The sequence below is a fragment of the Shewanella woodyi ATCC 51908 genome, assembly GCF_000019525.1.
In the GTDB taxonomy this organism is placed as follows: Bacteria; Pseudomonadota; Gammaproteobacteria; order Enterobacterales; family Shewanellaceae; genus Shewanella; species Shewanella woodyi.
Genome location: NC_010506.1, coordinates 2,537,550 through 2,595,220 on the forward strand (window position 1 = coordinate 2,537,550; position 57,671 = coordinate 2,595,220).

Annotated in this window: 52 protein-coding genes (1 of these 52 only partly in view); 31 read left to right on the forward strand and 21 right to left on the reverse strand. The window is 43.8% G+C overall.

What is annotated here, in order from left to right:
* The first annotated feature begins 55 nt into the window (after positions 1-55).
* Both lpxM and SWOO_RS10595 read left to right on the forward strand, forming a co-directional pair.
* Positions 56-991 carry a lauroyl-Kdo(2)-lipid IV(A) myristoyltransferase gene (gene lpxM / locus SWOO_RS10590; protein ID WP_012324698.1) on the forward strand — a complete coding sequence of 312 codons (936 nt, stop codon included), beginning with the start codon at positions 56-58 and terminating at the stop codon, positions 989-991.
* 252 nt (positions 992-1,243) lie between these two features.
* Complete coding sequence (locus SWOO_RS10595; RefSeq protein WP_012324699.1) at positions 1,244-2,275, forward strand: YncE family protein; 1,032 nt, start codon at positions 1,244-1,246, stop codon at positions 2,273-2,275.
* 78 nt (positions 2,276-2,353) lie between these two features.
* Here SWOO_RS10595 and SWOO_RS10600 read toward each other — a convergent pair whose 3' ends face one another.
* Together SWOO_RS10600 and SWOO_RS10605 are read right to left on the reverse strand one after the other, a co-directional pair.
* A complete protein-coding gene (locus SWOO_RS10600) occupies positions 2,354-2,896 on the reverse strand; it encodes a DUF4410 domain-containing protein (RefSeq protein ID WP_012324700.1) in 543 nt (180 codons plus the stop codon).
* 266 nt (positions 2,897-3,162) lie between these two features.
* Positions 3,163-4,179 carry a hypothetical protein gene (locus tag SWOO_RS10605; RefSeq protein ID WP_012324701.1) on the reverse strand — a complete coding sequence of 339 codons (1,017 nt, stop codon included), beginning with the start codon at positions 4,177-4,179 and terminating at the stop codon, positions 3,163-3,165.
* 348 nt (positions 4,180-4,527) lie between these two features.
* Between SWOO_RS10605 and SWOO_RS10610 the strand changes: the two genes are divergently transcribed.
* Genes SWOO_RS10610 through SWOO_RS10620 form a run of 3 tightly spaced genes read left to right on the forward strand, consistent with a single transcriptional unit; the run spans position 4,528 to position 7,950 of the window.
* Positions 4,528-5,748 (forward strand): paraquat-inducible protein A, encoded by a 1,221-nt coding sequence (locus tag SWOO_RS10610; protein WP_012324702.1) that lies wholly within the window; start codon positions 4,528-4,530, stop codon positions 5,746-5,748.
* Positions 5,726-7,378 carry an intermembrane transport protein PqiB gene (gene pqiB, locus SWOO_RS10615; protein WP_012324703.1) on the forward strand — a complete coding sequence of 551 codons (1,653 nt, stop codon included), beginning with the start codon at positions 5,726-5,728 and terminating at the stop codon, positions 7,376-7,378. The genes SWOO_RS10610 and pqiB overlap by 23 nt, the downstream gene beginning before the upstream one ends.
* Positions 7,375-7,950, forward strand: a complete 576-nt coding sequence (locus SWOO_RS10620; protein ID WP_012324704.1) for a PqiC family protein — start codon at positions 7,375-7,377, stop codon at positions 7,948-7,950. Before pqiB ends, SWOO_RS10620 begins: the two co-directional genes overlap by 4 nt.
* Positions 7,951-7,996: 46 nt before the next feature.
* Here SWOO_RS10620 and SWOO_RS10625 read toward each other — a convergent pair whose 3' ends face one another.
* Positions 7,997-9,277: an MFS transporter gene (locus SWOO_RS10625; protein WP_012324705.1), complete on the reverse strand. Its 1,281-nt coding sequence runs from the start codon at positions 9,275-9,277 to the stop codon at positions 7,997-7,999.
* A gap of 1,104 nt (positions 9,278-10,381) precedes the next feature.
* On the opposite strand from SWOO_RS10625, the gene SWOO_RS10630 reads away from it, so the two are divergent.
* On the forward strand, positions 10,382-10,963 hold the full coding sequence (locus tag SWOO_RS10630; protein ID WP_012324706.1) for a cytochrome b/b6 domain-containing protein: 582 nt from the start codon (positions 10,382-10,384) through the stop codon (positions 10,961-10,963).
* A gap of 55 nt (positions 10,964-11,018) precedes the next feature.
* Here the strand turns inward: SWOO_RS10630 and SWOO_RS10635 are convergent, their stop codons facing one another.
* Positions 11,019-12,125, reverse strand: a complete 1,107-nt coding sequence (locus SWOO_RS10635) for a phosphoribosylaminoimidazolesuccinocarboxamide synthase (RefSeq protein ID WP_012324707.1) — start codon at positions 12,123-12,125, stop codon at positions 11,019-11,021.
* A 465-nt stretch (positions 12,126-12,590) separates the two neighbouring features.
* Between SWOO_RS10635 and SWOO_RS10640 the strand changes: the two genes are divergently transcribed.
* Positions 12,591-13,322: a substrate-binding periplasmic protein gene (locus SWOO_RS10640; RefSeq protein ID WP_195742883.1), complete on the forward strand. Its 732-nt coding sequence runs from the start codon at positions 12,591-12,593 to the stop codon at positions 13,320-13,322.
* Positions 13,323-13,334: 12 nt separating this feature from the next.
* On the opposite strand, the gene SWOO_RS10645 is transcribed toward SWOO_RS10640, so the two are convergent.
* From SWOO_RS10645 to SWOO_RS10660, 4 genes are all read right to left on the reverse strand, one after another.
* The gene (locus SWOO_RS10645) at positions 13,335-14,036 is read right to left on the reverse strand and encodes a substrate-binding periplasmic protein (RefSeq protein ID WP_041417592.1); all 702 of its coding nucleotides are present in this window, start codon (positions 14,034-14,036) and stop codon (positions 13,335-13,337) included.
* A gap of 206 nt (positions 14,037-14,242) precedes the next feature.
* Positions 14,243-14,875: a bifunctional phosphoribosyl-AMP cyclohydrolase/phosphoribosyl-ATP diphosphatase HisIE gene (hisIE, locus tag SWOO_RS10650; RefSeq protein WP_012324710.1), complete on the reverse strand. Its 633-nt coding sequence runs from the start codon at positions 14,873-14,875 to the stop codon at positions 14,243-14,245.
* A 45-nt stretch (positions 14,876-14,920) separates the two neighbouring features.
* Positions 14,921-15,694, reverse strand: coding sequence for an imidazole glycerol phosphate synthase subunit HisF (hisF, locus tag SWOO_RS10655; RefSeq protein WP_012324711.1), 774 nt, complete (start codon positions 15,692-15,694; stop codon positions 14,921-14,923).
* 285 nt (positions 15,695-15,979) lie between these two features.
* A complete protein-coding gene (locus SWOO_RS10660; RefSeq protein ID WP_012324712.1) occupies positions 15,980-17,008 on the reverse strand; it encodes a LacI family DNA-binding transcriptional regulator in 1,029 nt (342 codons plus the stop codon).
* 344 nt (positions 17,009-17,352) lie between these two features.
* On the opposite strand from SWOO_RS10660, the gene SWOO_RS10665 reads away from it, so the two are divergent.
* The 3 genes from SWOO_RS10665 to SWOO_RS10675 all read left to right on the forward strand — a co-directional run bounded on the left by SWOO_RS10665 (position 17,353) and on the right by SWOO_RS10675 (position 21,288).
* The gene (locus SWOO_RS10665; RefSeq protein WP_012324713.1) at positions 17,353-18,426 is read left to right on the forward strand and encodes a UDP-glucose--hexose-1-phosphate uridylyltransferase; all 1,074 of its coding nucleotides are present in this window, start codon (positions 17,353-17,355) and stop codon (positions 18,424-18,426) included.
* Positions 18,427-18,471: 45 nt separating this feature from the next.
* Positions 18,472-19,629: a galactokinase gene (gene galK / locus SWOO_RS10670; protein ID WP_012324714.1), complete on the forward strand. Its 1,158-nt coding sequence runs from the start codon at positions 18,472-18,474 to the stop codon at positions 19,627-19,629.
* Positions 19,630-19,725: 96 nt separating this feature from the next.
* Positions 19,726-21,288 carry a sodium/sugar symporter gene (locus SWOO_RS10675; protein ID WP_012324715.1) on the forward strand — a complete coding sequence of 521 codons (1,563 nt, stop codon included), beginning with the start codon at positions 19,726-19,728 and terminating at the stop codon, positions 21,286-21,288.
* Positions 21,289-21,365: 77 nt separating this feature from the next.
* Here the strand turns inward: SWOO_RS10675 and hisA are convergent, their stop codons facing one another.
* The 7 genes from hisA to SWOO_RS10710 all read right to left on the reverse strand — a co-directional run bounded on the left by hisA (position 21,366) and on the right by SWOO_RS10710 (position 28,539).
* Positions 21,366-22,103 (reverse strand): 1-(5-phosphoribosyl)-5-[(5-phosphoribosylamino)methylideneamino]imidazole-4-carboxamide isomerase, encoded by a 738-nt coding sequence (hisA, locus tag SWOO_RS10680; protein ID WP_012324716.1) that lies wholly within the window; start codon positions 22,101-22,103, stop codon positions 21,366-21,368.
* Positions 22,103-22,753, reverse strand: a complete 651-nt coding sequence (gene hisH, locus SWOO_RS10685) for an imidazole glycerol phosphate synthase subunit HisH (RefSeq protein WP_012324717.1) — start codon at positions 22,751-22,753, stop codon at positions 22,103-22,105. The genes hisA and hisH overlap by 1 nt, the downstream gene beginning before the upstream one ends.
* Positions 22,754-22,802: 49 nt before the next feature.
* Positions 22,803-23,882: a bifunctional histidinol-phosphatase/imidazoleglycerol-phosphate dehydratase HisB gene (gene hisB / locus SWOO_RS10690; protein ID WP_012324718.1), complete on the reverse strand. Its 1,080-nt coding sequence runs from the start codon at positions 23,880-23,882 to the stop codon at positions 22,803-22,805.
* 63 nt (positions 23,883-23,945) lie between these two features.
* Complete coding sequence (hisC, locus tag SWOO_RS10695; protein WP_012324719.1) at positions 23,946-24,992, reverse strand: histidinol-phosphate transaminase; 1,047 nt, start codon at positions 24,990-24,992, stop codon at positions 23,946-23,948.
* Complete coding sequence (gene hisD / locus SWOO_RS10700; protein ID WP_012324720.1) at positions 24,989-26,290, reverse strand: histidinol dehydrogenase; 1,302 nt, start codon at positions 26,288-26,290, stop codon at positions 24,989-24,991. The genes hisC and hisD overlap by 4 nt, the downstream gene beginning before the upstream one ends.
* Before the next feature lie 3 nt (positions 26,291-26,293).
* Positions 26,294-27,193: an ATP phosphoribosyltransferase gene (gene hisG / locus SWOO_RS10705; RefSeq protein ID WP_012324721.1), complete on the reverse strand. Its 900-nt coding sequence runs from the start codon at positions 27,191-27,193 to the stop codon at positions 26,294-26,296.
* A 482-nt stretch (positions 27,194-27,675) separates the two neighbouring features.
* Entirely contained in the window at positions 27,676-28,539 is an 864-nt protein-coding gene (locus tag SWOO_RS10710; RefSeq protein ID WP_012324722.1) for an AraC family transcriptional regulator, read from the reverse strand.
* 147 nt (positions 28,540-28,686) lie between these two features.
* Here SWOO_RS10710 and SWOO_RS10715 point away from each other — a divergent pair, with 147 nt between their 5' ends.
* From SWOO_RS10715 to SWOO_RS10730, 4 genes are all read left to right on the forward strand, one after another.
* Positions 28,687-29,616: a DMT family transporter gene (locus tag SWOO_RS10715; RefSeq protein WP_012324723.1), complete on the forward strand. Its 930-nt coding sequence runs from the start codon at positions 28,687-28,689 to the stop codon at positions 29,614-29,616.
* 81 nt (positions 29,617-29,697) lie between these two features.
* Positions 29,698-29,904, forward strand: a complete 207-nt coding sequence (locus SWOO_RS10720; protein ID WP_012324724.1) for a cold-shock protein — start codon at positions 29,698-29,700, stop codon at positions 29,902-29,904.
* Between the two features lie 158 nt (positions 29,905-30,062).
* Positions 30,063-31,523, forward strand: coding sequence for a glutathione synthase (locus tag SWOO_RS10725; protein WP_012324725.1), 1,461 nt, complete (start codon positions 30,063-30,065; stop codon positions 31,521-31,523).
* 179 nt (positions 31,524-31,702) lie between these two features.
* Positions 31,703-33,637, forward strand: coding sequence for an ATP-dependent DNA helicase (locus tag SWOO_RS10730; protein WP_012324726.1), 1,935 nt, complete (start codon positions 31,703-31,705; stop codon positions 33,635-33,637).
* Positions 33,638-33,716: 79 nt separating this feature from the next.
* Here SWOO_RS10730 and SWOO_RS10735 read toward each other — a convergent pair whose 3' ends face one another.
* Positions 33,717-35,018, reverse strand: a complete 1,302-nt coding sequence (locus SWOO_RS10735; protein ID WP_012324727.1) for an NAD(P)/FAD-dependent oxidoreductase — start codon at positions 35,016-35,018, stop codon at positions 33,717-33,719.
* A 443-nt stretch (positions 35,019-35,461) separates the two neighbouring features.
* On the opposite strand from SWOO_RS10735, the gene SWOO_RS10740 reads away from it, so the two are divergent.
* The 13 genes from SWOO_RS10740 to rnd all read left to right on the forward strand — a co-directional run bounded on the left by SWOO_RS10740 (position 35,462) and on the right by rnd (position 50,723).
* Positions 35,462-36,436, forward strand: a complete 975-nt coding sequence (locus SWOO_RS10740; protein WP_012324728.1) for a LysR family transcriptional regulator — start codon at positions 35,462-35,464, stop codon at positions 36,434-36,436.
* Between the two features lie 175 nt (positions 36,437-36,611).
* Complete coding sequence (eat, locus tag SWOO_RS10745; protein ID WP_012324729.1) at positions 36,612-38,072, forward strand: ethanolamine permease; 1,461 nt, start codon at positions 36,612-36,614, stop codon at positions 38,070-38,072.
* Positions 38,073-38,223: 151 nt separating this feature from the next.
* Complete coding sequence (locus tag SWOO_RS10750) at positions 38,224-39,591, forward strand: glutamine synthetase family protein (protein ID WP_012324730.1); 1,368 nt, start codon at positions 38,224-38,226, stop codon at positions 39,589-39,591.
* Positions 39,592-39,645: 54 nt separating this feature from the next.
* Positions 39,646-41,061, forward strand: a complete 1,416-nt coding sequence (locus SWOO_RS10755) for an aldehyde dehydrogenase family protein (RefSeq protein WP_012324731.1) — start codon at positions 39,646-39,648, stop codon at positions 41,059-41,061.
* Positions 41,062-41,094: 33 nt separating this feature from the next.
* Positions 41,095-42,261 (forward strand): iron-containing alcohol dehydrogenase, encoded by a 1,167-nt coding sequence (locus tag SWOO_RS10760; RefSeq protein ID WP_012324732.1) that lies wholly within the window; start codon positions 41,095-41,097, stop codon positions 42,259-42,261.
* Between the two features lie 76 nt (positions 42,262-42,337).
* A complete protein-coding gene (locus SWOO_RS10765) occupies positions 42,338-43,036 on the forward strand; it encodes a GMP synthase (protein WP_012324733.1) in 699 nt (232 codons plus the stop codon).
* 227 nt (positions 43,037-43,263) lie between these two features.
* A complete protein-coding gene (gene tsaB / locus SWOO_RS10770) occupies positions 43,264-43,983 on the forward strand; it encodes a tRNA (adenosine(37)-N6)-threonylcarbamoyltransferase complex dimerization subunit type 1 TsaB (RefSeq protein WP_012324734.1) in 720 nt (239 codons plus the stop codon).
* 89 nt (positions 43,984-44,072) lie between these two features.
* Complete coding sequence (locus SWOO_RS10775; RefSeq protein ID WP_229377342.1) at positions 44,073-44,456, forward strand: hypothetical protein; 384 nt, start codon at positions 44,073-44,075, stop codon at positions 44,454-44,456.
* Positions 44,449-45,153, forward strand: a complete 705-nt coding sequence (locus SWOO_RS10780; protein ID WP_012324736.1) for a M50 family metallopeptidase — start codon at positions 44,449-44,451, stop codon at positions 45,151-45,153. Before SWOO_RS10775 ends, SWOO_RS10780 begins: the two co-directional genes overlap by 8 nt.
* Positions 45,154-45,583: 430 nt before the next feature.
* On the forward strand, positions 45,584-46,414 hold the full coding sequence (locus tag SWOO_RS10785; protein WP_012324737.1) for a class I SAM-dependent methyltransferase: 831 nt from the start codon (positions 45,584-45,586) through the stop codon (positions 46,412-46,414).
* Positions 46,415-46,441: 27 nt separating this feature from the next.
* Entirely contained in the window at positions 46,442-47,326 is an 885-nt protein-coding gene (locus SWOO_RS10790; protein ID WP_012324738.1) for an alpha/beta hydrolase, read from the forward strand.
* A gap of 502 nt (positions 47,327-47,828) precedes the next feature.
* The gene (gene fadD / locus SWOO_RS10795) at positions 47,829-49,502 is read left to right on the forward strand and encodes a long-chain-fatty-acid--CoA ligase FadD (RefSeq protein ID WP_012324739.1); all 1,674 of its coding nucleotides are present in this window, start codon (positions 47,829-47,831) and stop codon (positions 49,500-49,502) included.
* Positions 49,503-49,613: 111 nt separating this feature from the next.
* Positions 49,614-50,723: a ribonuclease D gene (rnd, locus tag SWOO_RS10800; RefSeq protein WP_012324740.1), complete on the forward strand. Its 1,110-nt coding sequence runs from the start codon at positions 49,614-49,616 to the stop codon at positions 50,721-50,723.
* A 77-nt stretch (positions 50,724-50,800) separates the two neighbouring features.
* On the opposite strand, the gene minE is transcribed toward rnd, so the two are convergent.
* The 3 genes from minE to minC are packed head-to-tail and all read right to left on the reverse strand — an operon-like array spanning position 50,801 to position 52,565.
* Positions 50,801-51,061 carry a cell division topological specificity factor MinE gene (gene minE, locus SWOO_RS10805; RefSeq protein ID WP_012324741.1) on the reverse strand — a complete coding sequence of 87 codons (261 nt, stop codon included), beginning with the start codon at positions 51,059-51,061 and terminating at the stop codon, positions 50,801-50,803.
* A 2-nt stretch (positions 51,062-51,063) separates the two neighbouring features.
* Complete coding sequence (gene minD, locus SWOO_RS10810) at positions 51,064-51,873, reverse strand: septum site-determining protein MinD (protein WP_012324742.1); 810 nt, start codon at positions 51,871-51,873, stop codon at positions 51,064-51,066.
* A 26-nt stretch (positions 51,874-51,899) separates the two neighbouring features.
* On the reverse strand, positions 51,900-52,565 hold the full coding sequence (gene minC / locus SWOO_RS10815) for a septum site-determining protein MinC (RefSeq protein WP_012324743.1): 666 nt from the start codon (positions 52,563-52,565) through the stop codon (positions 51,900-51,902).
* 122 nt (positions 52,566-52,687) lie between these two features.
* On the opposite strand from minC, the gene SWOO_RS10820 reads away from it, so the two are divergent.
* From SWOO_RS10820 to SWOO_RS10830, 3 genes are all read left to right on the forward strand, one after another.
* Positions 52,688-52,969 carry a YcgL domain-containing protein gene (locus tag SWOO_RS10820; RefSeq protein ID WP_012324744.1) on the forward strand — a complete coding sequence of 94 codons (282 nt, stop codon included), beginning with the start codon at positions 52,688-52,690 and terminating at the stop codon, positions 52,967-52,969.
* 35 nt (positions 52,970-53,004) lie between these two features.
* A complete protein-coding gene (locus tag SWOO_RS10825; RefSeq protein WP_012324745.1) occupies positions 53,005-53,994 on the forward strand; it encodes a lytic murein transglycosylase in 990 nt (329 codons plus the stop codon).
* Positions 53,995-54,106: 112 nt separating this feature from the next.
* Entirely contained in the window at positions 54,107-54,547 is a 441-nt protein-coding gene (locus tag SWOO_RS10830; RefSeq protein ID WP_012324746.1) for a YcgN family cysteine cluster protein, read from the forward strand.
* 37 nt (positions 54,548-54,584) lie between these two features.
* On the opposite strand, the gene SWOO_RS10835 is transcribed toward SWOO_RS10830, so the two are convergent.
* Positions 54,585-55,754: a serine hydrolase domain-containing protein gene (locus SWOO_RS10835; RefSeq protein WP_012324747.1), complete on the reverse strand. Its 1,170-nt coding sequence runs from the start codon at positions 55,752-55,754 to the stop codon at positions 54,585-54,587.
* A gap of 275 nt (positions 55,755-56,029) precedes the next feature.
* On the opposite strand from SWOO_RS10835, the gene SWOO_RS10840 reads away from it, so the two are divergent.
* Positions 56,030-56,698 carry a Type 1 glutamine amidotransferase-like domain-containing protein gene (locus tag SWOO_RS10840; protein ID WP_012324748.1) on the forward strand — a complete coding sequence of 223 codons (669 nt, stop codon included), beginning with the start codon at positions 56,030-56,032 and terminating at the stop codon, positions 56,696-56,698.
* A 62-nt stretch (positions 56,699-56,760) separates the two neighbouring features.
* Here SWOO_RS10840 and SWOO_RS10845 read toward each other — a convergent pair whose 3' ends face one another.
* Positions 56,761-57,671 carry the 3' portion of a cystathionine beta-lyase gene (locus SWOO_RS10845; protein WP_012324749.1) on the reverse strand. 265 nt of this gene lie beyond the right edge of the window, so only the last 911 of its 1,176 coding nucleotides appear in the window; the start codon falls outside the window, past its right edge; its stop codon occupies positions 56,761-56,763.

A 57,671-nucleotide genomic window follows, 5' to 3' on the forward strand; every position in this document is an offset into this window, starting at 1 on the left:
AGGCCACTCTAGGAGTGGCTTTTTCAGTTTGTTTATATCGTCAGAGGTTAGTTTTTTGTCGAGAAAACCTAAGTATTTTAATCGAAGTTTTCATGCTTCCTTACTGCACCCCAAATATTGGCTAACCTGGATAGGGATCCTAATCTTAGTGATTTTTGGTCTTATGCCTGCTTGGTTTCGCGACCCTTTAGCCAGACTTTTGGCTAAGTTGGTGATGAAAATAGCAAAAAAACCACTATCTGTTGCCCGTGTTAATTTAACGACCTGTTTTCCAGATAAGTCTAGCGATGAAATTGAGGCATTAATTAAAGATAATGTCGAAAATTTTGTGATGATCTTACTTGCCCAATCTGAGCTGTTAGTGCGCTCTAAAGCGAATATTATTCGTCGAGTAAATCTACATGGTTTCGAACATGTCACCCGTGCCCGTGAAGCTGGACAGCCTGTTATCTTTATCATGCCTCATGTTTGGGGAATAGAGTATGCTGGCTTAAGGCTGAATCTGGAACTGTCTATGGTGAGTATGGCTAAAGCCCACCGTAATGGCTTATTTAACTGGTTTAACAACCGGATGCGAAGTAGCCAAGGCGGTAATATCTATATGCGTGAGGCGGGAATAAGAGCACTACTATCAGAACTTAAAAATGATAATAGTTTCTTCTATTTGCCCGATGAAGATCTTGGTCCTGATAAAAGTGTGTTTGCGCCATTTTTGGGAACAGTGAAAGCAACCTTGCCCGTTGTTGGACGTTTAGCACAAGCCGGTAATGCACAAGTTTTGCCAGTAAAGATAGGCTATGATCAAACATCTCGCCGTTATGAGTTAACTGTTATGCCTGCTATCTCTCCCGATGAGATGCAGGGAAAAGAGAATGAGGCAATAGCACTGAATAAGGCGGTAGAGCAGGTGATTCAAGCCTACCCTGAACAGTATATGTGGTTTCTCAAAGTGTTGAAGACTCGACCCGAAGGTGAGTCACCTCTTTACTAGGTTTTTCTGAAAAGGTGAGTTTAGCTAACGCGGACTCACCTTTTTTATTTCCGTTAAAGTGTTCTAACCTCAAGCGCATAACCCTTAAGTCTTAATTCTTTTGTTTATATTTTATGTAAACCTTCAGTTTAACTAGATATTTTATCAATCTGTGACACTTCCGTGATAACTGCCCCCTATTTTGATGATGGTGCTCCTTTGTTTGAGTTGGGGCCAAAGTACAAATCAACATAAATGAAATAGGGAAATGATATGAAGGTTAAATCTCTTTTACTCTCAGTAGTACTATTCAGTGGAGTGGGTGTGGTGGCTGGTGCATCATACACAGAAATAGAGCAGGGAAAAGTCGCTGTTGCTAATCGCGCTTCAGGTACGGTTTCAATCATTAATGCTCAGACTGATACCGTCGTTAGCACATTACAGTTGCCAGCCTCTAGCGCAACGCCGGAACCCATGTATGTTGTTTATAAAGAGAATCGTCTTTATGTGGGGGACAGGGCAAATAATCGTATTGTTGTTTATGACAGTTTTGGCTTCAATCTACTCAGTACCATTTCGACGGGACAGGGTGTATTTCATATGTGGGCAGCAAAAAATGCTCAAATGCTGCTTGTAAATAATGATATAGATAAAACTGTTACCGTTATTGATACCAATTCATTAAGCGTCTTAAATACGCTTTCTTTACCGGCAGATCTTATAGAGCAAGGCTTTAAACCCCATGACGTGTTTGTTTCTGACAATGGCCGATCTGCTTTTGTGAGTTTAGTTGGTGGAGGAAGTGGTGATGACTATGTGATTAAACTATCGATTAAGCATAACCGTGAGCTTGCCCGTAAAAAAGTGGGCGGAGATCCGCATCTATTTATCTCTCCATTGAAGCGCAAGACCCTCTATGTGCCTTCTCAAGAGAGCGGTACTGTACTGGCATTAAACACCAAAAATCTTGCAACTCGTTACCAACTTGATGTGCCAAACGCTCACGGAATATTTGCTCAAGAGCGCCGTCTCTACGTGACCAACATTGCAGATGGTGGTTCACAAGGACTCTATACCATAGATGCCAAAAGAAGGCATATTATCGACACGGATAACGCGCCTTATGGTGCGCCGCACAATATTACTGTGACTGCTAATGGGAAAAAAATCTATGTGACTCACTCTGGTGCAACTCAAAATAAGGTGAGCGTATTTGAAACTGTTCCAGGAGTGGCATTACCTAGCTTCTCCACTGAAGTGACCGTTGAGGGCAATCCATTTGGCTTAGCTTATATTCCTCATTAAGTTAGTGATTGATCTGTTCTAGTCGAAAACTGATGGCGCTTAGCTGGAGTTGCTTTGCGCCATCCTACTCATTAACTGCTACTGCTTAGCGGCTCTTGGGTACTGCTCAATCAACTTCTGTATGTTGGTCTTCAATACACTCTCCATGCTGCCACCGAAGGCTCCGACTGAGAGATCGCTTTCCGCTACAGCGTGAAATTTTACCTCTTGGGTCTTAGGATCGGTAACTTTAAGCACTGAGTCTACAGAGCCTTTACCTGCGCCAAAACCACCGAAGTAGCGCGCAGCTCTGTTACCGTAAACAAGGTCAATATCAAGGTCGACGGCTAAAGTGGTGTCTTTATTGTCTAAGGTGTCGACTAAAGTGTACTCACTTTTTTCAACGTAGTTTTTTAGCTCTGTGCGAGCAAAACCTTCCCATTCAACCATCTTAAGCTGCAGCTCTTCATTGGTTTTTGCCGCTTCCTCCTGTGAGTGAATATCAACCTTGCCTAAATAGATATTCTTGTACTGATGTAGATCACTTGAGCTTTTTTCTGTTCTAACGTGTGCAGCGCCACAGGCTGTTAAAAAAGTGATCATTAAAGAGAGAGACAAGAGGTGTGTGATTGTTTTTTTCATTTTAGCTTCCTAGCTTAATTATATTGAAACAGTAGAAAAACCTTCTACATTGATCAGTTTCTGCCCCAGTGTAGCTTCAGGCAAAAGACTGACGGGTGAAGATAAACCTATTGGGGGGTGATAACAAGAGTAAAGGTTGTGAAAAAGTTGCAATTAGGTTGGTTTGGTGTTCTTTTGAGCAGTGATGGAATCAGTATAAGAAGTTGACTGACAATACACTCCTTGCAGAACAGCCCACTTATAAAAGTGGGCTGTAGTAATACAAGTTAGAGAATATGCTGACTATTAAGCTCTCTGGTGCTTATTTCACCTGCATCGATCTTCTTAAATTGTTTATATAGATACTCACGAGCTTGATCTGCGCGTTGCTTAAATTCAGCTTGGTTTATGACATCGTTGTCCAGTGTCATTAACCTTGCTTCTGCCTTCCACCTTTTGATGATTTTAACCTCTTTTAGCGGATCGATAGGTAAAATCTGTACATGTGCCTGATTCCAGCCCATATCGACATCAAACTCTGCTAGGTATTCTTTACCTGCTTCTACATTAGCCTCAAGTACAGAGTAACGTTCAGAGAGCGCAACAAAAGTATGCTTACCTGGCTTTACTCGAACTTGAAAGTAGGTGCCGCTTCGTGTGCTGCCAACATAACCCTCTTCAGACCAGATATCGAAGGGGACTTCACCAATTAAAGTTTCCATGCGGTAGAAATTAATGACAGCGGTTTCATCATCAGGAGTAATGGGATCAATTGCAGGTTTCATGACAGGGAAGCCCAATAATGCAGGGTTTGCTAACAAGTTATCGTAGGCATCATTCTTTCTTACCTCTCCGATATCTTTGGCTTTTTTCGTCTGCATTACCATAGAAGCGCCTAGATCATATTCAAGCTCCTTCATCTCTCCTGTTGTGTAATCAACTGACATAAAAATGGTTTGAGCAGGCTTGTTATCGACTTTAGCATAAGCAAAGCCTGCTAAGCCTTGAACAAGGTGAATGGAGTTTATCCCTGACTTTAACTTTAGTAGTGTATGGGTGCCATTCCCGAGATCTGCCACAACTTTGTCATTGGCTGCAAGCCAAGCACCACGTGCACCGCCTTGAAATTTAGATCCTCTGACAACATAGACAAAGGTTTCATCTTGAGTTGGGGTAGTCTCTGGTTTGAATTGGCTTACGAGGGCTGGGTCGACTTTGTAAGTTGTTGAGCATGCAGTGCTGAGTAGTACAGTGGCGAGCGCGACAAAACGAGCTGCACTGAGCTTTATTTTTGTTATTTTCATGATTTTTATTCCCTTAAAAAGTTCGAACAAAAGTACGACACGAGTACCTTGCTGTCAACAAAGTTGTAACATAGGTTTTAACTCTTTTGGCAGATTAATTATCTTTAGATAGAGCTAGAGGTGGGGGATATGGCTACTGGAATGTGTAAGTAAAATGTTGACTAACAGTTGTGAACTTGTCATTCTCAACTTCACTTAATTCATTCTTTACATATTTCTGCTTTATCAAAAGCTTTATCAGTTTCCCGTATGCCTGCGGTGTTGGTTACTTAATGAAGGTGTTTCAATCACAGTTTAATATTCATTATGTGAGCGTAGCAGTTATCTTAATTAGGTTTATTTAACTTTATGATAATTAAGAATATAGAATCAAATGTTTCGGGTGAAAGGGAAGTTTGCCATGAGTGTGACCTGAATGTTGTTATTCCAAGTTTAAGGGTAAATCAAAAAGCAGTCTGCCCTCGTTGTGGTTATCTGTTATCGGCTAAACGTGCAAACTCCCTAGAGCGCATTTTAGCGCTCTCAATCACCGCATTAATATTTTTGTTAGCATCAACACTCTTTGACTTTATCTCTTTTAAATCAAGTGGTTTGGAAAATAACATTAAGATGTTGGACAGTGTCGGTATTTTGATCGACAGTGGTTATACGGCATTGGCCATTATTGAGCTTGTTACCGTATTTTTTATTCCTGCTTTTGTACTACTTAGCTTGATCTATCTGCTCTCTTTTCTCATTAATGGCCGCTACCCGCGGAAAGGGCATCGGCTTATGGAGATCATATTCAAATTGATCCCTTGGAATATGGTTGAGATATTTTTGGTGGGCACCTTGGTGAGCTTAATTAAGATAATCTCACTTGCGGATATTATCTTAGGCCCCTCATTTTTCGCTTTTATTTTGTTCTCGGTTTCCATGACTGCTGCTTTGCTGCATATCGATAGGCGCTATCTATTTCAGGCTTTAGACTCGAGATATACAGAGAATACTAAAGCATCAACATCAGTGAAGCAGGGGGAGCCTGCAGTTAACGAGAGTCTTGTTCATCATGTGGATCCTAGTTTGTCAATCCAGAAAACTTGGGCCTTGATTATCACCTCTATCTTGCTCTATATCCCTGCGAATACACTGCCAATCATGAATACTCGATTACTAGGGCAAGACGATCCTAGCACCATCATTGGAGGAGTGATTTTATTGTGGCATCACGGCTCTTATCCTATTGCTATGGTGATCTTTGTTGCCAGCATCATGGTGCCAATAGCCAAGATATTGGTGCTTATCTGGTTAAATTACAGTGTGCAAACCAATTCGATGAAACTCGAGCATCAAAGGATCATACTTTATCGCATCGCTGAGTTTGTTGGCCGCTGGTCCATGATTGATATCTTTGTGGTGATTATTCTGGCAAGCCTAGTCCAGTTAGGAAACACCATGAGTATTGTTCCTGGGGCTGCGACTTTTGCTTTCTCTGGCGTTGTGGTTGTAACCATGTTGGCAGCAATGAGTTTTGAACCGAAATTAATTTATAACTATAAGAGTGCTTATGAAAACAGATCAACAAGTTGATGCAGATGTTAAGCAAGTAAGAGGCATTTCTGCTATCTGGTTTGTGCCCATCGTTGCCTTGCTCATTGGTGGTTGGATGGTCTATTACCACTGGAGTAATCAAGGCCCTGTAGTGACGCTCTTTTTTGAGTCTGCTGAGGGGATGGAAGCGGGTAAAACCAAGATTAAGTCTCGGCATGTGAATATCGGTGAAGTGGAAAGTATTACCCTTAATGATGCTGGCGATGGGGTGACGGTGACTGCAAGGCTTGCTAAAAACAGTGAGAAGATGCTGGTAGAGGACAGCAACTTCTGGATTGTGACACCCAAAATATCCCTTTCAGGGGTTTCAGGTTTAGATACATTGATTTCGGGCGTATATATTGAGATTGCACCAGGGAAATCTGATGAGCCTATGGATGAGTTCACTGCATTAGATTCCGCACCTATTACACCCATTGGGACACCAGGATTGCACATAACACTTAATAGTGATGAGGAGTTTGCCTACTCTAAGGGAGACCCGATCATCTACAAAGGGCTAACAGTAGGTCAGATTGAGGATGTCTATTTTAATATTGATGAGCGGGTTGTCTATTACAACGCCTTTATCAAATCTCCCTACCATGAGCTAGTGACAAGCAATACTCGCTTTTGGGATGTGAGTGGGTTGACAGTGGATCTCAACGCTGAGGGGATATCGGTTAAAACGGGCAATGTGGAAACCATGTTAACCAATGGCGTGACCTTTGATGTTCCAGATGGGATGCCGCTAGGTGATAAGATCACCGAGCGGGATTATTTCGATATTTTTAATGACTATCAAAGTGCCAGTAACGCACGTTATAAGCATTCACTCCAGTATGTGGTGTTTGTCAGCGACAGTATCAGAGGGCTAAATGTGGGGGCTCCGGTTGAATATCGTGGTGTACTCATCGGCCAAGTTGCCTCGGTAAATTTAGCCACGGCAGATCCTAATGTGATGTATAACGAAGCGATCCGCATTCCAGTGCTAATAAGCTTACACCCAGGGCGAGTGGGGCTACCAGATAATGAGCAAGGCATTAACTTGATGAATGAGCAGAATATGCACTGGGTGAAGAGCGGTTTGCGAGCCAGTTTAAAAACGGGAAACTTACTGACAGGCAGCTTGTTTGTTGAATTACAGCACTATGATATGCCCGCCATTGACCATATTGAAACCTATGAAGGTTACGCTGTTATTCCTACGGTGAAAGATGAGTTCTCTCAAATTGCGGGTAAGTTAGGGCAGTTTGTCGATAAGTTGAATCAGCTACCACTGGACGAGATAGCAGGCAATGCGAACGGTACTTTGGTTAATGCTTCAGTGTTACTCAAAGATCTGCAAGGCACCAATCAGAGTTTGGATAAACTGCTTATCAGTGCTGATCAGCAGGAGCTTATTAGGGAGTTAAGGCTCACGCTGGAAAATGTCTCCTTACTGACACAAGATTTTTCTGAGGGGTCAGAAGGTTACGAGGAGCTAGAGGAGGCGATGAAGAGTATCTCCGATGTAATGTATGAACTTAAACCTCTGCTTGAACAGTTAAAACACCAGCCAAATGGGCTTATCTTTGACTCTGGTACAAAAAATTATGAACCGAAAAAACATTCAGGGGCTAATCAATGATAATTAAAAATATTATCCCAATCACGCTTCTCGCTATTAGTCCATTTTTAGGCGGATGCAGTGCAAGTTCTGAGTCAGATATGACCAGTTATTATATGTTGAATAACCCAGCCTCCTCTGGTGTTGCCCAAGCGGTGCACAGTAAAGATAAAGCTAAACAGAGGGTGTTACTGTCATTGGAAGTCGCTGATTATCTGAGTTCCCCCTATCTGGTGATGCAGATGGATGAGCATAAAATTCACTATGCTACGTTTCATATGTGGGCTGAGCCATTAACCGATAGTATTTTCAATTCGCTTTTACATGATCTCAATGCCATGAGTGATACAGAGATATTTGTGCCTGCACTAAGACGAGATCAAGATTCACAGCAAACTCACTTGAGTGTGTCGATTGATTATTTTCATGTGACTAGTCAATCTAAAGTCATTCTATCTGGTAGCTATGAGTATCAGGGCGGCCACCGGAACTTCTCTTTTGAAGCGACGATGCAAGAGGATGGTTACTCACACTCAGTGGCTTTGATGAGAGCGCTGATGCAAAAACTGGCCAAGCAGATAAGTTCAACTTGATTGAACAATATGAGTTGCGACGTAACAGCAAAGGTTCGTCGCCTCTTTAATTCACTTTTATCTGCTCAAAGTCAGGTCGAGGTAAGCGTTCTAAAATACCATAGAGGTAGATGACGAATAGTGAGAGAGCCGCACCGGTCATAAATAACCAATAACCCCCGAAGTGGTCGAGTATAATACCGCCGCCAAGGGGGGCAAAAGCAAAGCCAAATTCATAAAAAGAAGCGGCTCCAAAGTAAGCGCCTCGAAGGTGGTCTGGTGCTAAACGGTCGATATGCACATTCATGGTCGGAAATAGAATGGTCTCGGCCAAGCTCATCACTATTACCGCGCCAATCCAACCCCAAAAGAGATCAATTGGGTTCATCGCTAACCAGACTTGCGAGATAATCAGTAATACCAAGCCAAACTGGATCCGCTTGATTAAGCTATGGCGAGCCATTATTTTTAACAGTAAAAACTGGGTGGAGATTATCACTAAGGCATTGGTGAATATCATCGCGGAGATGAGTTCAAGCAGGTTTGGTGCCTCAGAGCGGGTTAAGTATTGGATTAATGAACTGTCCATCTGAGCATAGATAAACATGCAGAGTACATTAGCCAAGATCAGGCATTGAAGTAGCTTATCTTCCAGTAAAATAGTCATCATGATCTTGCGGGTAACCACTGGCGCTTTGGTTTTTTTAACATCAGTGTGCTGCGCTTTTTGGCTATCGCTGCTTTCTGTTTCACTCTTATCTCTGGCATGATCTTTAAATCCCCAATAGAGCAGAACAAGCAGTAAGGCAAAGGCCACTGCGGTAATGTAGAAACTCGATTGCTCGCCAGTAAGACCTAACCACACTCCCAATAGAGGACCCACAGCGCAGCCTACATTCACGATGAAGTAGAGCGACTGCATCGCCAACTCACGAGTTTTGGGATCTGTGATGATGTCACCAATTGCTGCTGAGGTGAGTGGACGCCACAAAGAGGTGGCAATCGAGCACAATGTCATCACCACCACATAGCCGCTGACCGTATCAACCTCCGCCAGCAACGAAAATGAGATGATGTAGAGAATGCCTGTTAAGTACATCAGCTGGTGCCGACCAATTCGGTCAGATAAAGAGCTACCGATAAAGCTAGTAAAAACCGAAATAATGGCGGCACTGGATAAAATAAGTCCTACCTGCGTGGCCGATAAGGCAAACCTCTCATATAAGATCACCGCTAGAAACGGCCAGACCATATAATAGCTACCGCGGGTGATAAAGGAGCCAAATAGAAAGATCCACATTAGGCGTGGGAACTGTCTAAATCTGCTGAGAGAAACGTCACTGTTCACAAAGGAGCCTTAAAAATATCGAGAAGTGAGTAAAAGGCGGGAGTTTTTCATCATACTGAGATTAGAAAGTTAACTAGTTATTTCTAATCGGGTTATTCGCAGTAATGCCACAGCCGTCAGTCAAGGTTACTCTATCGCACTGTGACGTTTTAAACAATTACATAAATGTAACAAGTGATCTCACAAGCGCTAAAGAGGCCATAATGGGTAAGGTTTGTTTTATGCGTAATTGTTTTCACTCCATTGCAATGACAGAGTATATTTATACCGATTGGTATATATCCATACTCTTAATCCTTTATATAAAAATATAAAATTATTTAAGGGGTAATATTATTAATTAGACTCGGTAGTGAGTTTATAGCGTAAAAAGTAAGGAAGAAACTGATATTAATATCATCGAGTGTTAAATCAATGTACAAGTTGAATGGATTAATATCATTATTTTCTCCATCAAGATTGAATGGGTTATATCTATAAAAAGGTTAGATAGGAAACTAAGTTCCTCTTTTAATAGAGGAGTTAGATGTCTAGCTAGAGAGTTATTAAAAACGATGGGGTTAAACCTATTATCTGAAAGGTAGAATATATCTCCATATTGCAGTGTACCAGACTCTAAATTATTAATTTACTAAGCATCTTTTATTCTCCACTTTGTAAAATATTAAATAATATGAATGCTGAATATTCAGTGCTTATTATATCTACATGCTTATAGATTAATATTTATACTAAAGTCGCTATACTTTGGTCTAAGTGAAACGTGATATTTATTTAAGTTCTTTGAGATATATAGGGAATACAGAGTTAAATAATTTAAGGGTAAAGTGGATATATTCTACTTTGGGATATTTTTTTAGCATAATAAAGTGTTGATGCTTACTGATTGGTATTTCATTTTTATATAAGAAATATTTTTATACATCTTGTTTTCAGTGTTTTTATTCTTAGAGACGATGAGTGTTTTTTTTGAGTAGTTCAAATCCTCCAATTACTTAATAACCCCTATAGTATGAACTCTTTAGGAGTTTTTTATGAATAGGTTAAAACTTCCTTTCAACAGATACTATCTGTATTCATTTTGCAGGGAGATATTTAACGGCCATGACAAATAAAATGCCTGTGGCCAAGAGCTTGTTATGCAGTAGAGTGAGCCGAAAACTGCACTGGTGCTTGGTCTTTAGTGTGTTTATGACATACATCACAGCCTATTATCGTTATTGGTATACATCTCAGAGTGAAGTGGCGAACTGGTACCTTCTGCTTGTCCATATCAACTTTGGTATTCTGGTGCTAGTGCTAACTGTTGTTATGCTGACTTACCGAATGCTAAAGAGGTCAGCGCATGTCACTAAGTCGAGTGTTCTAGCTGCTAGAGTAGTCCATTATTGCTTGTATTTTATCTTGCTCATGATGCCTATCGCGGCCTACATAGGCACAGCTGTCGATATACCTCTGCTAGGCGCTGTTTACTTACCTGGATTTTTTAGGTTTGAAGTGGTTGAGCACTGGATAAGAGAGGAGTTAGGGATGCTGATGATCGCCTTTATTGAGCCATTTGCTATCTTTCATAAAGATGTCGGCGCCGACATCATTTTACCATTTTTACTCTTGGGGCACATAGGTGCTGCAGCTGTTCATCTGTGTCAGCAAGATGGAATGAGCTGTAACAACGAAAAAAGGTAATAAAAAAGCCGTAACTTTAAAATATTACGGCTTTCGATCATCTAGCTAGATTGAATTAATCTGTGATGAGCTGATACTCATTGCGTAGAATATCGATGATCTCTTGCTTAGGATCCTCACTGATAGTCAGCTTTTTCCCTATGACCTTCTCTGCAATACCGACATAGGTGTTTGAGATATCCATCATGACGGATTGAGGTAACTTGTTATCGGCAGCGAGTGCGAAACGCTCAGGCATGCGCTCCTTGTTTAGCAAGATATCCGGATCTGGGAAGTGATTAAGTAACCACTGTCTGAATCCCTCTTTTGATTTTTCGATTATCTTGCCATCTCGGTGTGCCGGGCCATCCCAGATCCGTGAGCTGTCAGGTGTGCCCACTTCATCCATATAGATAAGCTTCTCCTGCCCGTTTGCATTTTTAACGTAGCCAAACTCAAACTTGGTGTCGATAAAGATCTGATCTTGTGCATCAAGAGCGTCACTGATCACTGCAAAGCCCTCTTTGAGGAGTTTTTCGTAGAGGTCAATATCAGAGAGGTTACGGAAGTTAAACCCTTCAAGGTGGCGCTCTAGATCGGCACGAGAGACGTTTACATCATCGGCTTCAGGTACGCCTTCAAGGCCTGTTAACACACCTTTAGTCGATGGTGTGATTAAAATTTCGGGAAGTTTTTGATCTTTCTCTAATCCTTCCGGTAGCCTAATGCCGCAAAATTCACGCTCACCAGAGCTGTATGCGCGCCACATAGAGCCTGTGATGTACTGTCTGGCAATGGCTTCAACCATAACTGGTTGTGCTTTTTGAACAATCCATACGAAAGGATGTGGCACATCGAGAATATGGCTGTCGGCTAACCCTTTCTCTTTAAAGAGTTTAAACCAGTGGTTTGAGATAGCGTTTAGCGCCGCTCCTTTTCCTGGGACACCATTAAGACCGCCTTCGCCTTGCCAGATGCAGTCAAATGCAGAGATGCGATCACTGATCACCATAATTGCAAGGGGAGTATCGACAGGAACGTCGTAGCCTTTTTGTTGAATTAAACGCGCACTATCTTGCTCTGTAAGCCAGTAAACACTGCGAACCTTACCAGAATGAACGGCCTTATCTGTACGAATAGGAAGATCATCATTAACTGCGAGAACTTTATTAGAGAGATTCATAGGGTCTTTTATTATATTGGATGATTTCGGCGGGAATTGTAGCAGAAGTTCTCATTCGCAACAGCTTTTTAGCGGGGGAATCGCAGTTGCGAACAGTGTTTTTCATTTTACAAGCAAACACGGTTAAGTGGGTTAGAAATGATGGCGATTTTATTCATGTTGAGCTTCTGAATTATAAATACATTTACTGATAACTTTGAGGGGAACTGTCTATGTTGTTTGTGTCATTACACCTTAATGAAACGTTAGTTTTGGGTGAACGGGTTGCAGTGAGAGAATGGGCTAGGGCAAATTGACAGTTTGTGGCTTGGGGTCAACACTTGATTAGGGATTGAGGTTAACTTTAGGTTGGAGTGAGTTAGATGATATATTTCTACCGCTTTCGCAAACAATGTGGGGTCGAAATTCTTGGGGCTATTTAGAGCTTTTAATTGGATTGCAGCCACTATTTTTCTCCTTGTTCATATGAGTTTACTCGCACAAGAGAGACCTGCACGTATTGTGTTTTCAACCAGCAATTATGAGCCCTATGTGGTCAATACCAAAGGGGTTGCAAGTGGAGTGATCCCTGACATTATCGAAGAGGCGTTAAAAGGTAGTGTTTTTGCACCTGATATTATTTTCGAGCCATGGCTCCGTGGTGAGCATGCATTAAAAGCAGGAAAGGTATTTGCCTGTTTCCCCTACCTTAAAACAGCAGAGCGGCAGGGTGAGTTTGTTTTTTCTGATCCACTTATCTATTTTTTTCCTAAATTCTTTTACCTGAAATCTCGCTTCCCCAATGGGTTTGAATGGCAGAAGTTGTCTGACTTCAAAGGTTACACTTTAGGAGGTGTCAGGGGATACTGGTATGAGAAACAGTTTAAACAAGCAGGTTTAACGATTCATTATGTGACTTCAGATAAACAGAATATTGAGATGCTAAAGCTAAAAAGGGTAGATTTTACCTTAATAGATGAGCTAGTGGGGTGGGAGTTAGTGGGTCAATCTTTCCCTAAAGAGCTTGCCAGTTATGAGGTGGCTTCGAAGCCTGAAAGCAGCGCAGCTTTTCACCTGATGATCTCGCACAACTACCCAAACTCAAAGGCGATCACTCGGACGTTTAACTTAGGGTTAAGGAGGATTGTTGAAAACGGAACTTATCAGAAGATATTGGAGCGCTATCAGGTGCCTCAAGGGTACTCTGTGGCTGATTGAAGCTTTTACGATTTACATCTGATAGCGCCTGATTATATCAGTTATTTTTCCACTACTGCTTAGCTCAACTATCTTAGTTTCTATCTGCTTAATCAATGGCTCTGGTAACCCTTCGCTGTAGGAAAGGTGTATCGGATAGGAGCTGATCACAGATGAGAAGTCGATAAAAGCATACTCATCTATCTCTAGCCCCAAGGTTTTTAATGTATAAAGCGCTCGGTTTTTCATGGCAACAAAGGCGACACCTCTGCCAGTTTTCAGTGCTTTTAGCGCATGTTCATGACTACCAACTTGAATATGCTTGATTTGGCCCTTGATAAGGTAACTGTCTAAACCTGGGTAGGAGAACCCTTTTAATGTGATCAGGGTTTGACCAAACAGATCTTCTATTTTTGAAAAGTGAAGATCAGTATCTTTGTCGGTAATGAGTTGGTGCGACACATAAAATAGTGGATGCTGGGAGAGACGGTTATTTTGTATTTCGACGCCATCACTGTGTTTCCAAGCGGGAGATCCATAACTTATCCAATGACTTTGATTCTCTTTCTCCATCATAAAAAGCATGCGTTTAAAGGGATAAGTTTTGTGAATGAGATTTGTGCGTGACCCCCTGAGGATGGAGGTGATGATGTCACTGATAATTCCTTGATGTTGTCCAGTATCATCAACTATCTGAAAAGGTTCAGCCTGATGTGCGATAACAAAATAGGTCAAAGGTTTTGCATTTAGTAGAGCGGAGTGAGATGCACTACTAATTAATAAGCCGCATAAGGAAAACCAATGCCTTAGTTTGATAATTTTACCTCACATTTTATACATTATGTTTACATATGAAGCGATTATACTGCTGATGTATTAGGATTTAAACAGATAAAGCCTCATTAATGAGGCTTTATCATTTCTAACTGTACAATACTGTTTTAATTCGCTTTTAAATGGCGTTTACGCAAATTATCAGTGATATCGGCTAGACTGAGCTCTTGATCTTCAAGTAGCACTAGTAGGTGATAGATGAGATCCGATGCTTCATCAATCAGTTCAGGCTTGTCGTGTGTTGCAGCAGCTAGTGCTGCTTCTAATCCCTCTTCACCGACTTTCTGTGCAATACGCTTAGTGCCACTTTCAAACAGATGTGCGGTATAACTGGACTTTGGGTCATCGCCTTTACGATCCGCAATCAAGTTGGCCAAATTATCGAGGAAAGTGTGAGCATTTCCATCTGGCCAGCAGCTCTCAGTTTGCAAGTGACAGGTAGGGCCGTTAGGAAGCACTTGCATCAATAAACTGTCGTTATCGCAATCTTTGTCAATGGCGACTAGCTCTAATGTATGGCCCGATGTTTCTCCTTTGGTCCATAATGCTTGCTTACTTCTGCTGAAAAAGGTTACTGAGCCTGTTTCTAAGGTTTTATCCAGTGCAGCCTTATCCATGTAGCCCAGCATGAGCACTTTCCCAGTTAAATGGTTCTGTACGATAGCAGGGATCAGTCCATCTTGCTTATCCCAATCTAGTGAGTTTGAAAGTGCTGATTTGTCTTTTACTGAATCGGTCATTATCTGTTCCTATCGCTTAAGCATTGAGCCTGATCTTCATTGTTGTTAGCGGCGTGTGGGGATCTTGTGCTGAGCTAAGTAGGTTTTCAGCTCATTGATGTCGATGATCCCTTTATGGAATACACTTGCTGCGAGTGCAGCATCAACCTTGGCTATCTCAAAGACATCTTTAAAGTGCTCCATGGTTCCCGCACCGCCTGAGGCAATAAGGGGTACATCGCAGATCTCTCGAATGATGGAGAGCTGCTTTAGATCGTAACCTTGACGTACGCCATCTTGATTCATCACATTCAAAACAATCTCACCGCAGCCGCGTTTTTGCACCTCTTCAACCCAGTTTTGAGTAAACCATTGGGTATCTTTGGTTGCGGACTCATCGCCAGTAAACTGTTTCACTCTGTAACTGTCGCTTGCTTCGTCATAATAGGAGTCGATGCCTATCACGATACATTGACGGCCAAACTCATCTTGTAAGCGTTGAATTAAACTTGGATCGGAGAGGGCGGGTGAGTTGACGGAGATCTTATCTGCGCCAAAAGCAAGCTTCTCTCTGGCTTGCTCTATGCTGCTAATGCCACCGGCTACACAAAAGGGGATATCGATACGCTCAGCAACTCTGCTCACCCAGCTTTTATCGATAACTCTGTCATGGGCACTGGCGGTGATGTCATAAAAGACTAACTCATCCGCTCCTTCTTCGGCATACCTTGCAGCTAAAGGGACGATATCACCGACAATTTCGTGGTTGCGGAACTGCACGCCTTTAACGACTTTCCCCTCTCTGACATCAAGGCAGGGCACGATACGTTTAGCTAACATAATATCACCTTGGAGCTAATGCTTTGTTTTGTTAAAACGACAGTGGTGTTTTTTAGATTTTCTAGGGTACACATAGGTGATAACACTTACATTCAACTAATTAAAAATGAATAGACCTTCACACGAATGAATAGTGGTGCATAACAATGCAGTTATTCTTGAAATCGAATATACAGGTTTTTTACACCGCAGTTAACATAAAAAGCAGAACACCTAGTTATTAAATAGACTTTTCTACCCTTGATGTTAATTGATTAAAAATAAGCGAGAAAAAACCTTAATATCTCAGTTTTCGTTGCATAAACTTGTTGATTCTCTTTTGACTAGTCTAGGGACGTATTTGTGTGTCTTGCTTTCAACCTTGTACTCATCTTTAGCTGCTTTCCTCTCTTTGGTTAATTCGATGGCCAAATTTGCCGCTTGCTGTGCCATCTCTTCAATGGGGTAGTTAAGCGTAGATAGCTTTGGCCTTGAATAGCGAGAGAGCAGAACATCATCAAAGCCAATCACCGAAATATCTTGGGGAACTCGATAACCGTTGTCCTCCAGTGTCGATATTGCCCCTATTGCCATAGCATCGTTATAAACAAAGAGTGCAGAGAATGTTTTTCCTGAAGAGAGTAAGTGTTGCGTTGCTATCTCCCCGCCTTGAAGGTTGGGTTCGCCGTACTCTATTAACTCCTTGTCGATAGCAAATCCGGCACCGGTCAACTCCCGTGTGAATCCTTCGAGTCTGAGCCCTGGATCTTCAATTTGATATTTACTAGATATAGAGGCAAATTTTTGGTGGTTTAAGGCGAGTAGGTGACGGGCTGCTATTTTCCCTCCCTCTAGGTTATCTAGCCAGACACAACGGTGTGATATCTGTTCTATGTGTCGATCGATTAACACAAGCCCTGGAATTTGCTCGGATAAAGCGATTAACTCATCATCGGTGAGTTTTTTACTGTGAACAACCATCACATCACATCGCCTCTCTCTGAGTAGATTTATCGCTTGTCTCTCAGATTCTGCACTCACCAAACCAGTACTTAACAGTAGCTGCATACTTTGTTGCCTGGCGACTTGCTCAACCCCGTTAGCTAATGAAGCAAAAAAGGGATCGGTCAATGAAGGGATAATAACCCCTATAGTGGTGTTCTTTTGTGTGACTAAGGCTCGTGCATTTGCATTGGGTGTGTAGTTGAGATCAAGCATCACTTTGGTGACTTTCAGCTTGGTTTTCTCTTTCACTTTCGGATCGTTATTAACAACACGGGAGACGGTTGCGACCGAGACTCCTGCGACACGAGCAATGTCTTTGATTGTGGACATAAGATAACGTTTACATTATTTGAAAATCGTATTTGTTGATTAATATACACATAGGAATGAATCTAAACAAGAGTCTAGCTCTTTGTTCATCTATAGCTTGGTTAATAGGTTAGTAACTCTTTTTGTTTTCTCATTAATAGTCTGTATTTAAAGGGTTTAACCTTGTTCGTTATTGTATGTGGCACTTGTTTAAAATATCAGTGAACACAAGTTGATGCCTCAAGGTTTAAACTGAATCCCCCTTTATTCATCAAGCTAATAAGCTTTGAATTTATGCTGTCTATTGCAATTGAAAATGGAAACGTTTACATTTTGTCTATTCGTTATCTATTAATACTATAAATATGACTGTTGAATTTGATCCTACTGAACACCCACATCGCCGATATAACCCATTAATTGATGAATGGGTCTTGGTATCGCCACATAGGGCGAAGCGTCCATGGCAAGGCCAAGTTGAAGCTTTGGATGAGGAGGATAAGCTCAGCTATGATGAAAATTGTTTCTTGTGCTCCGGCAATACGCGTATCAATGGTGAAGTTAACGAAAAGTATACTGACACTTTTGTTTTTAAAAATGATTTTGCAGCACTAAAGCAAGATACTCCTGAGCTCCACAGTGATGACCCTCTGTTTACTATGGCAACGGAAAGGGGAGAGAGTCGTGTGATCTGCTTCTCGCCAGATCACAGTAAAACTTTACCTCAACTTTCAGTTGCAGAGATCACCGCCGTGGTTAAAACCTGGAAAGCGCAAACCTCTGCTTTAGCAGAAAGCTATCAATGGGTACAAGTTTTTGAAAATAAAGGTACGGTGATGGGCTGCTCTAATCCCCACCCCCATGGTCAAATATGGGCTCAAGACCACCTACCCACACTAGTTCAGAAGAAGCAAAAAGCGTTTGATGCATATACCCATAACTATGGAACAAATCTACTGCAAGATTATGCTAAGCGTGAAATTTCTGATGAGCTTATTCAAGGTGAGCGTGTGGTTGTGAGCAATGCTGATTGGATGGTTGTGGTGCCTTATTGGGCCGCCTGGCCATTTGAAACCCTGTTATTGCCACGTTTTCCTGTTCAACGTATGACGGATTTGAATGGTCAGCAAGAGAGTTCACTTGCTGATATATTGCAGCAGATCACTATTCGTTACGATAATCTGTTTAATACCTCTTTCCCCTATTCTATGGGGTGGCATGGGGCTCCTTTTGATGGTGAGGAGCATCCTGAATGGACATTACATGCTTCATTTTTCCCCCCTTTGTTACGTTCGGCTCAGGTTCGAAAATTTATGGTCGGCTATGAGATGTTAGCTGAAGCGCAGCGTGATTTAACCCCAGAACAAGCAGCTCAAAGATTACGTTTAGCTTCGAATGAGCATTATAGAACAGCAGGTCAGTTCAAAGCGGCGACTTGATATTTAGTTTCGGTGATTTTAGTTAGGGTGTGATTAAGAATTCTTATGTCAGATTTAATCAATAAAGTAAGCACTGTTTTTGAAGTGGGCTTTCATTACCAAGCCCAATACGTGCTCCAAGCTCCCGGGCGCGTAAACTTAATTGGGGAACACACAGATTACAACGACGGTTATGTTTTACCTTGTGCGATTAATTACTGTGCGGTTGTTTGTGCCAGTCCTCGTGAGGATAACTTAGTACGAGTTATCTCGGTTGACTACGATGGAGCGACAGATGAGTTCTCACTTGATGAGGACATTATTCCTACCAAAAATAGTTGGGCTAACTACATTCGCGGTGTGATTAAGCACTTGAAGTTGAGAGGCTATCAGTTTGGCGGCGCCGATATTGCTATCGGTGGAGATGTGCCTCAAGGTGCAGGTTTAAGCTCCTCTGCCGCACTGGAGGTGGCAATTGGTCAAACCTTTAAGGCTTTGTATCGTTTAGATATCAGCCAACAAGAGATAGCGTTAAACGGTCAAGAAGCTGAAAACCAATTTGTGGGGTGTAACTGTGGAATTATGGATCAACTGATTTCTGCTGAAGCTAAAAAAGATCATGCCTTGCTGATAGATTGCCGAAATTTAGCAACAACGCCAGTGGCACTACCTAAAGGCAACAGTATTGTTATCGTTAACTCCAACAAAAAACGTGGCTTAGTTGACAGTGAATATAATACTCGCCGTAAGCAATGTGAAACTGCAGCGAGATTTTTTGGGGTGAAGGCACTGCGTGATGTTGATATAGACACATTTAATGCCCGAGAGCCTGAGCTTGATACTTTGATAGCAAAACGTGCAAAACATATTATCACTGAAAATGCTCGAACCTATGCTGCCGCTAAAGCGATGGCCAGTAACGATATGCAGACACTGCAGCGGTTAATGGCTGAATCTCATGCATCGATGCGAGATGACTTTGAAATTACCGTACCTGAAGTGGATGCATTAGTCGCCATTATCAAGTCTGAAGTTGGCGTGCTCGGCGGTGTACGTATGACAGGTGGTGGTTTTGGTGGTTGTGTAGTTTCTATTGTCCCCGATGCATTAGTTAACCAGGTTATCAATGCTGTAGAGGCGCAATATTATGAGCAAAGTGGCTTATGGGCTTCCATCTATGTTTGTACCGCACAAATTGGCGCTGGCTCAGTTTTTACAAGTTAGCTTGAAGCGGGTTTACTGCATTTATACAAACAGTGCTCAATTTAAATGAAGAAGATGATAATAAATTAAAAAATAATAAAGATAGGAAGGAAGAAAATGACACTCGATACCCTCGATATTAATGTTTTTATTGCCTACGTGGTGGGCTTGGTCATCATAGCGATCTGGATATCGCGAGGTGAAAAATCCCATGAAACCAATACAGAAGATTACTTCTTAGCCAGTAAGGCATTACCATGGTGGGCTATCGGCGCTTCATTAATAGCCTCAAACATTTCAGCTGAGCAGATCATCGGTATGTCTGGCTCTGGTTATGCAATGGGGCTCGCTATTGCATCCTATGAGTGGATGGCGGCAATTACCTTGATCTTGGTGGGTAAGTACCTGTTACCGATCTTCTTGAAGAATGAAATATTCACTATGCCTCAATATCTTGAGCAGCGTTTTGATAGCCGAGTGAAAACAACCTTAGCGATTTTCTGGATAGCTGTTTATATCTTTGTCAATTTAACCGCAGTGTTATGGCTAGGTGGGTTAGCGATTGAAGCTGTCGCGGGTGTTGATGCCATGACGGGTATGCTTTTCTTATCTATTTTTTCTATTGCTTACTCACTCTATGGTGGTTTAAAAGCGGTCGCGTATACCGATATTGTGCAAGTTGTGTTGTTAGTTTTTGGCGGCCTGCTACTAAGTTATTTAGCATTGACTCAAGTCGCTGATGGTGAAGGTTTGTTTGCAGGTTTTGCTATCTTAAGTGAGGAGCTTCCCAGCCACTTTGATATGATTCTCAGTCCTGATAATGCTAACTATATGAGTTTACCAGGTATTTCAGTGCTTATTGGAGGTATGTGGGTGATGAATATTAGTTATTGGGGCTTCAACCAATATATTATTCAGCGTGCACTTGCAGCTAAAAACTTGGGTGAAGCGCAAAAGGGGATCGCTTTTGCTGCATATTTAAAGCTACTTATGCCGGTGATAGTGGTTTTGCCAGGTATCGCCGCCGTGGTTTTATTTCCTAACTTGACCTCACCTGATTTAGCATACCCTTCTATGATGAGCCTGATGCCTGTTGGGATTAAAGGGCTAGTGTTTGCAGCTTTGGTTGCTGCAATTGTTTCATCCTTAGCTTCAATGACCAACTCCATTTCTACTATTTTTACCATGGATATCTACGCAAAGTTAAAGCCTGCTAAGAGCCAAACTCATTACGTTAATGTAGGTCGTGTTGCGACTTTAACTGCTTTAACGATTGCATTATTAACGGCAAGACCATTACTAGGGCAGTTTGAGCAAGCGTTTCAATATATTCAGGAGTTCACCGGTTTGTTCACTCCAGGAATTGTGGTGATATTCATTACTGGTATGTTTTGGAAGCGTGCGACGTCAAGGGGCGCTTTGGCGGCGGCAATAGGCTCAGCGGTTTTCTCTGTAGCATTGAAGTTTGGACTACCATCACTGCCATTTATGGACAGAATTGGCTTAGTTTTTCTGCTCTGTCTAGCCGTAACGCTTGTTGTTTCCTTGATGGATAAACCTTCAGATCATGATAGTAGCGTGAGTTTAGATGATGTGAGCTTTATTACCGATAGAGGTTTTAATCTTGCCGCAATAGGTTGCGTGATTATTCTCACTTTCTTCTATGTGACTTGGTGGTAACCTAACTATATTAATACCAAATAGTATTAAGATTTGATTCACTCCAGCTATATTTTACATAGAGCTGGAGTGATTTTTTAGCTATTTGGCCAGCAGGTAATGGCTTGCTCTACATTAAAGTTTTCAATCAATAGCGCTTTGCCTATGATGATGCCATTAGCGCCACTATCTCTGACTGCTGCAACATCATCGAGGCTGGCAATGCCTCCAGATGCTTGCCACTTTATCTGAGGGTAGCTGCTTGCTATTTCGCGATAGAGTTGCGTGTTTGCACCTTGCAAAGTGCCATCTCGGCTAATATCTGTCACCAAAGCGTGTTTTAGTCCATAGGGCTTAAAAGCTTCAACCAGAGATTCGAGAGTTTTACCGCCGCCAGATTGCCAGCCCGATACCGCGACAATTTTTTCGCCTTGCTCATCGATATTGACATCCAATGCCAAGCAGATAGCCTCGGCGCCATATTTTTCAAACCAGCTCTGTACTAGCGCTGTTTCTTTTACGGCAAGTGAGCCGATAACCACACGCTTTACACCAATGTCGAGCAGCTCTATCACTTGTGCTTCGCTGCGAATGCCGCCACCGACCTGAATATTGGCGTCGAGCCCATCGACCAAATCAGCGATTAAATTTGTCTGACGTTTGTCAGGGTCTTTGGCCCCAGTCAGATCCACAATATGTAGCCAACTAGCGCCTTGGTCTTGATAGGATTTAAGCTGAGAAAGCGGGCTTAAATCGAAGGTGGTCTTCTGTTTATAGTCACCTTGATAGAGGCGTACAACTTGACCTTCAATAAGATCGATTGCTGGAATGATCATCAACTTGCCTCCTGTAATTTCATGTTAAGTGAGCCTTTGTCCAGTGCTAAAAAGTTTTTTAAGATGGCTGAGCCTACCGCTGCACTTTTTTCGGGGTGAAACTGCACCCCCATAAAGTTATCTTTAGCGATAGCAGCGCTGAAGGTTTCACCATATTGACTATTGGCAATGGTGTACTCGCTCAGAGGTGCACGGTAGCTGTGAACAAAATAGAGATAACTGCCAGATGCAATGCCATCAAAGAGCGGATGGTCAGAAACCTCTATCTGATTCCAGCCCATATGGGGCAAGGGTTGCCCCTGACTATCGAGCTCTGTTACCTCAGTTGGAATAAGTCCTAAACATTCGCAATCTACCAGTTTTCCCCCTTGCTCTTTAGAGAGACTCCCCATCATCTGCATGCCTAAACACACCCCAAGGACTGGTTGTGTTAGGCCTTGGATTAGTTCGATAAGTTGCTTATTTTTCAAGGATGCCATTGCAGCGCCGGCAGTGCCGACACCGGGAAGTACGACTCTATCTGCGGCTTTAATCGCTTCATGATTGTCGGTGACTAACACATCATCGGTTAATCGCTCGAACGCATAGCGCACTGAGTTTAAGTTGGCGCAGCCCGTGTCTATAATCACGGTCGTATTTGTCTGACTCATGATATCTCCCCTAGAGTCAGGCTGATTGTTTGCTGTTGATTAACCATGACTAAAGCACCCCTTTACTCGATGGCAAGCTGTCGCCTTCAACTTTTACTGCCTGACGTAGCGTACGGCCCAGCACCTTAAATAGGCTTTCAACCTTGTGGTGGTCGTTGTCACCCTCAGTGGATAAGTGCAAGGTACAACGAAGGCCATCGGCGAATGAGCGGAAAAAGTGTGGCACCATCTCTGTGGCCATTGAACCGACGAGTTCACGCTCAAACTCCCCTTTAAATTTAATAAAAGGGCGTCCTGATAGGTCGAGTAAGCAGGAGGCACTGGCTTCATCCATGGGAATGGCTTGCTCAAACGCATCACCAAAACGGGCAATACCGCGTTTATCTCCCAGCGCTTGTCTTAGTGCATCACCAATGGCCAGAGCGGTATCTTCAACGCTGTGATGGTCATCAATTTCAAGATCGCCATCAACCGTGACATCCATCTTAAAGCTGCCGTGGGTCGCTATCTGATCTAACATGTGGTCAAAAAAACCTATGCCAGTTTCAATAGTACCTTTATCTTGGGAGTCCAGATCTATGGTGACGCGTATATCCGTTTCTTTGGTGGTGCGAGTCACGCTGGCAACACGTTCACGAGTTAACAGCTGCTCGGTAATCGTATTCCAGTTTAGGCTCTCGCGGTTATATTGCAGACCTTTAACGCCCATGGCATCGGCCAATCCCATGTCAGTGTGACGATCGCCAATCACTGCTGAGCGGGTAAAGTCGACCTTACCTGAGGTGAGGTACTCTTTGACGAGTCCAAGTTTTGGTTTACGACAGCTACAGTTTTCATCATCAAAGTGAGGACAGAGCAGCACTTCATCGAAAACGACTCCCTGACTCTCTAAAATCTGCATCATCATATTTTGTGGTGCATCAAAGTCATCTTTTGGAAAAGAGGGGGTGCCCAGTCCATCTTGATTGCTGACCATGACGAGCCGATAACCCGCATCTTGTAGTTTCAAAAGTGAAGGAATAAGTTGTGGCTCGAAAACCAATTTCGCTAGACTATCGACCTGTTTATCCGTGATAGGCTCTTCAATCATAGTGCCATCGCGATCGATAAATAAGATGTTTTGCTTCATGATGTGTTAACCCTTAAATCTATTTAATACTTATCATTATTGTTAGCGTATCTAGTCAATAACTCATTGGTTTAATATGTTAATTATTGCATCCGTATCACTTTGATTACTGAAGCTAAAGCGGATGCAGTTAGCCAGTTTGGGATCGTTATAAGCTCTTGCGACAATCCCCGCGGAGTGTAGTTTCTCGCTCACCGTCGATGTTTGAAACTTGGCTAAGACAAAGTTACCGTTAGCGGGGAGTACCTTGGCGCCAATGCTTTGCAGTGTATCGCTTAATCGTGCGCCGCAGCTTTTTAGACTCTTGACCTGCTGTCTCATCAGCTTAATACCTGAATCACTTAAGGCCGCTGTTGCTAACTGTGATACGGGAAGCGGCACCGGATAGGGCGCAATAACCCGCATCACCATGTCGCAAATATATGGGTTAGCCATCAAAAAACCACAGCGTGCACCTGCGAGTGAAAATGCCTTGGAGAGGGTTCTTAATACAACTAAGTTATCATACTTTTCAATAAGGTGAGCAACGCTATACTCAGGGCAAAACTCAATATATGCTTCATCGACAACCACAATACTTTCGGGCAGTTTTGTGAGTACTTGCTCGATATTCTCTACATCAATAACAGTGCCTGTGGGGTTATTGGGGTTGCAGATAAATACCAGTTTTGCACCTTGTGTTTGGTTAACGATATCCTTTGGCAGTTGATAATCAGCGGTCAAACTTAAGCTTTTTACACCAACATTGAACGTCTTGGCACTAATGGCATACATGCCGTAGGTTGGCCCAAAACTGGCAATTGAATCGATGCCAGGAATACAGAAGGTACGAATGAGCAGTTCAATGGCTTCATCGGCGCCGCGGCCGGTGATGATGTTCTGTTCACTCACTCCTGAGTAACGGCTATAGGCCGAGATAAGCTCAGGTGGTTGACACTCAGGGTAGCGATTTAGGCTTGCCAGCTCTGAGTTATTAAAAGGAGACTCGTTAGCATTGATCCAGATATCACCGCGCCCACCGATCCGCCTTGCCGATTGATAGACTTCAAGCTCCAGCAGTTCAGGTCTGGCAAGGCGTTGAGCAAGAGGGCGCTGTTTGATATTACTCATAAGTTCTCTCCAGCTAATGATGCTAAACGAATGGCGATGGCATTTTTGTGGGCATCGAGTTGCTCGGCTGCTGCGAGAGTCATGACCGTTTGACCTAATCCTTGCAGCCCGTCAGCGCTTAACTCCTGTACGGTGAAGCGGCGAGAGAAGTCTGCAAGTGAGAGGCTAGAGACGGCCCGGCTGTAACCATAGGTCGGTAAGACATGGTTGGTGCCACTGGCGTAATCTCCTACAGACTCTGGTGTGTAAGCGCCTAGAAAGACTGAGCCAGCAGCGCGAACCTTATTCAGTAGTTCACGTGGGGCCTGAGTCTGAATAATTAAGTGCTCAGGCCCATAACGGTTAGAAACCTGAACCGCTTCATCCATATTGCTAACCAGTAAGATACGACTGGCACTCAATGCGGTGACGGCTATCTCCCAACGGCTCAGTTGTGCTAATTGCTGCTTAAGCGAAGCATTAACCTGCTCTGACAATAATAGTGAATCGGTAACTAACATCACTTGCGAGTCTGGGCCGTGCTCGGCTTGTGACAGTAGATCCGCGGCAATAAAGTCTGGGTTTGCATCGCTATCGGCAATGACAAGCACTTCAGAGGGGCCAGCTGGCATATCAATACTCACCACGCAACGGCTGTCTTGGGAAACAAGTCGCTTTGCTTCGGTAACATAGCGATTTCCTGGGCCAAAAATCTTATCAACGGCAGGGATAGTTTCGGTGCCAAAGGCCATTGCTGCAATGGCTTGTGCACCGCCTACCTGAAAGATATCTGTGATCCCACACTCTTGTGCTGCATAGATAATGGCGTCATCTATAGGGGGAGGTGACACTAATACTCGCTGCTGGCATCCAGCGATTTGTGCTGGAAGAGCGAGCATAAGCACGGTAGATATTAACGGTGCGCTGCCACCAGGAATATAGAGGCCGACTTTTTCAATCGCTTCTGAGCGCAATTCGCAGCGAACCCCTGCTTGAGTTTCAACTTCAACTGGCGTGAATGCTTGCGCCTTGTGAAATGCATTAATGTTGGTGATGGCCTGAGTGATAGCCTGCTTAATTTCACTGCTGACACGTGATGACGCTGCTTCTATCTCATCCACGCAGAGCTTTAAGCTCTGAGTCTTTATCCCATCAAACTTGAGGTTAAAGTCAGCCAATGCAGCGTCTTTATCTGCTTGTACGCGATTGATGATATCGAGTACATTCTGTTCCATATCGGCATCGCCAACTAATGGGGAGCGAGCGAGTGCAGCTTGTTGTTCACTCTGCGTGAGCTGTGACCAGTTGAAGATCTCCATCTGCTACCCCATCATCTTTTCAATCGGCATCACTAGGATTGAACTGGCACCGAGTTTTGTTAGCTCCTCCATGGTATCCCAGAAGAGATCTTCGGTGCTGACAGCGTGGATAGCAACACGATTGGTATCATCGTTTAGAGGCAACACTGTTGGATTTTCAGCGCCAGGGAGCAGGGCTACAATCTGCTCTAGTGTCTCTGTCGGTGCGTGTAGCAAGATATATTTGCTCTCTTTAGCGCGAACAACACCATTAATACGAGACAAGATTTTTTCGATAAGGGCTTGCTTTGCGGGTAGCTGAACTTCAGAGGATTGGATGATACAGGCATTAGAGCGGTAGATGACTTCAGTTTCATAAAGGCCATTGGCCTCTAACGTGGCGCCTGTAGAGACCAGATCACAAATGCCATCGGCCAGTCCTGCACGTGGGGCGACCTCTACTGAGCCTTTGAGCATACAGTCATTGTAGGTGATCCCTTTTCTCTGCATATAGCGACGCAACAGGTTTGGGTAGGAGGTGGCGATACGAAGGCCTTCGAGGGAGCTGGCATCTTCATAATTAAACTCGTTGGGTACCGCTAATGATAGACGACATGCACCGAAGTCGAGCTCACGTAACTTAATGCAACTTGCTGGTTTATCAAGACGTTCGCGTTCAATCTGCTCCTCTTCGAGCACATTTTCACCTATGATCCCAAGATCGACCACACCGTCCATGACTAAACCAGGAATATCATCGTCACGTACACGTAAGAGATCGATTGGCAAGTTATCAGAGTGGGCGATAAGTCGTTGTTCATTGATGTTGAATTTAACGCCACAACTTCTTAGTAGCTTCATCGACTCTTTCGAGAGGCGGCCTGATTTCTGAATGGCAATGCGTAATCTGTTTGACTCTGACATGATGTTATTCCTATAAGTTGATTCAAATATCTGTTTAAATTTGTTGCTGGCCAATATTAAATCTTTATTTATCAGCCAGATAAGCTAAAACGAAAAACCCCCGGAATTCCTTCCAGGGGTTTTGATATTCTTGAATCAACCGCCAGAAGGATAGTCTCCTTCGGCAGTGAGCTTCCGAAGGCTACCGCATATGGTGGTGATGATGCACAGTGTTCAGAAGCTTTATCATAATCTTGTCTCTATCTCATCGAGTAAATAGGGAGTCTGGTGACTCTTTTATAAAATGGATATCCAAATTATATGAATATCTAATCAATCGCGACAGTATCTTTGCCAGTCGATATATTTAAACTAAACACTTTCAGAAATGATTGCAATAGCTAATTGATAATGATGAATACTCTTCAAGTATAAGTTAGATGATTAAGTCTGTTTCACAATTGTTCTGCTGTCGAAACAAACTACTTGGAACTATGTCTGGGTTAGAGTTGGCTTTTCTGAAATGCTCTGGGCGTGATCCCAAACTGTTTTTTGAAGTACCTTCCCATATGGCTCTGATTTGCAAAGCCACAGTCAAGGGCGATATCTGACAAGCTCTGTGCGCTTGTTTTAAGTCGGTGTTTAACCTGTTCTATTCGGATATAGGTTAAGTATTCTTGTGGCGTGCGTGCAAAACTCTCTTTAAACATGCGGCAGAAATGATACTCACTAAGCTGAGCTAAATCGGCCAGCTCACAAAGATAGATCTGACGGTGAAAATGTTGATGCATGTAGTCACTGATTAATCTTGCAATATGGGGAGCAAGTCCGCCCTTTACTCGATTTAAGGACTTTGTCAGCCCGCTGCTCTGCAACATGGACACCAGTACTGTGTTAGTTATCTGCTCCAGAGCAAGGTGACTTTGGCTGTGCCAGCCTATATTGGCTATTTGATATCTAAACAGTGATTCCAAGCCTGGGTTTTCAAAGAAGGTAAGCTCAGGAACCTCTATGGTTCTAGGGTCCATATCGAAGACTTTCAGAGCGAGCTGTTTAAGGTAGTTATCATCAAAGTAGAGGTGCATAAATTGCTGTGGTATGCCAAGTTGCCAGCGGCTTTCACTGTCTTTAGGCATTAAGCTGAATCGACCTGGCCCACCAAAATCTGCTTGAATATCAGTTCTGTGAGTTTCATAACCCCCACTCAAATACATGCTTAAGGTGTGCTGTTTATCATTGATGTAGAACAAACGTTCCTCGCTGTTTTGATAATGAGCCCAGCTGAGGTACTCCGTTAACGCATGTTGGCGGAAACAGATTTTGTGTGAATCATTAAAACTGATGTGCTTGTTATGATTTTCGCTCATGGTTAAATAGTAACGTTTGGAATTGTAACTCTCAATCAAGGGGCAATATTAAACCGCAATATCGTGTTATTTCTCCCGCTATCGTGACAGAAAGTGGCGTCAGTGTGCGAGACACTGAGTCTATTACCTGATAGATGGGAGTGAATGGTGACGGCAGTTCTGTATGGAGTGATGATTTTTGTTTGGGGATTTTCATGGATTGCGATTAAGTGGCAGCAGGGGGAGGTACCCACTGAGGTCTCCATATTTTACCGCTTTGCTATCGCTGCAGCCTTGATGTTTGCGTTAGGTATTGTGTTTAAAAAATTGCAAGCAACGAATAGAAGGCAACATCTATTTTTTGCCCTTCAAGGACTCTGTTTATTCAGTATTAACTTTATGGCGTTTTACAGTGCGACCCACTATATTGCCAGCGGTTTGACCGCAGTGGTGATGTCGACAGCACCGCTGTTTAATGCACTACACGGCAAGTTAATCTTCAACACGCCTATTAAACGCAATTTTGGTTTAGGAGTCTTTGTCGGCTTGAGTGGTATCTTGTTACTGTTTGGCGGTGATTTAATAGATGCCCAGTGGTCACCAGAGCTGCTCTATGGTTTACTTTTTTCCCTACTGGGTACTTGGTGTTTCTCGATAGGAAATATGATCAGTATCTATAACAGCCAAAGTCAGATCCAGCCCTATACCGCGACCAGTTATGCCATGGCATATGGCTGTGTTGTGCTGCTGATTATCATCACTCTTAAAGGATTTAGCTTGGAGGTAGAGACGAGCACTAGATATCTTGTTAGCTTGGCCTATCTTGCCATTCCAGCATCTGTGATTGGTTTTACGGTTTATCTGATGCTGGTGGATAGATTAGGTGCGAATCAGGCGGCTTATCTGCTGCTTATCACGCCCATCGTTGCTTTAATCACCTCAAGTTTCCTTGAAGGTTACCGCTGGACACTTTATTCGAGTTTGGGGCTTGTTTGCGTTATATCGGGAAATTTGATCACACAAATAAAGCCCTCAATATTGGCTTATCTTTATGGTTTTGTCCGCAGAGAAAGGAGGGTAGACAAAATCTCCAGTTAATAGGTTTTGGTTGTTTTTTTGCACTATACTGCCAATGCAGGACACTGCGATAAATCAACATTTTAAACTAAAGAGCACAGTATGAGTAAAGGTACAGTTAAGTGGTTCAATGCGGATAAGGGTTACGGGTTTATTACACCGGAAGATGGTGGAAAGGATCTGTTTGTTCATCACTCAGAGATCAGAAGTGGCGGCGGATACGCAACCTTGAATGATGGTCAATCGGTTGAGTTTGATGTCGGGGAAGGACAGAAGGGACCATGCGCAACCAATGTGATCCCTGGCTAATCTATTTAGTCAGTACAATAGTCAGCACAATGATAAGCCAGTGAAGTTCACTGGCTTTGTTATATCTATCTTCTGGCTTTGGGGGATTTCGTTCTTGATATGATTTCATTATTCTGGTTTAATCGAAATATTGATTTTACTAAAATAGAGATACCATTATGTCGAGTGCAGATAAACCGCTTATCGATAAACAGGTCATTGAAGAGGCCTGTGAATGGTCAATCATGCATGGCGTAGCGTTTAAAAATAGTGATGGAACCGCAAGACATTGTCCTTTTAGTATTGCACCGATGACAATGAAACATAATGTTTTTCAACATATTATGAAAGTAACGCCTCTACTTACCAAGTTGATCTCTAGAGTCTCAGAGGATCATCTATTTCTCCAATCCTCATTAACCGAAATGGCAAAGGCAGATCAATTTTTTGAACGCTTGATGGCAATTCATAAAGAGATCCATGGAGTTGATGGTGAGCAAACCTTCCCCGCGAGACAGCCTCTGTTATTGATGCGAACGGATTACATGGACGATCGTCAGCAGGGAGCCAAAGTGATTGAGTTTAATGGCATCGCAGCTGGAATGGGGCCATTTGGCCAGCGTATTACTCAGCTGCATCAGTTTATGAAAAACCAGTGGCCCGAGGTTTATACTGATTGGGTTGAAGATCCCGCAAGCTATGTCGCCGATAACTTTTGTCTTGAGCAGTTAGCCGAGGGCATTGCTCATGGGGCACATAAGGTAAAGGCTGAGTTTGATGTAAGCGGCCAGCCGACTTTCTTGATGGTAGTGCAAAGAGGAGAGGATAATGTTTACGATCAACATCTGCTTGAAGTGGCGCTGCAAGGTTTAGGGGTGAGAACATTAAGACGAACCTTTGATCAGCTAGCCTCTGAGTTGTACACAGGGGAAAACAAAAGATTAATGCTTAAAGGTATAGGGGCTATTGATCTGGTTTATTTACGTGCAGGCTACCAGCATATCGATTATTTTGCCCCTGCGCTGGGTGAAGATATCTGTTGCCAAACCTTGAGCCAGACACGTGCTTTTATCGAGCAACATAATGTTGCGCTTAACGCGACGATAAGTCAGCAACTTGCAACCAGCAAAACCATGCAGATGATCTTGACCATGATGCCAGAACAGGAGTTTTCTCGTTGGGGGTTCACCCTTGAAGAGGTGCGCTTAATAAAAAGCGTGTTGGCTGAGATGTTACCTGTGAACAAAGAGACTATCGACTGGTTCTCAAGCCGTGCAGATAAAACGGCTTGGGTGCTGAAAAATCAAGGAGAGGGTGGTGGTCACTGTGTTTTTGGTGAAGAGATAACTGAACGCTTAAGTCAACTAAAGCCCGAAGAGTATGGAGCTTGGGCGTTGATGCAAAGGTTATTTCCCCATGAACGAGAGCGTCCAACGCTTGCTGTGCGCGATGGAGAGATCACAAAAATAGATGATTTAATCAGCGAAATAGGGCTGTTTACTGCTTATTTTAATGGTAAGCCTGTGGCTGGCTCTGAGGGACTTGTAGGCTATCTAGTGCGAAGTAAACCTGCCAAAGAGAATGAAGGTGGTATTCACAGTGGTCAAGGTATCTTAGACTCGATCACATTAACTGATTAACGGACTAAGTGCTGTACCTAAACGACCTCAAGAGTTGAGGCCTGCATCTTTAAAGTGATTTGGGTATTAAATAGAATCCACATTCAGGATCTGCTATTGTGCTCTATGCAATAGCGCTAAACTTATTGATTCAATTAACTCCTGAAATGACAAATGAATTTCCCACCTGAGATCTCCCTGTGAAGGCCCTAACGCAAAAATTAACCAAAGCGACTCTGGATGCATTTAGTGCCGATGGAGCTCTAGCGAGCCATGTTCAAGGCTATAGTGCTCGTGAGGTACAGATTTCGATGGCGTCTGCTGTGTGTGAAGCGATAGCTGAGCAGCACAATTTAGTGGTGGAAGCGGGCACTGGTGTGGGCAAAACTTTCGCTTACCTTATTCCTGCGCTACTTAGTGGTCAGCAGATCATCGTCAGTACTGGCAGTAAAAACCTTCAAGAGCAGCTATTTTATAAAGATCTTCCTACACTTCTTTCATTGCTGAAATTGACCCCTAAGGTGGCGTTGCTCAAAGGGCGCAACAACTATTTGTGCCAAGAGCTATTAGAGAAACAGCTGCAGGCCTGTGATTCTCTAGACACGAAAGTACTTGATGATCTACTTAGAATTAATCAGTGGGCGGGGCAAACCAGTGATGGGGATTTAGGTGGGCTGACATCTGTGTCAGAGACCTCCGATGCGCTGCCCTTAATTGCCAGCCGGCGCGAGGTTTGCTCCGGTAAAAAGTGTGCTCACTATGAGGTGTGTTATACCCGAAAAGCGCGCAGTAAAGCGATGGATGCCAAGGTGATTGTGGTCAACCACCACCTTTTCTTTGCTGACAGGGTATTAAAAGAGACTGGATTTGCCGAGTTATTACCAGAGTCGGATGTGGTGATTTTCGATGAGGCACATCTGCTACCAGATATTGCTGTGACCTATTTCGGTCAGCAACTCTCCACCCGCAGCTTCAGTGAGCTGCTCAATGAGATTATCAATATCTACCGCAATGAGCTTAGGGATTCTGCCCAGATAGAGACACTGACCTCTCGCTGTATTCGTTTTTTTAATGATTGGCATCAACAGCTGTTTGAATATGATGAAACTGACTGGCGACGCTTGATGGGAGAGCAGCAGATTGCTGCTTCCTCTTGGGAGTTAATCGCTGAATTTAAGGCTTTGGAAAACCTGCTTATTGGGCATCTTGGGCGCAGTGATGATCTGGACAGCGCGGTTGAAAAGCTTAATGGTTATATTCACAAACTGAATCAATTTTTGCTTTGTGACAATGAACAAGCGGCATACAACATAGATTATGGCCATCGCTATTTGACATTAAGAATCGCGCCAATTCATGTTTCCCGTGAGTGCGAGCAGTTATTTGACCCTAAAACGGCGTGGATATTTACCTCTGCAACCTTACAGATCAATCGTGATTTAAGTTTATTTACTAAAGATTTAGGCATAGACAGTGCGAAAAAGATGATCTTAGACAGTCCCTTTGATTATTTTAATAATGCACTTTTATGTGTGCCTCGCCATCTTTCGCGGGTCAGTTATCATGATGCTGCGGTCAGGGATCTCGTCGCGGTAGCAACCAAAGCGATTAATGCGGCTCAAGGGCGGACATTTATTCTCTTTACCAGTCATAGAATGATGAACGCGGTCGCGACAGTACTGAGCAGTAGGGTGCAATATCCATTATTGGTACAGGGTCAGGCTGGTAAGCAGAGTCTGCTGAAGAAGTTTCGTCAATTAGGTAACGCGGTACTGCTTGGTACTGGTGCATTTTGGGAGGGGGTTGATATGCGTGGCAGATTGTTAAGCTGCGTGATTATCGACAAACTGCCATTTGTGTCACCGGATGATAGCTTATACCGTGCGCGCGCCGACAGTATCTCCCGTGATGGCAAAGACCCCTTTGCCACACTCTCTTTGCCACAAGCGGTGATCTCACTTAATCAAGGGGTTGGCCGTTTAATTCGAGATGAAAAGGATAAGGGAGTATTAATCTTGTGTGATAACCGCATTGTTAATCGCCCCTACGGACAGGCATTTCTTAACTCACTTCCACCGATGAAACGTACTCGGGATATGGACCAGGTTGTCAATTTTTTAGAAAAGATAAAATAATAAAAGAGGGCGAGATTAATAATCTCGCCCTCTTTTATTTCATTGGACTCGCTATTGAGTTCAACGATTGAGCTTGGCATTAGTGCAGCTTCATTCTCGGTCTGACAACGCGCATTACTTTCTCGGCAAACCAGAGTCCGAGGGTTTTAACGCTGCCGTGTATGGCTCTTTGGTGCATGCGGTACAAAGAGATATAAACTAGACGAGCAATTCTGCCCTCAATGAACATGCTGTTCTTAGTCAAGTTACCCATCAAGCTGCCCACAGTACTGAAACGTGAGAGATTAACCAGTGAACCATGATCCACATAGGTGTAAGCTTCTCTTGGTTCACCGTTGAGCTCGTTAATAATGTTTTTCTCTACACATTCAGCCATTTGGTGCGCCGACTGTGCACGTGGTGGAACAAAGCTGCCATCGGCTTGTTGGCAAGCACAACAATCCCCGATCACATAGATAGCCTCATCGACAGTGCTAAGTAGGCTAGGTTTGACCATGATCTGATTGGCGCGGTTTAGCTCAAACAGTTCAATCGACTTGATAAAGTCTGGCGCTTTCACTCCTGCGGCCCATAGCATCAAGTTGGCTTCAATCACCTCTCCTTCAGAGGTGACAAACCCTTGAGCTGTGGCTTCGCTGATGCGGGTGTTTTCCATCACATTGACACCCAGCTTAGTCAACTCACGTCTGGCAGAGCCTGCAATACGCTCAGGCAGTGCAGGGAGAATACGAGGGCCAGCTTCAATAAGGTGGATATTGAGTTTTTCAGCTGTCATCTTGCTTAAGCCATAGATTTTCAACATCTCGGTGACATGGTAAAGCTCTGCTGAAAGCTCAACTCCTGTTGCACCGCCGCCAACGATGGCGATGTTGAGCTGGTTAATAGATTCTGACTGGTGGACTCGGGTAAAGCAGTCCAGTAGGGCATCGTGAAAACGATTTGCCTGCTGGTGGGAGTCGAGGAAGAAGCAGTTCTCTTTTACGCCTGGGGTGTTGAAATCATTGCTGACACTGCCGATAGCTATCACTAATTTATCGTATGAGATCTGACGTTCAGGCAAGATAGTATGACCAGCATCATCGGCAATAGGAGCCATGGTGATCTGCTTCGTTTCAGCATTGAGTCCACAGAAAGTTCCAAGCTGAAATTGGTAGCCATGTTTTGCAGCATGAGCAGAGTAGACAACGCCATCGAGATCGGAATCCAGTGAGCCAGTGGCGACCTCATGAAGCAGGGGTTTCCATATGTGGGTACGATTTTTATCGACAAGGATAATCTGAGCACGGTTTTTTCTCCCCAGCTTGTGTCCTAGCTGAGTGGCTAGCTCTAATCCTCCGGCGCCACCGCCAATGATAACAATTCTTGGCCCTGCTGCGTTCATCTGTTGCTCCGTAAAATGCTTATGTTGGTAAAATTAAATAAATCACACGGATCGACTGCTTGTGATCCGTCGTTAGGGTGCTAGCTAGAATTAACCAACATGACATCTGGTTAACAGTAAGCAAGCTGCTAATTCAAATTTTTAGTGAGGAAAGGACTACATAACGAGATACTTATACTGGCTGATATTATTGATTATGTCACCAGTATATTTACCTAAATTTGAGCTGCTTGCTGGAGAATTAAGCTAGTGTAGCGATAAGTTAATCTCTGTGTAGACTTACTGTTAATGTGAGTTTGTTGTTTAAAGGCGATGGTCATATCTTCACCAATCTGTTTAAAATTGAAGTGATGAATAACTTATGAAGTAACTTGTTGGGGAACCGTGTTATTCATGCTATGTTTTTGTTTTACTCATGTTTTTAATAAGGTAAAGGGGGGCTAGTGCGAGCATTTGATTTTGATTTGAAAAGTTTGCAGGTGTTTGTCATTGCGGCCCAAACTGGCAGCATGACAGAAACTGCCAGACGTTTAGGCTTGACCCAATCTTCGGTATCCCAGACCTTGTCTATGTTAGAAAAAAACCTCAAGGTGGAGTTGCTCGATCGCACTGTTCGGCCACTTGGGCTGACCATTGCAGGGCGCTATTTTTTTGATCAATCCAGTCATCTTCTTTCCCAAGCTGAGCAGACTCAAAAGGTGTTTAGCCAAGGGGCTTTTGAGCAACTTCACTTAGTGCGTATCGCTATGGTTGACTCCTTGGCAACTTCGTTAGGCAAGCCCTTGATTGAAGCTGTGAAAAAGCGAACAGAGAACTGGACATTGTCCACTGGCCGCTCCCACATGCATGCCGATGCGTTAATGTCTCGCCAAGTCGATATTATTATCTCTGATGATGCACTTGAAGACAGTGATGAGCTCAGCCGCTACCCAATATTGAGTGAGCCTTTTGTTTTAGTCAGCCCCTTGAATGTGGGTTGGGAGCATAAAGAGGGGAGTTTAGTAAGCGATATTCACCGTTTACATCAAGAGTTGGATTTTGTTCGCTATACCCACGATTCCTTAATCGGTACCAGTATCGAGCGATACCTAAGACGTCTTGGCATTAAACCAGCAATGAGATTACAGTTGGATAATACCTTTGCTGTACTGTCTATGGTGGCATCTGGTCTGGGCTGGACCATCACGACCCCTTTGTGTTTGTACCAAAGTGGTATCCCTTTGGCGCAAGTCAAGTGCCAGCCACTCCCTGCCAATTATGGTTTTAAGCGACGTTTAACCTTAGTCACTCGTCGCCATGAACTGAGCGATCTGGCAGAGCAGATGGCCAGAGACAGTTGTGAGATCATGTCCGAGTGTTTTCTACCTGAACTTGAAAAAGATCTTCCCTGGCTAGTGGCAGATATCGATATAGGTTAACCGTTCCACTATTGAGTTTATAGGAGTCGTTTTTCTAGTATTAAAAAAATTAATACTACAGCGTTAGGACAAATGATTGTTGTTGTCGTTTAGCAAGGAGGCTATTAGGTTCGATGAGGTGTTAATTCAAAGCGAGCATCGGGCCATTTCGCAAACAAAGATAAAGGGAAATGTCATGTCACAAGAATCAAAGCAACAAAGTGCACCTAAAACAAAAAATAAAAGCATCGAGTATGAAGCCGTTTCCGATGAGTACATGAGTCAACGTCAGCTTAAAAAGGGGGTAGCTGGTTGGGTATTACTGGCGAGTTTGGGGATATCTTATGTGATCTCCGGTGATTTTGCGGGGTGGAATTTCGGCCTCGAACTTGGCGGCTTTGGCGGTATGTTAATCGCAACATTGGTGATGGGATTAATGTATATCTGCTTAGTATTAAGCTTGGCGGAGATGTCATCCTCACTGCCAACAGCGGGGGGCGGCTACAGCTTTGCTCGCCGTGCTATGGGTCCCTGGGGAGGCTTTTTAACGGGAACGGCTATTTTACTTGAATACGCCATTGCTCCAGCTGCCATCGCCATCTTTATTGGCGGGTATGTGAATGAACTTGTTGGGATAGATGGCCCTATCGTGTATGCCGCTTTCTACTTAGTTTTTGTTGGTCTACACCTTTGGGGGGCGGGGGAAGCATTAAGAATTATGATGGGGATAACCTTGCTAGCGGTTATCGCCATCGGTGTTTTTATGGTGGGGATGGTGCCTCATTTTGATCCCGCGAACCTGTTCGATATCGCAGCTAATCCAGACGTTGCAGGCTCAAGTAGTTTTCTACCTGAAGGTTACATGGGGATCTGGGCTGCATTGCCTTTTGCTATGTGGCTGTTTCTTGCAGTAGAGGGGGTGCCATTGGCGGCTGAGGAAGCGACAGATCCAGCGAAAGATATGCCAAAAGGAATTATCGCCTCCATGTTGGTATTGATTGTCTTTGCGGCCGCAGTGCTGCTATTGGTTCCTGGTGGAGCTGGTGCTGAGGCGATGAAAACCCACGGTGCACCACTAGTTGGCGCACTGCAGTCTGTTTACGGCTTAGACTCTTTAGCTGCTAAGTTTGTTAATTTAGTCGGTCTGTTTGGTTTAATTGCCAGTTTCTTCTCCATTATCTATGCCTACTCTCGTCAAGTTTTTGCTCTTTCTCGAGCGGGATACCTACCACGTTTTCTCTCCTTGTCTGGTCAGCGAAAAGTACCTGTTTGGGCGTTAATCGTACCGGGAATATTAGGCTTTCTTTTGTCGCTAACAGGCGAAGGGGATTTGATGATCACCATGGCGGTATTTGGGGCGACGATCTCCTATGCCATGATGAGTCTGTCACATATTTTACTTCGCAAGAAAGAGCCCCAGCTTGAACGCCCCTATAAAACACCTGGTGGTGTGCTGACATCTTCTATCGCCTTAATTCTTTCACTGGTCGCTCTGGCATCAACCTTCGTAGTGAGCCTTCAAGCGGCCATGTGGTCTGCACTTTTCTATCTGATTATGGTGACCTACTTTGTGCTATATAGCCGCCATAGATTAGTTGCTTCAGCGCCAGAGGAGGAGTTTGACATGATAGCGTCTGCGGAGTCAGAGCTTAATTAAAACCCATTAGCTTAGGAAATTGGCTGCTGGATACTCGCGTTTATCCTGTCTTCAGCAGCCAAAAATCGCGACCAGTTACTAAAATGATAATTAAATAAGCAGATTGTCCGTAGAGCCGTGAATTGGCGGACAACAATAAGGAAGTGGGAATATGGAAGCGAGAGAAGTAAAGAGTATTGCCGATGCCATTGCCATCATAGATGAGCGAGAGTTAACTCATGTGAAGGTGGGCGTGTTTGATAATGATGGCGTTATGCGCGGCAAGTATATGTCAAAAGCTAAGTTTATCGCTTCCTTAGAGAAGGGGTTTGCTTTTTGTGATGTGGTACTTGGCTGGGATGTTAAAGATCAGCTTTATGACAATGCTAAATACACAGGCTGGCATACGGGCTACCCTGATGCACCAGTGCGAATACTACCCCATACTTGCCGTGATGTAATTGGCGAAGAGGGGATGCTGTTATTTATTGCTGAGTTTGCCGAGGAAGCGGAAGCGGTTTGTCCACGAGGCACCCTAAGACGCGTGATTGAGAAAGCTGACAGTATGGGCTTTAACGCGTTTGCAGCGCTTGAATATGAGTTCTTTCTGTTTAATGAAACACCGCACTCTATTCGTAAGAAAAACTTTCGCGATCTCGAGACCATCACTCCCGATTGGTTTGGATACTCTATGATCCGCAATTCGGCTCATTCAGATCTTTATCAAGATATCCTGTCGATGGCTGAAACCATGGATTTTCCTATCGAAGGGATCCACTCAGAAACAGGGCCAGGTGTGATTGAAGCGGCCATTGCCGTCGACAGTGCAGAAACGGCTGCCGATAAAGGTGCACTATTTAAAACCTTTATGAAGGTACTGGCGCAGAAGCGAGATTTGATGGCGACCTTTATGGCGAAATGGTCGGGGGATTATCCAGGCCAAAGTGGCCATATACACCTCTCGCTGCAGAATAAAGATGGCACATCGGCGTTTTATGACCCCAGTCAGACCCACTCAATGAGTAAAATACAGCGGCATTTTTTAGCGGGTCAGCAAAAATTAATGCCCGAGTTTCTCTGCATGATAGCGCCAACAATTAATAGTTACTCACGTATGATCCCTGGTTTTTGGGCGCCCACTGATGCGACATGGGGCGTTGAAAACCGCACTACAGCTCTGAGAGTGATCCCAGGCTCTGCAAAGTCGCAACGAGTGGAGTACCGTTTAGGTGCTGCTGATGCAAACCCTTATCTTGCATTAGCTGCTGCGCTCGCTAGTGGCCTTTATGGCATAGAGCATGAGTTAGAGCCAGAAGCTCAAGTCAAAGGTAATGCCTATGAGCAGACTCATGATGTGCAATTAGCACTGCCTGCAACCTTATGGGATGCAGCGCAGAAGTTTAAGCAATCAACTGCCGCGGTCAGCTGCTTTGGTGAAGCGTTCGTTGAACACTACGCGATTAGCCGTGAGTGGGAGGAGCGTGAGTTTAGAAAACATGTTACTGACTGGGAGATGGCGCGGTATTTCGAAATTATCTAAAGAGTATAAGCATAAACAACTGACTAAAATTGTCGTACTGGAGTTAAGTGATTTATGGAACTACCTTCACAAGAAATGATGCAAGACACTGTCTCTCCAATAGATGGTAGTGTGTTTGTCAGCCGTCCGCTTGCCGATGAGCAACAGGTATTAGCCTGTGTTGAACAGGGGACTTTAGCTTATAAGGGGCCCGAAAATAGTTGGAAAGAGACTAAGCTCTGCGAACGTAAGGATCTGTGTAAAAAAGCCATCGAGCAACTACTGAGTCATAAAGATGAGATAGCTAGTGAGCTAAGTTGGATGATGGGGCGACCGATACGCTATGGCGCAGGCGAGCTTGCTGGTGTTGCTGAGCGTAGCGATTATATGATTGAGGTGTGTGAGAAAGCGTTAGCGGATATCACTCTTGAAGAGCGATCAGGATTTACTCGCTATATTAAACGAGAGTCTCTGGGCGTGGTACTGGTTATCGCTCCGTGGAACTACCCTTTTTTAACTGCCATCAATGCCATCATTCCCGCTTTACTTGCAGGGAATTGCGTTATTCTTAAACACTCTGCTCAGACACCTCTGTGCGCGGAGCGTCTGTACCAAGCATTTACAGACGCTGGGTTACCTCAAGGGGTTTTTCAATATCTGCATATGGATCATGACAATACCGCCAAGCTTATCGCCAATGAGCAGATAAATTATGTGGCGTTTACCGGTTCTGTTTTTGGCGGAGAGATGGTTGAGAAAGCGGCTGTCGGACGTTTTATCGGTGTTGGGTTAGAGTTAGGAGGAAAAGATCCTGCTTATGTTCGCGAAGATGCCGATATTGATAGCGCGGTAGAAACCTTAGTTGATGGTGCTTTTTTCAATTCAGGTCAATCCTGTTGTGGCATTGAGCGTATCTATCTTCATCACAGCATTTATGACGAATTTGTCGCAAAAGCGGTGGCGTTAACTGAGCAATATCAGCTGGGACGTTCAGATGAGTCAAATACTACCTTAGGTCCTTTGGTGAGAACTTCGGCGGCAGATTTTGTGCGTCAGCAGATAGATGATGCTGTGGCGCAGGGCGCCATCGCGCATATCGATGAGTCGCTATTTCCCATGAGCCAATCGGGTACTCCCTATCTTGCTCCCCAAATTCTGACTCAGGTCGATCACACCATGAAAGTGATGACACAGGAGTCCTTTGGACCTGTCGTGGGGATCATGAAGGTGATGGATGATGATGAAGCGGTTGCACTTATGAATGACAGTGATTTTGGTTTAACCGCGAGTATCTTTACCCAAGATATAGATCTTGGTATTACATTGGGTGAGCAGTTGCAGACAGGGACTTTTTTCCTTAATCGTTGTGACTATCTCGATCCAGCACTGGCCTGGACAGGGGTGAAACAATCAGGGCGAGGCTGCACGCTTTCTCAATTAGGTTTTGATCAGCTTACTCGACCTAAATCATTTCATATTAAACATGGTTAACCTCAATATAGTTAGATCCAAAAGGAGTTGTTAATGGATTTACACGCAAATTGGAATTTCCCCACGAATATTACTGTGGGTGAGGGCTGTTTAAGTCAGCTCGGGGAGCAGTGCAAAGCACTTAAGATGACTAAGGTCTTGTTGATCACCGATCCGGGCTTAGCTGATCTGCCTATGGTCAAAGAAGCCATGGGCTACTGCACTCAGGCTGGCTTAATGGTTGAGCTGTTTAGTGATATTCAAGGAAACCCCACTGGGGACAATGTCCGTGCAGGCGCAATATGTTTAAAGTCTGGTGGCTTTAATGGGGTGGTTGCTTTCGGTGGTGGCTCAAGTTTAGATGCGGCTAAAGCGATCGCCATGATAGCAAAACAGTCACTCTCCTTATGGAGCACTGAAGATGTTGGTGATAACTGGACCCGTATCGATGAAAGGCTGATGGTGCCCGTTGTGGCGGTGCCGACAACTGCTGGCACAGGCTCAGAGGTTGGGCGAGCGTCAGTGATAACCGATACCGACGGGGCTCACCATGTTAAAAGGATAATATTTCACCCTAAAATGCTTCCTGCCACTGTTTTACTCGACCCAAAGCTCACTTTGGGTTTGCCTCCTCCTATTACTGCAGCGACAGGTTTAGATGCCCTGTCTCATAGTCTAGAGGCCTATTGTGCGCCGTCTTATCACCCTATGGCTGAGGGTATTGCTATTGAGGGTATACGATTGGTGAAAGATTACCTCCCAAGAGCTGTGGCCAATGGAGAGGATATTGAGGCGCGAACTCAGATGCTGGTGGCATCGAGTATGGGAGCTACCAGTTTTCAGCGAGGTTTAGGTGCGATGCACGCCATTGCACACAGTCTTGGCGCCTTGTATGACAAGCATCATGGATTGCTAAATGCGATTTTGATGCCTTATGTGCTTAAGCGAAATCGGGCCCAAATAGAGAAAAAGATCATCCGTTTATCTCAATACCTCGAGCTTGATAACCCCAATTCTGATGGTTTTATGGATTGGATTTTAGCATTAAGAGCTGAGTTGAATATTCCCCATACGCTCGCTGATATTGGGATAACTTTAGCGGATGTGGTGTTAGTGGGAAAGATGGCAGCAAAAGATGCCGCAGCTGGCGGTAACCCTATAACATTAACCGATGCGGAATATTCGTTACTCTTTAGTGACGCGGTAAAAGGAGCGCTTTAGCGAGTTGATATTTGAGAGTCAGTTTATGGATAGTTTGATTCTCAATTTTGTCTTAATTTCACATAGGAGAGGTGAGATGAAAATAGGTATTTTACAATGTGATGATGTCACTGAAACACTGCAAGCTAAACATGGGAATTACCCTAAAATGTTTACTCGCTTGTTTGAGGATATCGATGCTCAGCTGGAGTTTTCAGTATTTCGTGTTATGGATGGACACTACCCCAGCTCGGTGGATGATTGTGATGCCTATATCACGACAGGCAGTCGCTTTGGGGTGAATGATGATGAGCCTTGGGTGGTACAGTTCCAACACTATATTGCCAAGCTCTTTGCCAGTAAGAAGAAGTTGATTGGGATCTGTTTTGGTCACCAAATGATGGTTAAAGCCTTAGGGGGAGAGGTGGTTAAGTCGCCTAAAGGCTGGGGGGTCGGTGTGGCAACATCTATGGTCACTCAACAAAAGCCATGGATGAATGGACTTTCCTCTGAGATATCTTTGGTGGTGAGCCATCAAGATCAGGTGGTTGAATTACCAGAGGGAACAGAGATCATCGCTGCCAGTGATTTTTGTCCCTTTTATATGATTCAGGTAAACGATCATTTTCTTGGTGTACAAGGCCACCCAGAGTTCAGTAAGCAATACTCACAAGATCTGATGTATGCACGCAGAGATAGGATCCCAAAAGAGCGGATAGAATCAGGTGTTGAGTCACTCTCACTTCCTGTTGATGACAAGTTGGTGACACGTTGGATGTTGAACTTCCTGCATTGAGGCCGATCACGTCAAGCTTGTTGGCTAGACTTTCATTGTAAATATCGTCTGTTTTCCACTCAATCCTCAGGTTTTTGATCATTTAAGGCTCAGATACGTTTTGCGTCCATAGCAGTTAGGATATAATCTTGCCTGCTGTTTGAAGCGATAACGCTAAAATGGTTTTGATTTGTTTCATAACTCTGAGTTATGAAGCGTGAAATTAGCCCTACTGTTTGTGGTATTAGATGACTGAAATCCAGAAAAATCCTGATGAGCTCACCATACTCTCATTGGACACTTGTACTGAATCCTGCTCGGCTGCCTTAAGTGTTAAAGGCAAGGTTTTTTCAGAGCTAGCTATAGTCCCTCGTGAACATAGTCAGCGTATCTTACCTATGGTAGATAGCGTGTTGTCACAAGCTAAAGTCCAGTTAGCCGATGTGGATCTCATCGCCTATGGGCGAGGTCCTGGTAGTTTTACTGGTATCCGGATCTGTACCAGCATGACCCAAGGGCTTGCATTGGGACAAGATATCCCTGTTATCGGGTTGTCAGCGTTGCAAACCATGGCTCAGGCAGTCTTTGATTCTCAAAGTGCCATGCAGGTGATCACCGCTATTGATGCCAGGATGGGCGAAATATATTGGGGACAGTTTGTCTTTGACAATGGTTTGGTCAAGCTCGTGGGAGCAGAAACTGTTATCGCACCAGATTTAGTCACATTAGAGCTTAATACCGAACTGCCGATTGTTGCATGTGGCACCGGATTTGAAACCTATCCTCAACTGCTTGAATTAACAGGTTCGATCACCTTAGCTAAAGAGGTGACATTCCCTGATGCTAAATCTATGTTGAGTTTGGCAAAACAGGGTTATACTCAAGGTTTAGCAACTTCGGTTGATTATTTGGCGCCTGTGTATGTTCGTGATACGGTGACTTGGAAAAAATTACCAGGTCGGGAATAATATCCAAAGCGCATTAGCCAAGCTCATAACAAGTCAGGTTTGAGCTGAAATTAAGTTGAGCAGAGAGAAGTAATGATAAGGGAGGAGGTGTGATGCAAGTTCAAGCAAACTATTTTGGCTCCTCTCAGGCTCAAGTCTCAGGAGTCTCAGGCGCTAATGGCTCAAGTCAGGTTAAACCCAATTCAGCTATTGATGCGGCCGAGCAGATTGAACGTGTAAAACAGGGCCAAGGTCTGGAAAAGGCCCTGATTGATGCTAACTCTGCCAGCAAAGATATACATGATACTCAGGGCGGTGTTCAACTCTTTGAACAGACAACGCCAGAGCAGTTATCAAATCGTTTAGGGGCCAAACTCGAATATGAGCGGGCAATACAGGGCAGCGAAGGTGCAGTTGCTCACTACCTTGCTAATGAGCATGCAGCTGCTCGTGAAGAGATCCAGCAGATGGTCGGCATAGATACCTATGCATAACTCCTCTGTTAACCCCCTTGAACAAGAAAAACTAGAGCGCAGTGGTGCCCCCTCAAGAGGTCGATTTTTCTTTGAGCTCATGTTTGCTTTCCTCATTACTCGCTTACCCTACATTAGTGTTCCTTTTAAGTGGCTTGAGAGTTACTTCCATGAGCTTTCACATGGTCTTGCAAGCCTAGTAACCGGTGGAAGTGTTAGTCATATTCAGCTTTTTCCTAATGGTGCTGGTTTGTGTTTTACTCAAGGTGGTTGGCCTATTGCTATAGGGTTTAGTGGTTACTTTGGCGCTGCACTTTGGGGATATCTGATATTTATCTTGGCAACTTGGCCAAAAGGGATCCGTGTTAGCTTTGCATTTTTAGGCTCTGCGGTGGTATTAACGACGTTATTGTGGGGACGAGATCTGTTAACTATCTCTATTTTAGCTTGTCTAGCTGTACTGTTTCTTCTGCCATTGAAATTAAACAATAATCGTTTTATGGACAGTGGCTTGAGGGTTATGGCGCTAATGATCATGCTTAATGCTTTGGCAAGTCCCACTGTGTTATTGGGACTTAGCGGTAAAGGGGATGCATCCATGTTGGCATCGCAAACTTGGATCCCAGCTTGGGTCTGGGTGTTCGTCTGGTTAGTTATCAGTGCGTTAATGATCTTCCTCTGCTGGCGGCGCGTGGATCAGGCCGCGTTAAAACGTTGAGCTTAAGTTGCTTCATTTAATATAAGTTACTTCACTTGATAGAAGATATTTACGTTTTCTTACATAATTCCAGTTTATACTCAAACCACTTCAAGATGCAGGATTCAGCATGTCGAGAAGTGACAGAGTTCAAGGCATGAAATAGTAGGACTAGTTATCCTAATTCAATATTTCATAACACAGAAAAATGTTGCTTCTCGCCATGCCCTTCGGGAGTTCCCGTAGAATCGCTGCAATGTGTTAGTGATATCAATAAGGGAATAACCATTATCCTTAATCACTGCCTTGTTCAGCTATCCTACGGGAGCTCTGAAACGAGCATCTTGAGGTGGTTTGGGTATATCACCCCCCTTATCTATCTTCCCCCCTTTATACATCTACGGTATTTTTCTGTTAGTTTGGTATAACTCAATAACATAAGGGATGCGTAATGAAAAAAAGAGCATTGATTGCCGGCATACTACTGGGAGCCACATCGAGTGCGAGTGTTTTTGCTCATGAACAAGCTCATGAAGTCAAAACCTTAGATCAAGTAGTGAAAAGTGACTTTAGGCAAGATAAGAATGTTAGCCGTGACAAGTACCGTCACCCATTAGAGACACTGACCTTTTTCGATATTAAGCCAAGCGATACCGTGATTGAGCTGTGGCCAGGAGGGGGATGGTACGCTGAGGTGTTGGCACCTTACCTTGCTGGAGAGGGACAATATGTTGCGGGTAATTTTGATACTAACCCAGCTGATGAGAAGAAGCGTAAAGGTTATCGTGCCACCTCAGGGAAAAAGTTTGAGGCTTGGCTAAAGAAGCATAAGACGCAAGTTGGCCAAGCGACCACAGTCACCTTCGATCCGCCAACTCACTATGTATTGGGCCGTGATGGAAGTGTCGATACCGTACTGACCTTCAGAAACCTTCATAACTGGGCGATGAAAGGGTATTTAGAGCCTGTATTTGAGTCGACCTATAAGGTGCTAAAACCAGGCGGAACCTTTGGTATCGTTGAGCATAGAGGTAAGGCGGGGATGGATGCAAAAACTGGTTACATGGATGAAGCACAAGTGATTGCATTAGCTGAGAAGGTAGGGTTTACCTTAGTGGCGAAGTCAGATGTGAATGCCAATGCTAAAGATACCAAAGATTATCCAAAAGGGGTTTGGACTCTACCACCGCGTCTGGCTTTAGAAGATGTCGATAAGGCCAAATACCTAGCAATTGGCGAGAGCGATCGCATGACGCTCAAGTTTATTAAAAATGTACAATAACCAATATTAATCAGTATAAGAGGCTATATGAGTCAATCTTGCGCCCCCGACAATGAGGTTGAGTTTCAGCTTCCTCATATTCGTCTATCCGGTCGGCTTTGGGGGGCGCCAGATAAACCTCTGTTACTTGCACTGCATGGCTGGTTAGATAATGCCAATAGTTTTACCCCTTTAGCGGAGCAGCTTACAGACTATCAAATATTAGCCATCGACTGGCCAGGTCATGGAGGCTCTGAGCACAGACCCGGTCTATATCCTCTGCATTGGATTGATTATCTGTATGATCTTGAGCTTTTGATGGACCACCTCAGTGAGGAGCAACAGCCTGTTGCCATTATTGGTCACTCTCTAGGAGGTATCGTTGCCTCTGCCTACGTGGCTGCTTTTCCTGAAAGAGTCGGAAAATTGGTACTTATCGAGGCGATAAGTCCTCTTTATGAGTTTGCCTCTAAGAATAATCAGCGATTACGTAATAGTTTCAGAGATCATGCGCTGTATCTAAAGAAGAAACATAAAGCTCCAGCAGTATATGAGTCTATTGAACCTGCGGTTAAAGCGAGAGTGAGGCTGACAGGACTCGATGCTAAGTGGTGTCGTTTGCTCGTTGAGCGAAATATGCACCCTAGTGAAGCGCCCCTAGCTGTTGGTTTTAGTTGGCGAAGCGATCCTAGGCTAAAGCTAGATTCTCCACTCAGACTTACCTTTGAACAGGTGGATGCTCTGATGACTGAGCATAGCGGTAACACCCTATTGATAACGGGAACCCGTGGCTTTTCACAGATAAATAAGATGCTGGTGAAGGCGGAAGCTTGGTTTGATCAACTTATCTGCGTAGAACTTGATGGCGATCACCATTTACATATGGAAAACGCACAAGGGGTAGGCAGTCAAATCACACAATTTTTGTCATAATATACCAATCAGTATAAAGATTTGATCGCTCAGCGAGAGTTTAGCGGTCCTGAGGCAAGGCAACGAGTGAAGAGCATAGTTATTCTACGGTTAAGCTCGTTAACACAGCATCAGCACCGCTAAAACTCGCCTGTAAGGAGTGTTTTTGGCTGCCTACTTCTGCGTTGAATGAACTTACAAGGGAACAACCATTATATCATCCATTCGCCTTGAATTAGTTTGCCAAAAGACACTCTGAGTAGATCAACTTCTTATATTGATTGGTATTATACCCACCTTCTTAATAAGGCGATCTTTCTGCATGAGTCAAAGCATGGTTTACAAAAAGGGACTAGGCTTTTTACTCTATTTATGTGATGATGTTCAAAATTAAAACGCCTGTATGAATTCGGTGTAAATAAAATAAAAAATTAAGTCAGTGATTTTGCTTGTTGTTTTAACAAGCTTTTTACAGAGAGTATGTTTCTGTATCCGCTGAATGTGGGGATTTTAGGAGAGATTTGTGGAACAGATTTGGATAGATAATTTACCGGATGATGTATCTAACGAGATTGACGTTAACCGATATAACTCGCTGGTGGAGATGTTTGAGACCTCAGTGTCTAAATATGCCGATCAACCAGCTTTCGTCAATATGGGCGCGACATTAACCTATCGTAAACTTGAAGAGCGCAGTCGTGCTTTTGCTGCGTATCTGCAAAATGATCTTAAGCTGGAAAAGGGTGACAGAGTCGCCATCATGATGCCGAACCTGCTGCAATACCCCATTGCACTCTTTGGGATCTTACGTGCGGGCATGGTGGTCGTTAACGTAAACCCTCTATATACGCCACGAGAGCTGAAACATCAGCTAAATGATTCCGGTGCAAAAGCGATTGTTGTGGTATCAAATTTTGCCCACACCCTTGAGAAGGTTGTCGATCAAACTTGTGTCGAGAGCGTTATTTTAACAGGACTTGGGGATCTTCTTAGTGCGCCTAAACGCACCTTAGTTAACTTCGTGGTTAAATACATTAAGAAGATGGTGCCTAAGTACAATCTTCCCCATGCGATTTCGATGCGAAAAGCCTTAAGTAAAGGCAGACGCATGCAGTACGTGAAACCTAAGTTAGTCAACGATGATCTTGCTTTTCTGCAGTATACCGGCGGGACAACTGGGGTCTCTAAAGGTGCCATGTTGACCCATGCAAACGTGGTGAGTAATCTGCTACAGGCAGATGCGGCATACTCTCCTATGCTGATTGATGGCAAAGAGTTTGTTGTCACAGCGCTACCGCTTTATCACATCTTTGCTTTGACGGTGAACTGTCTGCTCTTTATGCACAAAGGGGCAAATAACCTGTTGATCACTAACCCTAGGGATCTCCCTGCATTTGTTGGTGAGCTGAAAAAGCATCCATATACGGCACTGACTGGGGTTAATACGCTTTTTAACGCCTTAGTTAACTCCGAAGAGTTTAAAGATTTAGATTTTTCTCAGCTTAAACTGTCGATTGGCGGTGGTATGGCGGTGCAACGCGCTGTTGCGGATAAGTGGCAGGCTATCACTAAGACTAAACTGCTTGAGGGCTACGGTTTAACCGAAGCTGCGCCTTTGGTGACATGTTGTCCTTATAACCTTGAAGGCTATAACGGTTCTATCGGCTTTCCTGTGGCGATGACAGATATCCAGGTACGTGATGATGAAGGAAAGGTCTTGCCCCAAGGTGAGATTGGAGAGCTGTTTGCTAAAGGGCCTCAGATCATGAAAGGTTATTGGCAGAGACCAGAAGAGACTGCTAATGTTATCGATACTCAAGGTTATCTAGCAACCGGTGATATCGGTTATATGGATGAACAGGGATTCTTCTTCATTGTCGATCGTAAGAAAGATATGATTCTAGTCTCTGGCTTTAATGTCTTCCCTAATGAGGTGGAGGAGGTTGTTGCTCTACATCCAAAAGTGATTGAAGTCGCTGCGGTTGGAGTGCCTAATGAGCTTTGTGGTGAGTTAGTTAAGGTATTTGTCGTTAAAAATGATAAATCTTTAAGCGAACAAGATCTCATCACACATTGTCGTAAGCATTTAACGGGATATAAAGTGCCTAAGCTGGTAGAATTTAGAGAAGAGCTACCGAAATCGAACGTGGGTAAGATCCTACGTAGAGAGTTAAGGGATGAAGTTAAGTCATCTTAATGACATTTCCCTGTTTGGCGTGAAATAAGTGTCGCGCCATTTAAACCTCTAAGCCGGCCTTGATGCCGGCTTTTCTATTTTTTACAGCATGCCATTATCCGGGAGAACAATTTGTTAGCGTTTCAATATATAGATGATGATGCAAGTTTAGCTAAGCTTGTTTCTCAGTACAGAGAGAGTCAGTTACTGGTATTGGACACTGAATTTGTTCGTACCCGCACTTTTTATGCTCGCCTTGGCTTAATACAAGCTTATGATGGTAAAACCCTGGCCTTGATTGACCCTGTGGCAGTCAGTGATCTTTCAGGTTTCTGGAGCTTGTTGACAGAGCCTAGCATCACTACGATTTTACACTCATGCAGTGAAGATTTAGAGGTCTTTGCTCGCAACGGTCAGTGTCAGCCAGTCAAGCTGTTCGATAGCCAGATTGCCGCAGCATTATGTGGTTTCGGCCATGGCTTGGGCTATGCAAAGCTGGTTGAGCAAACCTTGAACATCCCACTTGATAAAGGCGAATCTCGTACCGACTGGATGAAACGTCCCTTAAGTGAAGCGCAGCTGAACTATGCGGCTAACGATGTTTACTACCTTTATCAGCTCTATCCACAACTTGTAGAGAAGCTTGAGGAGCAAAATAGACTGGGTTGGGTATTCGAAGAGGGTGAGCGTATGACCCAAGGTCGTCTGTCTCCACCGGATCTTGAGCTGGCTTATTTAAGGGTTAAAAACGCATTTCAACTGAGTCCTAAACAGTTAGCATATTTAAAAGTATTAGCAAAATGGCGCTTATCAAAAGCCCTGTCACGGGATCTTGCTGTAGGTTTTGTTGTTAAAGATCACGGCTTAATTGGCTTAGCGAAAAAGCAGCCTAAAAATAGCAGTGAACTCTATAAGATGATTGAGCTGACAGAGCAGGAGAAGCGTGTTCATGGCAAAGATCTTATTAGGTTATTAGCCACGGCGGATCTGGATAACCTGCCCGACGCTATCGATGTATTGGCATTGAAAACAGGCTATAAGAGTTCGTTTAAAACTATTAAGCAGTGTTTAAGTGAGCTCAGTGAACGCCATGAAGTACCTATTGAGCTCTTGGGTTCTAAGCGGCATATTCATGAGTATCTTGAGTGGTTGTGGGCAGGTAAGGTTGGAGATAAACCTCTGCTGTTATCTGGCTGGCGTGAAACCTTGGTTTCAGCACCGCTGTCGGCACTGTCTCTCTAATTTAGTCCAACTTGGGCCATATTATTAAGCAAACAACTAAACCCCGACTTCATGTCGGGGTTTTGTATATCACACTCTTATGACTTTTCAGGAAGAGTGACGTTAAGCTCAAGTACCGAGAGTTTATTATCATTTTTATCGAGTTGAACAGAAACCTGTTCAGGGTCGATATGCACATACTTTTTTATCACCTCAATGATCTCTTGCTTCATTTGAGGAAAGTAATCCGGTGCATCTCGCTCACCACGCTGATGGGCAACGATGATTTGCAAACGCTCTTTGGCTGTAACCGCTGTAGCCGGTTTTTTACTGCTTTTGAAATAATCAAGTAAAGACATAATTAACTACCAAATATCCGTTTTAAGAAACCTTTCTTCTGCTCAGTGACAAAACGTAAAGGTAGCTCTTCTCCCAATAAGCGATCGACGCTATCGCTGTATGCTTTACCCGCATCACTCTCTTGATCCATGATAACAGGTACACCTGAATTAGAGGCTTTTAGGACAGCTTGAGACTCAGGAATAACCCCAATGAGTGGTATTGCTAAGATCTCTTCTACATCTTCAACACTTAACATCTCACCTGTGGTGACGCGTGCAGGGGAGTAGCGTGTTAATAATAGATACTCTTTAACTGGCTCTAATCCCTCTTCGGCGCGTTTAGATTTACTCTGTAACATACCAAGAATTCGGTCGGAGTCTCTGACTGAGCTCACCTCTGGGTTCGTGGTTACAACAGCGACATCTGCAAAGTATAGCGCCATCATAGCGCCTGTTTCGATGCCTGCAGGTGAATCACAAATGATAAACTCAAAATCTTTTGCTAAATCATCCAGTACCTTGCCAACGCCCTCTTTGGTAAGTGCATCTTTATCACGGGTCTGTGAAGCTGGTAGAACAAATAGGTTTGGACAACGCTTATCTTTGATCAATGCTTGATTCAAGTTTGCCTCGCCATTGATCACATTGACGAAGTCGTAGACGACTCTGCGCTCACACCCCATGATAAGGTCTAAGTTACGTAGTCCGATATCAAAATCAACAACGACAGTTTTATGTCCCTTTAATGCCAAACCTGTAGCAATAGCCGCACTGGATGTGGTTTTACCCACGCCGCCTTTACCTGAGGTGACAACAATTATTTGTGTCATTTCTAATTCTTTCCTTTTTGCTGTCTTTAAAGTGGCAGCGCTTCGATGGTAAGAGATTCACCTTCGAGGCGAACACAGCCACTTTTCGTTGTACTATTATGTTGAATGTTTTCCGCTAGCCAGTATTGACCTGCAATGGAGACCAGTTCGGCCTCCAAGGAGCGAGCGATGATGATGGCGTGTTTGTCGCCAGATGCACCAGCCATCGCTTTGCCGCGTAAATTGCCATAAATATGTATGCTGCCATCGGCAATCACTTCAGCGCCATTACCCACAGTGCCAAAAATCACTAAATCGGCATTCTTGGCATAAATCTGCTGCCCAGAACGCACATTTTGTTTCACTATTTTACTGGTTTTAGGAAGCTGAGGCTGAGTATTTGATTGCTTACCGGATTTGATGTTCGCAAGACCCAGTGCTTTTGCTTGGGTGGCTATCTCATCAATCGCTTCGGTGATCCCAACAATGACTAACTGCCTTGATATGAGCAGGTCTTTTAGTGCCGCTAAGTTATAGTCGGGGGCCTTGATGCGACTTAAATTAACCACAAGTGGCGCACCGAGAAAAAATTGCGGAGCAATAGCTAATTTGCCGTCTAACTCAATTGTCACTTTTTCCAGATCAAGCTGGTTAATGTGGAGTACAGAGAGTGTAAATGATGAGCCTTTTAACTCTAGGCTGGGTGTCTGCATTGTGACCTTAGCTCTTTATAAAATAATCAGACTTGGCGCTGATTTGCATTATATTAATAGCTGTCCATGTTATAGTGTGACTCAGTCAGTGGCAAGTTGAATAGTAGGAAAGTAGACAGTATATGATCTGTGCGGTATATAAGAGTCGGCGTAAAGCCGATAGTTATCTTTTCGTTGAAAAACGTAATGAATTTGAACGTGTCCCCGAAGCACTGCTCGAGATGTTTGGCCCTCCAGAACTTGTGATGATGCTACCTTTAATGAAGCGTGATCATTTAGGCTTTGCTGATATTGAAAAAGTGAAGAGTGAATTGGCCGATAAAGGCTTTTATCTTCAATTACCTCCGCCTGTGGTTAACCTGCTTGAAGAGCATAAGCGTGAAATAGGCTACAGTAGAGATTAATTGAGATTAACGATTAGCTTAATTAGGGATACAAAATGACAGGGATAAATCTCGGAGCCATTAGTGCTACTTTTGTGATCGCAATAGGGTTACAGCATAACGTTTTTGCCCAAGACGTTAAACCCACATCCAGTTTTCAGCAATTCCTTTCTAACCTTAAGCAGGAAGCAAGAGAGAAGGGGATAGCTGAGCAGACGTTAGAATCGAGTTTTTCCAATATCAAGTTGTTTAGAGCTGCGCAAGACAGCAGTAAAACAGCTGAAAAGTCGATGACCACCTTAGAGACCTATATTCCTGAGCGCGTTCCTGAGTGGAAAGTGGATAAGGCCAGAGCTCAGTTCCTTCAATACAAGACAGAGCTTAAGGCTATTGGCGATAAGTACGGTGTTCAGCCCAGATTTCTCGTTGCGCTTTGGGCACTGGAGTCTGATTTTGGTGAAGCGATAAGTCAGTACCCACTGCTGTCAGTTACCGCCTCAAAAGCTTTTGATAAACCAGAACGTGTCGACTACCAAGAGGAGGTTTTTGCGACTTTGCAGATCCTTGAGCAGGAGTCCTTGCAAGTTAGTGAACTTAAAAGCTCATCTAAAGGGTTAGTGGGTCAGCCTCTATTTTTGCCCAGTCAATACCTTCTTTATGCACAAGATGGGGATGGCGACGGAAAGATTGATCTATGGGGCAATCCTCAAGATATCTTTGCATCTCTTGCTAATTATTTAAAGCAAGTTGGTTGGAAAGGTGAGCAGACTTGGGGACGACAGGTATTGTTACCAGAGAACTTTGATGTCAACGACTCATCTAATGGGATCTCCAAAACGTTTTCTCAATGGGGGGAACTAGGGATAAGCCGCTATAACGGTAAGGCGCTTCCAAATCGAGATGATATGTTGGTTTCACTCATTATGCCTGACGGTGCAAAGGGGCGAGCCTATCTGGTTTACGATAACTATCGTACTTTAATCAAACGAATGGACTCCGACTATCAAGCTTTGTCGGTGACCTATCTTTCAGAGCGCATTAGATAGCTCAACAGCAGTCACAAGTGTGGTTACCTGGGTGATAATATCAGGTTTCATTATCGCTGATGACTAGTGTAAAATAGCCCGTGAGAACGGGCTTTTTTGTAGATTAAAAATCATGTCATTTTGGAAAGAAAAATCCTTAGCGCAGCTTGATACCCAAGAGTGGGAATCATTGTGTGATGGGTGCGGTAAGTGCTGTTTAAATAAGTTAATCGATGATGAAACCGAAGAGCTCTATTACACCAATGCAGCCTGTAAACTATTAGATCATCAAGATGGTCACTGCGTTCATTATCAGGAACGCTTCACCTTTGTGCCATCTTGCACTCAAGTGACGGTTGATAACGTTGCCCAGTTGACTTGGCTTCCCGATAGTTGTGCATATAGGCGCTTGTATCTTGGGCGAGAGTTACCCTCTTGGCACCCTTTGATCACAGGCTCGAAAGCAGCGATGCACGAGGCTGGTATGTCGACACAAAATAAAGTGAAGTGTGAGACAAAGGTGAGATATATCGAAGACCATATCGTGTTGTGGCCGATGAGAGATCTGGACTAATACAGACATTGTGAATAGTCCAGATAGATTTTGAGTGCTATTTTGCCGCTTTTGTTTTACTGGCTAAGCGCTTTTCTTGTGTTATCACCTTACTCCAAAACTCTGAGCCTAGCTCTGCAATAACTCGGGATTCACCGTTTAGTAACATGGCCATACCTATTTTCAGACGTGGGGAGTAAGCAATTTCTGCTACATAGCCTGCTACCCATCCCGCGTGGTACACCAGCTCTTCGCCTTCAAAATCGTAGACTCTCCACCCTTTACCGTAATGGGCATCATTGAGATGAGTTCGCCATTCACGACGTCTAAGCTCCTTACGTGTGCGCACTCCTGGCTCCTTAATATCTTCGAGTAGCTGCGGGCTTAGTACCTTAGGGTTATTCCCTAAATTGGCAATCAACCATTTAGAGATATCTGTGATGCTGGCATTGACGCCAGCTGCCGGCTCTACTTGATAGTAGTTAGGTTTTACCTTGACCTTTTTAAAGCCCGAACGGGTTTTTATATGGGGACTTGCGCGATTATTGCTTGCTAGAAAGGCGTCCATACCAATGGAAGCTGTGCTCATTTTAAGGGGGGAGAAGATCCGCTTTTCGACTAAGTTTGCATAGCTGCTGCCGGTTTGCTGCTCAATCACAGGTTGGATAAATGAGAAGGCGATATTTTGATAGCTGTAGCAGACACCGGGGGAGCACATGGGAGTAAGCTTAGAAAACTGAGGGATTATTTTCTTTAGTTTACCGTTGGCATTGAGAATATTGTCGTAGCTGTTAGGCATTAACCCTGTGCTTTGTCCAATCACATGACCCAAATTGATCTCTTTTGTTGCTGAGGAGTCTGCAAGTTTAAATTCAGGCATATAGTGGATAAGTGAATCCTCCCAACTGAATTTTTTCTCATGAACCAGCATGGTTGCTAAGGTGCCTGCAAATGTTTTCGACACCGATGCTAATCTGAATACCGTGTTGCTGTTTATATTGAGTGAGCCGCCTTTTTTACGTTTTCCGTATGAGCTCATTTTTAAGATTTTATCATCTTCAATGATGACAAAAGCGCCGCCTGGCACGCCATTTTTCTTTAGTTGTTTATGAAACTCTTGTTTAAAGTTATCGCTTAGCGCTTGGTAATCAGATTTTGCTATTGCTTGAGTTGAAAGCAATAAACAGGCAAGCCCGAAAGGGAAAAGTTGTCGCGACTTAAAAAGCATAAAAATTATAGCTCCAAATGAACATCAAAAATGTGCAGCTTAAGAGGGCTTGTAAGTACAAGCGCTGCAACTGTTATCAAGCCACTTCAAAATGCAGGGCTGAATATATCGTGAAGTGGCTTAACCCAGTAAGCTAGGCTAACAAATAAATGTGAATAAAACAGTAGATGCGCGGTGATTTAATCGCCTTACAGTCTCTTTTTTGTTAAAAAACTTGTCACAATTCTCACCTCTGGGTAATCTGGTTTCATCTTGTATTCAATCACTTGAGAAATATGAAACTGGCATTACTCAGCTCTCCTACCTCTTCAAATGGTATCGATGCGATAAAGCAGATATTAGCTGTTCAGAAAAAGAAGGTATGTAAGCTTGCTTATATCGCCTCTGGTCCTGAGCCCGATAGAAGGTATTTTAGTCAGACCCAAACGCTTTATGAGGAGTTAGGCGCTCAGATGCCACTTTTTGTCGAGCTTGAGTCGGAGTTTGATGACGATATTTTGCCAGAGCTATTTGGTTGCGACGTTATCCACCTCGCAGGTGGGGATACCTTCCGGTTTTTAAAAGGGTTAAAGCGAAGAGGGCTGCTGCCTAAATTAAGGCAGTATGTCGAAGCGGGTGGGGCGTTAGTTGGTGTGAGCGCTGGTGCTATGATCATGACACCATCAATTGAGAGTGCTTTTTTGTGTGGTGATAGTAATGATGTTGAGCTCAAGGATTTATCGGCTTTAGAGTTAGTGCCATTTCACTTTATGCCGCATCTGCCTAGCGAATTATCAACTCCAGTGGATTTTATTGCAGAGCTGCAGCGCAAAGATGTTGAGTTTGATGAGGCGTTGTTTGAGTCTCTCTATCTGTGTCAGGATAATAGTGCACTGGTTCTTATCGATGGAGAGCTAGAGGAGCTGGGTTCACCGCTTCTTTGGACAAGCTGTGTTGAGTGCTAATTTGTAGGAATCGCGGATTAAACCTAGGGAGTTAAAATCCCCTAGGTTTAATCCTGAGTTATTTATTTCAATGCTTGGTTAAATCGCTCGAAACCCGCTTCGAGATCGGCAATCAGATCATCAGGATCTTCAAGACCAACATGAAGACGGATAAGCGGTTTGCTGCTGTCCCAATGGGTTGCGGTGCGAAGCCTGTCGATACCAAATACGCCCAAAATTAGGCTCTCAAATCCTCCCCAAGAGAATCCCATCTTAAAATGAGCCATATTCTCAACCAGTGCGGTGACTGAATTTAGAGAACCCTCTTTTAATACAAAAGAGAACAGACCGTTGGAGCCGCTAAAATCACGCTCAAAAAACTCATGTCCTGGGCAAGTGTCGAAAGCTGGATGCCTTATGTGGTCAACCTCTGGGCGAGATTGTAACCAATTTGCCACTTTAAGCGCATTACGCTCATGTTGCTGCATACGCACGCCTAATGTTCTCAGACCTCGACTGGCAAGGTAGACATCATCAGGTGAGGTGCATTGTCCCATTAAATAGCTATTTTCTCTTAGTTGATCCCAATGGGCCTCGTTAGAGGTTGCTGTACCCATCATTACATCTGAGTGGCCAACAATGTATTTAGTGGCTGCTTGAATAGAGATATCCACTCCCATCTCGAATGGACGAGAGTTGATAGGAGATGCCCAAGTGTTGTCTAACATCACTGTTAATCCATGTTGGTGCGCGACCTTTGCTAAGGTGGGGACATCTTGGATCTCCATGGTGATGGAGCCGGGGGATTCGAGAAATAGCACCTTAGTGTTGGGCTTAATCAGGGCTTCGATTCCTGCACCTATCATAGGATCATAATAGGTGGTTTCTATGCCAAAACCTGCCAGCAGTTTATTACAGAGATCCCGCGTCGGTTCATAAGCGCTGTCGACCATCAGAAGGTGATCGCCAGCCTTTAGAAATGAGAGCAGGGCAC

What these genes read in the sequence shown, in the direction of transcription:
- eat (WP_012324729.1), top strand. Translation starts at nt 36,612, where the DNA reads ATGTCACAAGAATCAAAGCAACAAAGTGCACCTAAAACAAAAAATAAA.
- SWOO_RS10720 (WP_012324724.1), top strand. Translation starts at nt 29,698, where the DNA reads ATGAGTAAAGGTACAGTTAAGTGGTTCAATGCGGATAAGGGTTACGGG.
- hisG (WP_012324721.1), bottom strand. Translation starts at nt 27,193, where the DNA reads ATGTCAGAGTCAAACAGATTACGCATTGCCATTCAGAAATCAGGCCGC.
- SWOO_RS10750 (WP_012324730.1), top strand. Translation starts at nt 38,224, where the DNA reads ATGGAAGCGAGAGAAGTAAAGAGTATTGCCGATGCCATTGCCATCATA.
- hisH (WP_012324717.1), bottom strand. Translation starts at nt 22,753, where the DNA reads ATGAGTCAGACAAATACGACCGTGATTATAGACACGGGCTGCGCCAAC.
- SWOO_RS10620 (WP_012324704.1), top strand. Translation starts at nt 7,375, where the DNA reads ATGATAATTAAAAATATTATCCCAATCACGCTTCTCGCTATTAGTCCA.
- SWOO_RS10825 (WP_012324745.1), top strand. Translation starts at nt 53,005, where the DNA reads ATGACAGGGATAAATCTCGGAGCCATTAGTGCTACTTTTGTGATCGCA.
- SWOO_RS10660 (WP_012324712.1), bottom strand. Translation starts at nt 17,008, where the DNA reads ATGTCCACAATCAAAGACATTGCTCGTGTCGCAGGAGTCTCGGTCGCA.
- SWOO_RS10830 (WP_012324746.1), top strand. Translation starts at nt 54,107, where the DNA reads ATGTCATTTTGGAAAGAAAAATCCTTAGCGCAGCTTGATACCCAAGAG.
- SWOO_RS10760 (WP_012324732.1), top strand. Translation starts at nt 41,095, where the DNA reads ATGGATTTACACGCAAATTGGAATTTCCCCACGAATATTACTGTGGGT.
- SWOO_RS10780 (WP_012324736.1), top strand. Translation starts at nt 44,449, where the DNA reads ATGCATAACTCCTCTGTTAACCCCCTTGAACAAGAAAAACTAGAGCGC.
- galK (WP_012324714.1), top strand. Translation starts at nt 18,472, where the DNA reads ATGTCAGATTTAATCAATAAAGTAAGCACTGTTTTTGAAGTGGGCTTT.
- SWOO_RS10605 (WP_012324701.1), bottom strand. Translation starts at nt 4,179, where the DNA reads ATGAAAATAACAAAAATAAAGCTCAGTGCAGCTCGTTTTGTCGCGCTC.
- pqiB (WP_012324703.1), top strand. Translation starts at nt 5,726, where the DNA reads ATGAAAACAGATCAACAAGTTGATGCAGATGTTAAGCAAGTAAGAGGC.
- SWOO_RS10785 (WP_012324737.1), top strand. Translation starts at nt 45,584, where the DNA reads ATGAAAAAAAGAGCATTGATTGCCGGCATACTACTGGGAGCCACATCG.
- SWOO_RS10725 (WP_012324725.1), top strand. Translation starts at nt 30,063, where the DNA reads ATGTCGAGTGCAGATAAACCGCTTATCGATAAACAGGTCATTGAAGAG.
- SWOO_RS10675 (WP_012324715.1), top strand. Translation starts at nt 19,726, where the DNA reads ATGACACTCGATACCCTCGATATTAATGTTTTTATTGCCTACGTGGTG.
- SWOO_RS10610 (WP_012324702.1), top strand. Translation starts at nt 4,528, where the DNA reads ATGATAATTAAGAATATAGAATCAAATGTTTCGGGTGAAAGGGAAGTT.
- hisB (WP_012324718.1), bottom strand. Translation starts at nt 23,882, where the DNA reads ATGAAGCAAAACATCTTATTTATCGATCGCGATGGCACTATGATTGAA.
- SWOO_RS10840 (WP_012324748.1), top strand. Translation starts at nt 56,030, where the DNA reads ATGAAACTGGCATTACTCAGCTCTCCTACCTCTTCAAATGGTATCGAT.
- SWOO_RS10765 (WP_012324733.1), top strand. Translation starts at nt 42,338, where the DNA reads ATGAAAATAGGTATTTTACAATGTGATGATGTCACTGAAACACTGCAA.
- hisIE (WP_012324710.1), bottom strand. Translation starts at nt 14,875, where the DNA reads ATGACCGATTCAGTAAAAGACAAATCAGCACTTTCAAACTCACTAGAT.
- hisC (WP_012324719.1), bottom strand. Translation starts at nt 24,992, where the DNA reads ATGAGTAATATCAAACAGCGCCCTCTTGCTCAACGCCTTGCCAGACCT.
- SWOO_RS10755 (WP_012324731.1), top strand. Translation starts at nt 39,646, where the DNA reads ATGGAACTACCTTCACAAGAAATGATGCAAGACACTGTCTCTCCAATA.
- SWOO_RS10600 (WP_012324700.1), bottom strand. Translation starts at nt 2,896, where the DNA reads ATGAAAAAAACAATCACACACCTCTTGTCTCTCTCTTTAATGATCACT.
- hisF (WP_012324711.1), bottom strand. Translation starts at nt 15,694, where the DNA reads ATGTTAGCTAAACGTATCGTGCCCTGCCTTGATGTCAGAGAGGGGAAA.
- minC (WP_012324743.1), bottom strand. Translation starts at nt 52,565, where the DNA reads ATGCAGACACCCAGCCTAGAGTTAAAAGGCTCATCATTTACACTCTCT.
- SWOO_RS10595 (WP_012324699.1), top strand. Translation starts at nt 1,244, where the DNA reads ATGAAGGTTAAATCTCTTTTACTCTCAGTAGTACTATTCAGTGGAGTG.
- SWOO_RS10710 (WP_012324722.1), bottom strand. Translation starts at nt 28,539, where the DNA reads ATGAGCGAAAATCATAACAAGCACATCAGTTTTAATGATTCACACAAA.
- SWOO_RS10835 (WP_012324747.1), bottom strand. Translation starts at nt 55,754, where the DNA reads ATGCTTTTTAAGTCGCGACAACTTTTCCCTTTCGGGCTTGCCTGTTTA.
- tsaB (WP_012324734.1), top strand. Translation starts at nt 43,264, where the DNA reads ATGACTGAAATCCAGAAAAATCCTGATGAGCTCACCATACTCTCATTG.
- SWOO_RS10665 (WP_012324713.1), top strand. Translation starts at nt 17,353, where the DNA reads ATGACTGTTGAATTTGATCCTACTGAACACCCACATCGCCGATATAAC.
- hisD (WP_012324720.1), bottom strand. Translation starts at nt 26,290, where the DNA reads ATGGAGATCTTCAACTGGTCACAGCTCACGCAGAGTGAACAACAAGCT.
- minD (WP_012324742.1), bottom strand. Translation starts at nt 51,873, where the DNA reads ATGACACAAATAATTGTTGTCACCTCAGGTAAAGGCGGCGTGGGTAAA.
- SWOO_RS10790 (WP_012324738.1), top strand. Translation starts at nt 46,442, where the DNA reads ATGAGTCAATCTTGCGCCCCCGACAATGAGGTTGAGTTTCAGCTTCCT.
- minE (WP_012324741.1), bottom strand. Translation starts at nt 51,061, where the DNA reads ATGTCTTTACTTGATTATTTCAAAAGCAGTAAAAAACCGGCTACAGCG.
- SWOO_RS10735 (WP_012324727.1), bottom strand. Translation starts at nt 35,018, where the DNA reads ATGAACGCAGCAGGGCCAAGAATTGTTATCATTGGCGGTGGCGCCGGA.
- SWOO_RS10820 (WP_012324744.1), top strand. Translation starts at nt 52,688, where the DNA reads ATGATCTGTGCGGTATATAAGAGTCGGCGTAAAGCCGATAGTTATCTT.
- SWOO_RS10635 (WP_012324707.1), bottom strand. Translation starts at nt 12,125, where the DNA reads ATGAATCTCTCTAATAAAGTTCTCGCAGTTAATGATGATCTTCCTATT.
- SWOO_RS10630 (WP_012324706.1), top strand. Translation starts at nt 10,382, where the DNA reads ATGACAAATAAAATGCCTGTGGCCAAGAGCTTGTTATGCAGTAGAGTG.
- SWOO_RS10640 (WP_195742883.1), top strand. Translation starts at nt 12,591, where the DNA reads ATGAGTTTACTCGCACAAGAGAGACCTGCACGTATTGTGTTTTCAACC.
- hisA (WP_012324716.1), bottom strand. Translation starts at nt 22,103, where the DNA reads ATGATCATTCCAGCAATCGATCTTATTGAAGGTCAAGTTGTACGCCTC.